This window comes from Erythrobacter sp. NE805 (genome assembly GCF_046452355.1).
Classification (GTDB): Bacteria; Pseudomonadota; Alphaproteobacteria; order Sphingomonadales; family Sphingomonadaceae; genus Erythrobacter.
On record NZ_JBKFDI010000001.1, the window covers coordinates 1,612,389 to 1,658,261 of the forward strand.

The following is a 45,873-nucleotide window of genomic DNA, read 5'->3' on the forward strand; positions in this document are numbered from 1 at the left end:
CCGACGTGCAGACCGCAATGCGCAAGGCCGCAGCCTCGGTCGATGCCAAGGCGCTCGAGCCCGGCAAGTACACCGTGATCCTCGAGCCGGCCGCGGGCGCGGGCCTCGTCAGCTTCATGATGAACTTCTTCGACGCGCGGTCGGCCGACGAGGGGCGCAGCTTCCTCTCCAAGCAGGGCGGCGGCAACAAGATCGGCGAGCAGATCATGGATCCGCGCGTCAACATCTACACCGACCCCTGGCACCCGGAAGTCTCGGTCCTGCCCTGGGATGGCGAGGGCCTGCCGCGCGAGAAGACCAAGATCATCGACGCCGGCAAGGTCGCGAACCTCGAATACTCGCGCTACTGGGCGTCCAAGCAGGGCAAGCCCGAGACCGCGGGCTGGGGCAACATCATCATGGAGGGCGGCAGCAAGTCGACCGCCGAGCTGATCGCCGGGACCGAGCGCGGCATCCTGGTGACCCGCACCTGGTACATCCGCCTCGTCGACCCGCAGACCGTGCTGCTCACCGGCCTGACCCGCGACGGCACCTTTTACATCGAGAACGGTCAGCTCCAGTACCCGATCAAGAACTTCCGCTTCAACGAGAGCCCGGTGATCATGCTCAACAACATCGAGGAGCTGGGCCGCGCGGTGCGGGTGAAGGCCGACGAGGGCAGCTCGATGCTGATCCCGCCGATGAAGATCCGCGACTTCACCTTCACCTCACTGTCGGACGCCGTCTGACCCGAAGCGCGCGGGTCCGGGAGAGCCAGCCTGCCATGACCCGCGCCGAGTTCCTGCGTCTGATGGGCGGCGCGCTGGCCGGGGCGGTGCTGCCCGCCGGCCCCTTTGCCGGAAGCCTCGCCGCCGCCCAGCCGCGCCCGGGCGGTGCGGCGAGCCGCGGCTATGATTTCTGGTTCACGCGCCTCAGGTACAACTCGGGCGACTGGAACGTCGACCAGCGCATGCCGGCGAACCTCATCACCTCGCTGATCGACTACACCACCCTGCGTGTCGATCCCGAGGAGCACGTCGTCGATCTCGGCGATCCCAAGATGCTCTCCGCCCCGTTCTGCTACCTGGCGGGGCACAAGGCGGTCGAGTTCTCCGCCCCCGAGCGCCGCAATCTCGAACGCTACATCCGCAACGGCGGCTTCCTGTTCGTCGACGATTGCAACCACGACATCGACGGCCTCTTCGCCAAGTCCTTCGAGGCGCAGATCGCGAGCATCTTCGGTCCGGACGCGCTCAAGAAGCTGCCCAACACCCACCCGCTCTACACCAGCTTCTTCAAGTTCACCGGCCCGCCCGCGACCACCTTCGAACTCAACGGCTGGGGCGACGACCTCGTCCATGACTACCTCAAGGGCATCACAATCAACGGCCGGCTCGGTCTGCTCTACAGCAACAAGGACTACGGCTGCGAGTGGGACTACGACTGGCGCAACAAGCGTTTCCTCGCCGAGGACAACACGCGGTTCGGGGTCAATATCGTGATCTATGCGCTCACCAACTGAAGGGTTCGACGAAGTGGCAGAACAGGCACCCACCCCTGCGGCGGAGATCGAGCGGCTGACCGCGCGGATCGGCGACCTCAAGGCGGCGATCGGCACCGCGATCGTCGGGCAGGGCGACGTCGTCGAGCAGTTGCTGATCGGCCTGCTGGCGGGCGGGCATTGCCTCCTCGAAGGTGTGCCCGGCCTCGGCAAGACGCTGCTGGTGAGGACGCTCGGCGAGGCGCTCGAGCTCGACTTCCGCCGGGTGCAGTTCACCCCCGACCTGATGCCGAGCGACATCCTCGGCACCGAGCTGCTCGAGGAGGACCACGGCACCGGGCACCGCTCGTTCCGTTTCCAGCAGGGGCCGGTGTTCACCAACCTGCTGCTCGCCGACGAACTCAATCGCACGCCCCCCAAGACCCAGGCCGCGCTGCTCGAGGCGATGCAGGAGAAGACCGTCAGCTATGCCGGGCAGACCTACCGGCTGCCGCGCCCGTTCTTCGTGCTCGCCACCCAGAACCCGCTCGAGCAGGCGGGCACCTACCCGCTTCCCGAAGCGCAGCTCGACCGCTTCCTCCTGCTGGTGCGGGTCGGCTATCCGACAGCGCAGGAGGAGCGCGACATCCTCGCGCGCACCACCGGCAGCGCCGAGACGGGCGTGCCGCGGGTGATGGGGGCCGCGGACGTGATCGCGCTCCAGCGCCACGTGCGCGAGGTCTATCTCAGCGACGACCTGCTCGGCTGGATCACCGCGCTGGTCCGCGCCACCCGCCCGGGTGATCCGGCCGCGCCGGCCGCGGTCGAGACCTATGTGCGCTGGGGTGCGGGACCGCGCGCGGGGCAGGCGCTGGTGCTCTGCGCCAAGGCCCGCGCGCTGCTCCACGGGCGCTTCGCCGCCACCCGCGAGGACATCGCCGCGCTCGCCGCGCCGGTGCTGCGTCACCGCCTGTTGCTCTCCTTCGCCGCCGAGGCCGAGGGCAAGAGCGCCGACGACGTGGTCGCAGCCCTCCTCGCGCACATCCCTCCGCCAGCCGGCTGAACGATGCCCCGCGCAGCCCTGACCATTCCGCCCGAGGTGCGCAGCAGGCTGAAGCGCCTGTCGCTCAGCCCCCGGCGCATGGCCGGGACGCGCGGCTTCGGGATGCACGCGAGCCGGAGCAAGGGCGCGGGTCTCGAATTCGCGCAATACCGCGCCTACGAGCCGGGCGACGAGCCGCGCCGCATCGACTGGAAGCTGTTCTCGCGCTCCGACAAGTTCTTCGTACGCGAGGCCGAGGAGGAGAGCCCTCTCGCCGTCTGGGTGCTGATCGACGCGAGCGGATCGATGACGCAGGCCGACCGTGCCCGGCCCGATTGGGCGCGCTTCGATGCGGCGCGGCTGCTCGCGCTGTGCATTGGCGAATTGGCGACGATGCAGGGCGACCGCTTCGGCTGGATGGTGTTGCAGGACGGCGCACTTGCCGTCGTCGATCCGCAGTCGGGCCGCGGGCAGGCCGGCCGGATGCAGGTCGACCTCGCCCGGATCACCCCGGGCGGCACCTTCCCCGAGCCGCCGACCCTCGCCCCGCTGTGGGAGCGGATCGGCGCGCGCGACCTCGTGATCTTCCTCAGCGACTGCTTCGACGAGGGCGGTATCGCCCTCATCGAGCGGCTGGCAAAGGCCGGGCGCGAGGTGCTGGCGATCCAGCTCCTGACGGTCGAGGAGCGCGAATTCCCCTTCGACGGCGGCTTCCGCTTCCGCGAGCAGGAGAGCGGCGCCGAACTGGTCAGTGACGGCGCGGCGCTGCGCGCAACCTTCCTCGCCCGCTTCGCTGCGGCGCGCGAGACGCTGGACGAGCGGCTCGACAAGGCCGGCATCCGGCACGCGGCGGTCTGGCTCGACGAGCCGATCGACCGGCCCCTTCAGGCGCTGTTCGGACGCGGAGCGGGCGCGCCGTGACACCCTTGCTGCTCGCCCCGCTGGGCCTTGCCGCGCTGGCGGCGCTGGCGGTCCCGCTGGTCATCCACCTGCACCGCCGCACCGAGGAGGTGCCGGTCGACTTTGCCGCGCTGCGCTGGCTCGACGCACTGCCCCGTCCCCGGAGCAAGCTGCGCTTCGACGAGTGGGTGCTCCTCGCCTTGCGGCTGCTGCTGATGGCTCTGCTCGCGCTGCTGCTTGCAAGGCCCGCGGTGCTGGGGTCGGAGGGCGATACCCCGCATTTTCTCGCTGCGCCGGGTGTCGATCCCGCTGCCGCCCGCGCCGCCGTGGGGCCGGAGGCGGAGCTCAGGTGGATCGCGCCCGGCTTCCCTGAGGTGGGCGCCGCGGACCCGCCGCCACGCTCGCAGGTGTCGAGCCTGATCCGGCAGTTCGATGCAGAACTTCCCTCGGGAGCGCCGCTCACCGTCCTCGTCCCGCCAGTGCTCTCCGGTGTCGATGCGGAGCCCCTGCGGCTCACCCGCAAGGTTGCGTGGCGGGTCGTAGCGGCGGGCAATCCTGATGTTGAACCCGAGCCGCCCCCGAGCCCCGCCCTCGCGGTTCGGCATCCGCCGGGCGGCGAGGCTTCGCTGCGCTACTTCCGCGCCGCCGCCAGCGCCTGGAGCGACGCGCCCCGCTTTGAGGCGCGCACGGACGACGCCCTCCCGCCTACGGAGACGGTCCTGGTGTGGCTCGTCCCCGGACCCCTCCCGCAGGCTGTCACCGACTGGGTCAGCAAGGGAGGGACTGCGCTTCTCGGCAAGGGAGCGGAGGTCGCCATGCCGGCGGCGACGGGCGCGCTGTGGCGTGACGGCGTTGGCGAAACGCTGGTCGAGGGCGCTCCGCTCGGCGCGGGACGGCTGCTGCGCTTCACCCACCCGCTCGCGCCCGCCGCGATGCCCGAGCTTCTCGCGCCGGACTTCGCCGCGCGCCTGCGCGAGGTCGTCTCGTCTCCACCGCCACCGCCTGCACGGGTCGCATCGACAGCCTTTGTTCCGAAGGCAGGCATCGAGCCCTACCCCCTGCCGCCCCGCGAGCTTGCCTCGTGGCTCGGCGTGCTGATCGCGCTTGGCTTTCTCGCCGAGCGTCTCCTCGCCACCCGCGCGCGGAGGTTCGCCGCGTGAGCCGCGAGCCCGACTTCGCCGCATGGGTTCGCCCGGCACGGCACCGGGCGGCGGCGGATGCCGTGCTGGTGTGGAGCCCGCTGGCGCTCCTCGCCGTCGCGCTGGCGTGGCGGCTGGGCGGCGTCGCAGCCGGTGCCGCCGCGCTGCTGCTCGGCGCCGCCGGTGTCGCGCTGGCTGTCCGCCGGGCCGCGCACCAGCTTGGCCGGGAATGGCTGGTCCGCCGCCTCAACGCCCGCGAGCCGAGCCTCGAGGACAGCGCGGGGTTGCTTTTCGACAAGTCCGAGCTCGGCCCGCTCGAGCGCCTTCAGGCCGCGCGGATCGCCGCGCGCATTGCAGCGCTCGATCCCGCTGGCCTCGCCGAGGACTGGTCGCGGCGCAGGATCGCAGCGGCCTGGCTCGCGGGGGCGGCGGCGCTCGCCGTCGCGGTGCTATGGCCCGCGCCCGAGCCGACCCCGCCTCCGCTCACCCGCGCCAGCCCCGGCGAGGGCGGCGCGCCCGGCGATCCGCGCCTCTCCGGCTTGCGCGTCAGGATCGTCCCGCCCGCCTACACCCGCCTCCCGCCGCGCTACGGCGAAAGCCTCGACGTGCGCGCGCCGCAGGGCTCGCGCATCGAGTGGACGCTCGCCTTCACGCCCCAGGCCAAGTCCGCAGCGCTCCAGTTGGTCGGCGGACGAGCCGTTCCGCTGGCGCCGGGGAAGGAAGGCATGGCGGGCGCGCTCCGGCTCGACGTGCCCTCGCTCTACCATGTCACCGCGCAAGGCAGACGCGTCACACCCGCGCCGCATCGGCTCGAGCCCATCGCCGACGAGCCGCCGCAGGTGCAGGTCATCGAGCCCGCCTCGGGCCTCGTCCTCATCAAGCCCGGCCAGCGCCGCTGGCGCGTGGTCTTCGAGGCGAGCGACGACTACGCGGTCGATCCGCTCGCGCGCCTGACGCTCACCACCGCGATCGGGGAGGGCGAGAACGTCAGCTTCACCGAGCGCACCCGCACGGTTGCCGGGACCGGCGACCCGCGCCGGCGGCGCTTCACCGTCGACCTCGATCTTGCCGCCTTCGACCTCCAGCCTGGCAGCGACCTCGTCGCCCAGCTGACGATCGCCGACACGCGCGCGCCCGGCCCGCAGGTGGTGCGCGGACCGGGCGTGATCTTGCGCTGGCCGGCTCCCTTGTCGCCAAGCGCCGATGGGCTCGAGATGATGGCCAAGCAGACCATGCCCGCCTATTTCCGCAGCCAGCGGCAGGTCATCATCGATACCGAGGCGCTGATCAGGCGGCGCGGCAGGCTCTCGGCCGACGACTTCCTCGTCGCCTCTGACACGATCGGCGTCGACCAGCGCCTGCTGCGCCTGCGCTACGGCCAGTTCGTCGGCATGGAGGCCGAGGAGGCTCCGCGCCCGCCCCTGCCTATCGCCGAGAAGGACGAGGCTGCGGAAGAGGAGCATCACCAGGGCGACGGGCACGATCACGGCGAGGAGGAGGCGCAATCCCCGGTGTTCGGCGGGCTCGGCAACATGCTTGCCGAGTTCGGCCACACCCATGACGAGAGCGAGGCCGCGACCCTGCTCGACCCCGGCACCCGCGCGCTGCTCAAGAGCGCGCTCGACGCGATGTGGGAGGCCGAGCTTCACCTGCGCTCGGGCGAGCCCGAGAAGGCGCTGCCCTTCGAGAACCGGGCGCTCGACTACATAAAGAAGATCCAGCAGGCGAGCCGCATTTACCTGCCGCGGATCGGCACCATCCAGCCGCCGATCGACATGGCGCGGCGGATGACCGGCAAGCGCGCCGGGATCGTCGGCGGGGGTGCGGTGCTGACGCCTTTCGCGCTTCCCGATGCCGTCCCCGCGACGGCGTGGCGCGCGCTGGCCGAGCCGGGCGCGATCGACCTCGCCGGCCTCGAGGGCTGGGTCCGCGCCAACAGCGGGCGCATCCGCGATGCGCTCTCGGTGCTCGCCGCCATCGACGCGCTCCGAAGCCAGCCCGGTTCCTCCGCCGCGCGCGAGCGGCTGCGCGGGCAGCTGTGGGCGGTCCTGACCCGCCCGCCTGCGCAGGTGCGCCGCCGCGCCGACGGGGGCGAGCTCGGCCGTCGTTACACGCAGGGCCTCGAGCGATGATCGCGGCCGAGACGCTTGCCGCGCTGCTGATCGGCGCTGGCGCGCTGGCCGCGGCCGCGCGGCTGGTGCTTGCCCTGCGCGGCTGGCGGGGCTGGGCACTGGCGGCGCTGTCGCTGGCGAGCGGAGCGCTGCTTACCCTCGCGCTGTTCCCGCCGCGCCTGCCGATCGGCGGCGAGACCCTGCTCGTCGCGACCGCCGATACCGCTTCCGGCACCCGCGGGGGCCCCGGCGAGCGGCTGGTGGCGCTGCCCGAGGCGCCGCGTCTCGCCGGCGCCGAGCGTGTGCCCGACCTCGCCACCGCGCTGCGCCGCTACCCGCAGGTTCGGCGCATCCGCGTCCTCGGGCGCGGCCTCACCGCGCGGGACCGCGACGCCGATGCGGGCCTGCCGGTCGAATTCAGGCCGCTGCCGCCACCGCGGGGCCTCGTCAGGCTCGATCCCCCCGCCGACACGACCGCCGGTTCGGCCTTCGTGCTCGCCGGCGAGGCGGCGGGGCTGGCGGGCGGCACGGCCGAGCTGCTCGATCCGGCCGGCCGCCGCGTCGATAGCCGCGCGATCGGCGGCGAGGGGAGTTTCACGCTGGGCGGCACCGCGCGCACGCCCGGCCTTGCACGCTTCACGCTGCGGCTGCGCGGGCGTGACCGGGCGATCGTTTCCGACACGCCGGTGCCGCTGCGCACCCTCGCCGAGCGGCCGCTGCGCGTGTTGCTGATCGGCGCGCCTTCCCCGGAGGCGAAGTATCTGCGCCGCTGGCTCGAGGATGCGGGGGCCGAGCTGAAAAGCAGCCTTGCGGCAGGCGGCGGGATAGACCTTGGCGGCGAGGGGGCACGGCTCGATCCGGGCGCCCAGCGCGAGGCAGATGTCGTCGTCATCGACGACACGGCACTCGCGGGCATCGGCGTCGGCGGGCGCGCGGCGCTGGCGCGGGCGGTCGCCGATGGGCTCGGGGTGGTCGTACGCATGACCGGCCCCGCGACCGCCGGCACTCGCTCCGGCTGGCGCGCGCTCGGCCTCTCGGTCGAGGGCGGAAGCGACATCGCCCCGGTCGCGCTCGCGCCGCGCGCGCCGGACCCGAATGCGCTCACGGCCCGGCGCGGTCCGGGGACCGAGGACGTGCCGGGCACCCTCAACACCATCGACGATCCGGCTCCTGATCTCGGCCGCTGGGTGCTGCGCGCCGGGCCCGATCTCGTTCCCGCGGTGAGCGATGCCGACGGCGCTCTCGTGGCGGGGTGGCAGCAGCACGGCGAAGGCCGGGTGGCGCTGTGGGCGCTCGCCAACAGCTTCGCCCTGGTCCTGAGCGGAGAGGCCGATCGCTACGAGCAGTGGTGGAGCGAGACTCTCAGCGCCGTCGCCCGTCCCGACAGTCGGTTCCGGCCCGAGGCCCCCGCGCTGGTGCAGGTCGGCGAGCGGATGGCAGTGTGCGGAATCGGCTCCGCAGCGCGCCTGCGCCGCCCGGACGGGCAGGAAGTCCCGCTCGCGATCGACCCGGATGCGGGGGCGGGCGGGTGCGCCGCCACCTGGCCCTCGGCACCGGGCGTTCACACGATCGTGCAGGCGGCGCGCGGCGGCGAGCAGGTCTTCGCCTTCCTCGTCCTTCCCGAAGGTGCGCTACGGACCGTCAGAGCCGATGAGGACGCGGCGGCGACGACACGCTGGGCTGCGGAGCAGGGCGCCCCGGCTGCCCGCGGCGTGCCCGAGCGGCGCGGCCCGGCTTGGCCCTGGTTCCTCGGCTGGCTCGCGATCAGCGGCGCCCTGTGGTTCGCGGAGCGCCGGTTCCGTGCAGTGACCGCGGCTGGTTGAGCGGACAGGCCAGGGCGATCAGCTGGCCAGCCCCTCGATCCGAAAGCGTTGGGCCGGTTTCAGGCGCACCGTTGTGACCCACTCCTGTGACCCACGCGCGCGATTCCGCCTGCTGGGAGGGAGTGTTCTTCGTTATTTCAGGGGATGTGGAGAGTGGAGCGGGTAGCGGGAATCGAACCCGCATAGCCAGCTTGGAAGGCTGGAGCTTTACCACTAAGCTATACCCGCTCGGGCTCCGGCGCCGCCCATGCCATCAAAGGCTCGGGCGCGTCAACAACCCCGGTCAGGGGGCCGGGCTCACCGCCATGTTGTCGATCAGCCGCGTCCCGCCGATCCGCGCGGCGACGAGCAGCCGGGCGGGTTCGGTTCCGAAGGCCGCGAGCGGCTCGAGCGAGCGGCCGTCGGCAAGCGTCGCATAGTCGATGCTGGCGAAACCGGCGGCGAGGAGTTCGCTCTCCAGCCCGGCCAGCGCCCCGGCGACGGGCGCCCCGCTCGTCATCGCGTCGATCGCCTCCCGCATGGCCCGCGGAAGGGTTGCGGCCGCGGCGCGCTCGCCGGGTGAGAGGTAGCGATTGCGGCTCGACATCGCGAGCCCGTCGGCCTCGCGAACGGTCGGCACCCCGATGATCGCTTGCGGCTCGGGCCGGGTGAGGTCGAGATCGCGCGCCATCGTCCGGATCACGGCGAGCTGCTGGAAGTCCTTCTCGCCGAAGAACGCCATGTCGGGGGCGACCTGGTTGAAGAGCTTGAGCACCACCGTCGCGACGCCGTCGAAATGGCCGGGCCGGGCCGCGCCGCACAGCCCGTCGCTCACCCCCGCAAGGCTGACGCTGGTGGCGAAGCCCTGCGGATACATCGCCTCGACGCTCGGCGCCCACAGTAGCGCGACCCCCTCGGCCTCCAGCATCGCGGCGTCGGCGGCGAGCTGGCGGGGATAGGCGTCGAGGTCCTCGCTGGGGCCGAACTGCTTCGGATTGACGAAGATCGAGGCGACCACGTGATCGGCCTCCGCGCGGGCCCGGCGCACCAGCGTCAGGTGCCCCTCGTGCAGCGCGCCCATCGTCGGCACCAGCGCGACCCGCCCGCCATCGGCGCGCAGAGCGGCGAGCGCGGTTCTCAACATGTGCAGGGTGGCTATTGTTTGCACGCTCGCGCCTCCAAGGATAAATGCGAGTTAACGCCCTAGCGGCGCTTGCCGCAAAGTTTCAAGCTGCCCGGGTGCAGGCCGGTGTCTGTGCCCCATCGAGAGACCCGCCATGTCGCCCGCCGCGCCTCCCGCATCCCGAGCCTTGCGAAAGGGGCACGCGCACCGGATCGTCTTCGCCAACGAGAAGGGCGGCACCGGCAAGTCGACCACCGCCGTCCACGTCGCGGTGGCGCTCGCCTACCTCGGCGCGCGCATCGCCTCGATCGACCTCGATCCGCGCCAGCGCACGATGCACCGCTACATCGAGAACCGGCTGGCGACGCTCGAGAAGCGCGGCCTCACCTTGCCGACCCCCGACTGCGAGGTGTTCCGCGGCGAGACCACCGGTGATCTCATCGCGATGATCCGCCGGCTCGAGGCGCATTGCGACTTCCTCATCATCGACAACCCGGGCCGCGACGACCCCTTCGCGCGGATCGCGGTCGAGCACGCCGACACGCTCGTCACCCCGATGAACGACAGCTTCGTCGACTTCGACCTGATCGGCCAGGTCGATGCCGAGACCTTCAAGGTGAGGAAGCTCTCCTTCTTCGCCGAGCTGATCTGGGAGGCGCGCCTCAAGCGCAGCCGCATGACCATCGAGCAGCAGCGCCCCGAGATGGACTGGATCGTGGTCCGGAACCGCACCGGCCATGTCGAGGCGAAGAACCAGGCGCGCCTGCACAAGGCGCTGGGCGAGATGGCCAAGCGGGTCGGCTTCCGGGTGACGCAGGGCCTCTCGGAGCGGGTCATCTACCGTGAGCTGTTCCCCTCGGGCCTCACGCTGCTCGACAAGGGGCACCTCGGCGAGCTCGGCACCAGCCATCTCGTCGCCCGGCAGGAGCTGCGCGCGCTGATCAAGGCCCTCGCGCTGCCCGAGTTCAGCCGCGAGGGCGAGCTGGAGCTGGCCTGATGCTCAAGCTGGTCGTCATCCTCGCGCTGCTCAGCGTGTTCTGCCGCTGGGCGCTCGGCAAGTGGCCGTGGGACTACCTGCGCCCTGCACCGACGCGCTCGCAGGCGGTGTTCCGGGCACGCAAACTGCTCGGGGTCGAAGCGGGGGCGGGGCGCGAGGAGATCATCGCCGCGCACCGCCGGCTGACCGCGCTGGTCCACCCCGACCGCGGGGGCTCGACCGCGGCGATGCAGGAGGCGAATGCCGCGCGCGACCTGCTGCTCGACGAGCTGCCCCTCGGGCGCGACCAGAACGGGGACTAGCGCCCGCGTGCCAACATCGCGGGATTGACACAAACCTGCGTCACGGGTTTCTCAGGCAGGAAGCATGGCGTTGGGGGGAATGCACGATGTGCCGCCGCGCGCGGGCATCGCGTCCGATCTTCATCGGTCGTGCGCCCGCACCCACCCCGCCACCTGTGCACCCGCGGCCTCTCGCGGCAAGGAGAACCAGACGTCATGCAACACCAGTTCCACCCGACCGTGCTGCGCGAGTACGACATCCGCGGGGTCATCGGCGAGACGCTCGGCGCCGAAGATGCGCGGGCGATTGGCCGGGCCTTCGGGACCCTGTTGCAGGAGGCCGGGGGCAAGCGCGTGGCGGTGGGGTACGACGGCCGCGTCAGCTCGCCGATGCTCGAGCATGCGCTGGTCGAGGGGCTCACCACCAGCGGATGCGACGTGGTGCGGATCGGCCTCGGTCCGACGCCGATGCTCTACTATGCCGAAGCCTCAGATGAACAGGTGGATGGCGGCATTCAGATAACTGGCAGCCACAATCCCCCCAATTACAATGGCTTCAAGATGGTATTTCTGGGGCGGCCGTTCTTCGGCGCCGATATCCAGAAGCTCGGGAAACTGGCAGCAGACGGCGCGTTCGCCAGCGGCACCGGAGAGGTGACCTCGCGCGACATCCTTGGCGAGTATGTCGAGCGCCTGCTCCAGGGTCTCGCCGGTATCGAGCCCGGTCAGCTCGAAGGTCTGCGCGTCGGCTGGGACGCGGGCAACGGCGCCGCCGGTCCGGCGCTCGAGGCCCTCGCCGCGAAGCTGCCCGGGGAACACCATCTGCTCTTTACCGAAGTTGACGGACATTTTCCCAACCACCATCCTGATCCGACTGTCGAGGCGAACCTGACCGATCTTCGCGTGCTCGTCGCGGCAAAGAACCTCGATTTCGGAGTGGCTTTCGACGGCGACGGCGACCGCATTGGCGCGATCGACGGCGAGGGGCGGGTGATCTGGGGCGACCAGCTGCTGATGATCTACGCGGAGGATGCGCTGAAGAACCGCCCCGGCGCGACGGTGATCGCCGACGTGAAGGCGAGCCGCGCGCTGTTCGACCGGGTGTCCGAGCTCGGCGGCGAACCGCTGATGTGGAAGACCGGCCACTCGCTGATCAAGTCCAAAATGAAGGAGACTGCCGCCCCCCTCGCCGGCGAGATGAGCGGCCACGTCTTCTTCGCCTACGATTACTACGGGTTCGACGACGCGCTCTACGCCGGGATTCGCCTCCTCGCCGCGACCGCGCGGCTGGGCAAGTCGGTGACCGAGCTGCGCAGCGCCATGCCGGCGATGCTCAACACCCCCGAGATGCGCTTTCAGGTCGACGAGACCCGCAAGTTCGCGGCGATGGAGGAGATCGCCGGGCGGCTCTCCACCAACCCCGGCCCCGAGGTCGAGAGCGTCAACACAACCGACGGGGTGCGCGTGAACACCGCCGACGGGTGGTGGCTGCTGCGCGCCTCGAACACCCAGGACGTGCTGGTCGCGCGCGCCGAGAGCGACAGCGAGGCGGGGCTCGAGCGCCTGCTCGCCCAGATCGACGCACAGCTCGCCGCCTCGGGGCTCGAGCGCGGGGAGTCCGTCGCGCACTAGGCACGGCCGAACGCCCGCAATTCCAATTGCCTGCACGCTGCGCGGCGCTATGACAGCGCCATGCTCGTCGGGATCGATCTTGGCACCACCAACAGCGCGGTCGCGCTGTGGCAGGACGGTGCGCCGCAACTGGTGCCCAATGCGCTCGGCAAGATGCTGACGCCCTCCGCCGTCAGCCTCGCGAAGGGCGGGCAGACCTGGGTGGGCGAGGCTGCGCTCGACCGCATGGCGACCCACCCGGCGGACACGGTCACCAGCTTCAAGCGGATGATCGGCACGGCCTCGACCGTCACCCTCGCGGGCACCACGCTCACCCCGGAGGACCTCTCGGCGATGGTGCTGCGCAGCCTTGCCGACGATGTCGAGGCGGCGACCGGCGAGCGCCCCACCGAGGCAGTCATCACCGTTCCCGCCTATTTCAACGAGCGCCAGCGCCGCGCCACCCGCCGCGCGGGCGAGATCGCCGGGCTCGAGGTCAGGCGCCTCATCAACGAGCCCACCGCCGCGGCGCTCGCCTTCGGCCTTGCCGACAAGGGCGACCGCGAGCCTTTCCTCGTCTTCGACCTCGGCGGCGGGACCTTTGACGTCTCGATCGTCGAGATGTTCGAAGGCATCGTCGAGGTGCGCGCCTCGGCGGGAGACAACCGGCTGGGGGGCGACGATTTCGACGCGGCGCTGGTGAAGCTGGTCGAGCCGATGCTCCCGGCCGAAGCGCTCGACAGGCTCCCCGCGGACCGCCGCCGCGCGCTCCTGACCCTCGCCGCAGAGCGCACCCGCCGCGCGCTCAGCACCGCCGAGGAGGCCGAGTTCAGCGTCGTCGTCGCAGGCGAGCCGCTCACCGCGCGCGTCACCACGGAAGGCTTCGAGGAAGCCGCCGCGGGGCTGGTGAAGCGCCTGCGCGATCCGGTGATCCGCGCGCTCCGTGACTGCCATATCGACGTGAAGAGCCTGTCGGACATCGTGCTGGTCGGCGGCGCGACGCGCATGCCGGTGGTGAGGAAGGCGCTCACCCGTATGTTCGGGCGCTTCCCCAATGCGACCGTCCACCCTGACCACGCCGTCGCGCTCGGCGCGGCGATCCAGGCCGGGCTGCTCTCGGGGGGAGAGGGGCTCGAGGAGATCCGCATCACCGACGTCGCGCCTTTCACGCTCGGCGTCGACACCGCCACCCGTGACGTGCACGGGCGATTCCACGAGGGCATCTTCGCGCCGATCATCGAGCGCAACAGCCCGGTGCCGATCAGCCGCATGGAGCGTTTCTCGACCCTCGCCGACAACCAGCGGCAGGTGACTTTCGCGATCTACCAGGGCGAGGCGCGCGAGGTGAAGAAGAACGTCAAGCTCGGCGAGCTCACCGTTCCCGTACCGCCGAAGCCGGCAGGCGAGGTGGCGATCGACGTGCGCTTCACCTACGACACCTCGGGCCTGCTCGACATCGACGTCACCGTCCCCGCGACGGGCACGACCCGCAACCTCGCGATCGTCGACGAGGACGACCGGCGCACCCAGAAGGACATCGCCGAGAGCCGCAAGCGGTTGGAAAAGCTCAAGGTCCACCCGCGCGACGAGGCCGAGAACGTCGCCCTCATCGCGCGGGCCGAGCGCGCCTACGAGGGCTTCACCGGCGCCGCGCGCGAGGTCATCGGCCAGGCGCTCACCGACTTCACCGGCGCTCTCGAGAAGCAGGATCCGCGGATCATCGCCGCCGCGCGCGAGGGGCTCACCCGGCTGCTCGACGAGATCGACGCGCATTCTCCGCTATGAGCCGCCGTCGCTTCCCCTGGGACCGGCTGGGGATCGACGAGACGACCGACAGCGCGGCGATCCGCAAGGCCTATGCCGATGCCCTGCGCGCGACGAATGTCGACGAGGACATCGCCGGCTATGCCGAACTGCGCCGCGCGCGGGACCACGCCCTGTGGCTCGCCGCGAACGCCGCGCGCGCCGAGGAGGAGGAGGACAACCTCGGCCTCGGCAGTCTCGACGACGCGCCGGAAGCGTACACCGATGACGACTGGTTCGACGACGACGGGCTGTGGGACGGTGATCCCTTCGACGACAGCCCCCGCCCCTATCGCCCCGGCCCGCTCGCACCCGCGCCCGACCCGGAGCTGACCGCCGCGCAGGTCGAGGCGCAGGCCGCCTGGAACCGCCTGCTCGCGATCCTCTACCCCGAGGGCGAGCCCAGCGAGGAGGCGATGAGCCTCGCCGAGATGGACGAAGGCCTCGCCGCGCTGGCGATGCTCACTGCCCGGGCCGAGGCCGCCGACCTTGCCGAGCACGACGCCCTCGACGGGGCGCTCGCCGAGCTCTTCGCGCGCACCTGGCCGCGCTCCGCCCCCTTCGTCGAGCCTGCCGCCGAGGCCTTCCACTGGCTCGACGAGGCCGGCGCGCTCGAGGAGCGTCCCGCGCTGCGCTTCCTCAACCAGCGGCTCAAGGGGATGCGCTTTCACGAGAAGGTGCAGCAAGCCGACCACCCGCTGCATCGCGCCTGGGCCGAGCTTTCGAAGCCGGGCACGGCGGGGGTGCTCGACCGGCTGAGGGTCAAACGCACCGACGTGCACAAGCTGATCGACGGCATCCGCAGGAACTTCCCTGAGCTCGAGAGCCACCTCGATCCGCAGCGCGTCGCCTCGTGGGACGCGGGCGGGAGCGGCGAGGCGGGCACCTTCGCAGGGGCCAGTCGCGGCTTTCGCGGCTGGGTGCTGACGGTGGTCCTGATCTTCGCGGCGGTGCGCGTGCTGGCGCTGTTCGGCGCGGCGAGCGGAGACTCCTCCGGCAGCGGCAGCCCCCCGCTGGTCGTCGCGGCGAGCGACGCCGAAGTCGACGCGAAGCTTGCCGAGATTTTCGGTGCGGGCACCGACATGAAGGCGGTGCGCGCGGCCGATCCGGTGCTCGCCGACCAGCTGCGCGCGGCGGTGAACAGGCCCGAGATCGCGCTCCCGCTCGACCTCGTGCGGATGAAGGCGCTCGCCTCGGCGGAGATCGCGAAGCGCCCGGAGCTCGAGGCGCGCGCCGAGCTCAAGGCGATGTGGCTGACGGCGGCCCGTGCGCGGAAGGACGACACCTGCCGCAGGCTGATGGATGGCAACCTCGAGGGGCTGGCGCTCGACCTTTCGGAGAAGGACCGCGCGCGCGAGCAGGTGCTGCTGCACGAACTGCTCGCGGCGAAGGTGCTCGGGCACATCCCGAAGGGCGGCGAGGTGCGCTACGCGATTCCCGGGTGGCTGGTGGCGGACACGCTGAAGCGCAGCGGCCTTCCCGAGAAGCGGCTCGTCGCCGCCTTCGGGGACCCGGCCGCCGCCGACCGCTGCGCCGCCGAGACCGCGCTCGCGCAGGCCGCGACGGCGGCGCTGGCGAAGGTTCCGGACGAGGTGCTCAAGGGGCTCTGACGCTTCGCCCCGCTGTGCTTGCGCACGCGCGGGGCAGCCGCCACATGGGAGGGGTGAGCGCGCCCGACCCCGCCCCTGATCTTCCGCCCGCCATCGCCGCGTGGTTCGAGGGCCGCGGCTGGCGGGTGCGGCGGCACCAGTGGGAGATGCTCGCCAAGGCCCGCGCCGGGAGCCACGCGCTGCTCGTCGCCGACACGGGGGCGGGAAAGACCCTCGCGGGCTTCCTGCCGACCCTGTGCGACTTCGCGGGCAAGGCGCCTCCGGGGGAGGGGCTCCACACGCTTTATGTCTCGCCTCTCAAGGCGTTGGCACAGGACGTGAAGCGCAACCTCCTAACCCCCATCGCGGAGATGGGCCTTGCGATCCGGGTCGAGACCCGCAGCGGCGACACGCCGTCGGACCGCAAGAAGCGCCAGCGGGAACGGCCGCCGCATATCCTGCTGACCACGCCCGAGAGCCTTTCGCTGCTGCTCTCCTACCCCGAGAGCCTCGACCTGTTCGCGGGCCTCAGGCGCATCGTCATCGACGAGGTCCACGCCTTCGCCACCGACAAGCGCGGCGACCTTCTCGCGCTGTCGCTGGCGCGGCTCCACACGATCGCGCCGCAGGCGCAGCGGGTCGCGCTCTCGGCCACGCTCGCCAACCCGCGCGACTTCCAGGAGTGGCTCGCGCCGCAGACGGGCGAGGAGGGCGAAATCGCCGCCGCCCACCTCGTACTCGGCGAGGTCGGCGCCGAGCCCGAGGTCGAGATCCTGCTCCCGCTCGAGGAGCGCATCCCCTGGGGCGGGCACGCGGGGCGCTGGGCGATCCCGCAGCTCTACGCGGCGATCAAGGCCAACCGCACCACGCTGCTCTTCACCAACACCCGCTTCCTCGCCGAGTTCATCTTCCAGTGCCTGTGGGACGTGAACGAGGATCACCTTCCCATCGGGATCCACCACGGCAGCCTCTCCACCGAAGCCCGCCGCAAGGTCGAGGAGGCGATGGCGCGCGGCGAGCTGCGCGCGCTGGTGTGCACCGCGAGCCTCGATCTCGGGATCGACTGGGGGGATATCGACCTCGTGGTGCAGATGGGCGCGCCCAAGGGCTCCTCGCGCCTGCTCCAACGGATCGGGCGCGCAGGGCACCGCCTCGATGTGCCGAGCCGCGCGCTGCTGGTGCCGGGCAACCGTTTCGAGTTCCTCGAGGCGATGGCGGCCAAGGACGCGGTCGACGAGGGGCAGCGCGACGGCGAGCCGTTCCGCCCGGGGAGCCTCGACGTCCTCGCCCAGCACGTGATGGCCTGTGCCTGCGCCGGGCCGTTCCACGAGGCCGACCTGCTCGCCGAGGTACGCGGCGCGCTCGCCTATAGTTGGGTCGACGAGACCACCTTCCAGCGCGTGCTGAACTTCGTCGCCGACGGGGGGTATGCGCTCAAGGCTTATGACCGCTTCAAGCGGATTGTCCGCGACAAAACAGGGGTTTGGCGCCTCGCCCATCCCAACCAGGCGCAGCGGCACCGGATGAATGCCGGGATCATCGTCGACAGCGAGATGCTCACCGTCCGGTTCAGGAACGGCCGCAGCCTCGGCAAGGTCGAGGAGCGTTTCGCCGCCGCGCTTTCCCCCGGCGACACCTTCTTCTTCGCCGGCACGAGCCTCGAGGTCGAGGGGATGAAGGACATGGAGGTGGTGGTGCGCGCCGCCAAGAGGAGCGCTACCATCCCCTCCTACGGCGGCCTCCGCCTGCCGCTGACGACGCACCTCGCCACCCGGGTGCAGGAGATGCTCGCCGATCGGGCGGGGTGGGGCCGCTTCCCCGACGACGTGCGCGAATGGCTCGAAATGCAGGATCACCGCTCGCGGCTTCCTTCACCGGGCGAGCTGCTCGTCGAGAGCTTCCCCCACGGCGGCAAGCACTACACCGCCTTCTACACCTTCGAGGGGTGGAACGCGAACCAGTCGCTGGGGATGCTCATCACCCGGCGGATGGAGGACCGGGGGCTGCTCCCCGGCGGCTTCGTCGCCAACGACTACACCCTCGCGGTCTGGGGGCTGAAGCCGGTCACCGATCCCAGACCGCTGTTATCGCCCGATATTCTGACCGGCGAGTTCGTCGAGTGGGTGACCGAGAGCCACCTGCTCCGCCGCGCCTTCCGCGAGGTGGCGGTGATCTCCGGCCTCGTCGAGCGGCAGCATCCGGGGCAGAGGAAGACCGGCAAGCAGGTCACCTTCTCGACCGACCTGATCTACGACGTGCTCAGGAAATACGAGCCCGATCATGTGCTTATCGAGGCCGCCTGGGCTGACGCGCGCTCGCGGATGACCGATGTCGGGCGGATCGCCGAGCTGCTGGAACGCTCGGATCGTGACCTCGTGCACGTCACCCTCGACCGGGTCTCGCCGCTGGCGGTGCCGGTGATGACCATGATCGGGCGCGAGGCAGTGCCGCAAGGGGCTCTCGACGACGAATTGCTGCTCGAGGCCGAGGGGTTGATCGCCGCCGCGATGCGACCCGACGAACCGCTCGAGGGGGATTGAGCCGACACGCGATGTTTCACTGGAAACATCGCCGCGATGCCCCGCTGGCAGGGGTCTGATACGGGTCTGGAGGGGCCTTGGAGGGGTCTAAAGCGGGCCTGGACGCCGCAAGGTCGCCGCTACCGCCATGCGCGAATCCGGCCGCCTCTGGCGCCGCACACGAAAAAGGGCGCCGCGATCGTCTCGCGGCGCCCGTTTCGCGGGTGATCGGGAGGCCGGAGCCCCCCGCGGATCACTTGGCGAAGTCGCGGTACTTATCGTTGCCGACGAAGCCGAAGCGGGTCACGCCCGACTGCTTGATGACCTGCAGCACCTTGGCCGAGAGCTCGTAGCTGGCGAGCGCCTCGGGCTCGAACTGGAGTTCGGGCTCGGGGGTCATCTGGGTCGAGGTCTGCAACGCCTGGACCAGCTGACCCTCGTCGATCGGGGTGCCGTTCCACAGGATCTGGTCCTGCGGGGTGAGCACCAGCTTGTTCTTGGTCGGCTCCACGTCCGGCGGGGGCGCGTTGGTCGGTTGCGGCAGGTCGATGTCGACCGAGTTGACCGCGACCGGGATGGTGATGATGAACATGATTAGCAGAACGAGCAGCACGTCGATCAGCGGCGTCATGTTCATGTCCATCATCGGCTCGCCGTCGAGCTTGCCTCCAGCCATACCCATGTCAGTTACTCCTTAAGTTCGCTTGAGGCTCAGGCGTCCGGGTCGACCGGGTTCGAGATGAACCCGACGATCGGATAGCCGGCGCGCTGGATGCGGTAGATCGAGCCCGCCACGCAGCGCCACGGCGCGTTGACGTCGCCGCGGATGTGGACCTGCGGGATCTTCTCGGGGTCGGCCATCAGCGCCTCGGCGCCGCCGGCGCGCTGGACGATCGCATCGAGGCGGTCGAAGGCCATCTTCTCGAGCTCGTCCGAGGAGACGGGCGTGATGTTGTTGAAGTAGACCCGGCATTCCCCGTTGCGCGAGGCACCCGCGAAGCCCGGCTCGCCGGCGCTGCGGCCGGCGTCGTCGGTGGTGCTTACGGTGAGCAGCAGGTTTTCCGCCTTCGTCTTCGCCTCGACGGATTCGAAGACCGGAATCTTGAGCTTCTCGATCGTCTGGATCGCCACCGGAACCGCGATGAGGAAGATGATCAGGAGCACCAGCATCACGTCCACCAGCGGCGTGGTGTTGATGTCGGACATCGGGGTATCGCCCCCACCTCCCGTAGAAATCGCCATTGTGAATTCCTAGCCTGTCAAAACATTGACTTGTTGTGCCGTCCCGAGCGCGTCCCGAGGGGCCCGCCCGGGCAGCGGCGGGAGCGAGCGCACGCGCCGCTCCCGCCGATCATGCGGCTATGGCGATCAGGCCTTGGTGGCCGGAGCGGCCGCCGGCTTGGCGGCGGGCTTGGCAGCCGGGGCCGCCACGACCGTCGGCTTCACCGCGCCGTTCGAGTTCATGTAGGCCAGCAGGTCGGTCGAGAAGGTGCTCAGCATCGCCGCGATCTTGCGGTTGCGGCCCTGCAGGTAGTTGAACGCGAACACGGCCGGAACCGCGACGAGCAGACCGATCGCGGTCATGATCAGCGCTTCACCGACCGGGCCGGCGACCTTGTCGATCGAGGCGTTGCCGGCGATGCCGATGTTGATGAGCGCGCGGTAGATCCCGATCACGGTGCCGAGCAGACCGACGAACGGCGCGGTCGCACCGACGGTCGCGAGGAACGCGAGGCCGCCGTTGAGCACGGCGTTGATCGAATCTTCCGAACGCTGGAGCGAGCCGTGCATGTAGTCGTGCGATTCGAGGCTGTCGGTCATCTTGCCGTGGTCTTCCTGGGCCTTCACCGCATCGTCGGCGAGCTGGCGCCAGGCGCTGTCCTTGTCGAGCTTGGCGGCGCCTTCCTTGAGGCTGGCGGCGCGCCAGAAGGTGGTCTGCACGGTCTTGTACTGCCTCAGCACCTTGTTCTGTTCGAAGACCTTGGTGAACAGGATGTAGAACGAGCCGACCGACATGATGACCATGATGGCAAGGATCGACCAGGCGACCGGGCCGCCCTGTTCCATGGCCTGGATGAAGCCGAACTCGCTCTGCGGTGCTTCGCCAGCGGCGGCGGCAAGAAGGGTAAAGGTCATTGCGAAAGTCCTCTTGAAAGAATTTGGGTTCCGGGATTGGCAGGCGGGCTGCCGGCCCGATCGATCAGTTCAGCTTGTAGGTAATGCGGGTGGACCAGCTGGCGCTGATCGGGTTGCCGTCGTCGTCGAGCGCCGGATCGAAGCGGCCATAGCGCTCGAGGTCCTTGCACGCGGCGTCATCGAGGATGCCCGACCCGCTCGAGGAGGTCACCGAGCACCCGGTTGCACGGCCGTCGGCGGTGACGGTGACGCGCACGCCCACGGTGCCCTCGATCTCTTCCTGCGCAGCACGGCGCGGGTAGTTCTCCTGGATGCGGGCCGCCCAGCTGCGCTGGTTCTTCGGCTGCACGCCGCGCGCCTTGGACACCCGCGGCGGGGTCGGCGGGCCCGGAGGCGCCGTCGGCACGGTGCTCGGACGGGTGAACGTCGGCGCCGGCGGCGGCGGGGTCTGCACGGTTTCAACCTGCGGGGGGTTGGGTGCGATGTTGAACGGCGGCGGCGGCGCGACCGGCGGCGGCGGCGAGGTCGTCTCCGGCTGCTCCTCGGGCGGCGGCGGCTCGTCCGGCGGCGGGGGCGGCTCTTCCGTCACGTCGACGGTGGTGACCCGCTCGACCGCCTCTTTGACGGCGTCGACGGCAAGGTAAATGACCATGCCCGCTCCGACCAGTCCGACGATCGAGAGCGCGATAATCATTGCGACTAGCTTCGGGCCGGTCAAACCTTGTTGTTGGCTAGCGTAGGACATCCAGCGCTTTCTCTCCAATTACTCGCCGATCTAGGGATCGGCACATTTCCCACCCGCCAGCCGTGTCTGCGGCTGGTGAGCGGATCCCGGTCATTTCGGTCCTCCCACGCCGGAACAAACAAACGGGCGCGGCGCGGCGGCACGGCCCGTAGGTTATCCGGCTGGCACGTGCTGGACGCTCGCATCCAGCACGCAACCTGAACTGTTCCCGCGGCAATGTCCCCAGTCCCGCGCAATCAGCCATGCGGGCTTTAACGGGCATCCCCTAGCCGATCAAACGCTTTTGCGGTTCAGGGCGGATTCACTGCGAGTCATGTGCAACAGGCTCTGCTACAGCCCGCTTCTAGGTAGCTGCCCATAGGGCGCGGCCAAGAACACAGGTTAAAGAGGATTTAATGGCGAATATCAAAACACTGGCGGCCTTCGCGGGGGTGCTCGGCAGCCTGTTGGCGGTGCCGACGGGTCTCGCCGCGCAGGCCCCGGCGCCGGTCGCTGCAAACCTTGCCAATAATCCGACATACAGCGATCTCGTCCATCTTTCGGACAGTGCGCCGCTCGTGATCCGGGCACAGATTCGCCGCCAGACCGCCCTGAAGCCAGAGCGCGCGCCGGGCCTCTCAGCGGGATTCGCGCGGCTTTACGTGGAGGCGCAGACGGTCGCGCTGATCGCCGGAAAGTCGAGCATTTCCGCAAGCTTCGCCTATCTGGTCGACGTGCCGCTCGATGCGAAGGGCAAGGTGCCCAAGCTCACCAAGCGCGACTTCATCCTGTTCGCGCGGCCCGTCGCGGGGCGCCCGGGCGAGGTGCAGCTCGTCGCGCGCGCCGGACAGCTTGCCTGGACCCCCGAGCTCGAGGCGCGGCTGCGCCCGATCCTCACCGACCTCTACGCCGCCGAGGTGCCGCCTAAGATCACCGGCGTCACCGAGGCGCTCGCGGTGCCGGGGACCTTGACGGGCGAATCGGAAACCCAGATTTTCCTGGCAACCGCCAACCGCGCGCCGGTCTCGATCACGGTTCTGCGCCGCCCGGGCCAGCGCCCGCAATGGGGCGTCTCGTGGGGCGAGATCATCGATTCGGCTGCGATGCCCCCGGCGCGCGAAACCTTGCGCTGGTATCGCCTCGCCTGCTCGCTCCCCGCGCAGCTGCCGAGCAGCGCCAACCTCTCTCGCGATCCGGCCGAGCGGCGGCTCGCGGCGGGGGACTATGCCTTCGTGCGCGAGGCGCTCGGGCCGTGCGATCGGCGGATCACTGCGGAGTGATCCGCCGCATCCGCGCTTGACCGCGCGAGCAGCACGGTTAAGCGCCGGTCGTCCGCAAGTCATGGAGGACCGCTTGGCCGACCCCACACCCCTGCGCATCGCGATCGCCGGCCTCGGCACGGTCGGCGCCGGCGTCATCCGCCTGCTCGATACCAACGCCCGGCTGATCGCCGCGCGCGCCGGGCGGCCGATCGAGGTGGTGGCGGTCTCGGCGCGCGACCGCGGCAAGGACCGCGGCGTCGACATCGCCCGCTTCGCCTGGGAAGACGACATGAGCGCGCTCGCCCGGCGCGACGATGTCGACGTGGTGGTCGAGCTGGTCGGCGGCTCGGACGGCCCCGCACTCGCCCTCTCCCGCGCGGCGCTCTCGAGCGGCAAGGGCCTCGTCACCGCCAACAAGGCGATGATCGCGCACCACGGGCTCGAGCTCGCCGAAATGGCCGAGGCCGCGGGCGTGGCCCTCAAATTCGAGGCGGCGGTGGCGGGCGGCATCCCGGTCATCAAGGGCCTGCGCGAGGGCACCTCGGCGAATGCGCTCACCAAGGTCTACGGGATCCTCAACGGCACCTGCAACTACATCCTCTCCGAGATGGAGGCGACCGGCGCCGATTTCGCCGCGGTGCTCGCCGAGGCGCAAAGGCTGGGCTTCGCCGAGGCCGATCCCGCCTTCGACATCGAAGGGGTCGATGCCGGGCAGAAGCTCGCGATCCTCGCCGCGATCGGCTTCGGCACGCGGATCGACTTCGCGGGCGTGCGCATCGCCGGGATCACCCGCGTCCGCGCGGGCGACATCGCGCAGGCCGACGCGCTCGGCTTCGTGATCCGGCTGATCGGCGAGGCCGATGTCGAGGAGACCGCCGAGGGCCCGCGCCTGCTCCAGCGCGTGCGCCCCTGCCTCGTCGCCAAGGGCCACCCGCTCTCCGCGGTCGACGGCCCGACCAACGCGGTCGTCGCCGAGGGCAATTTCTCCGGTCGCCTGCTGTTTCAGGGCGCGGGCGCGGGCGACGGTCCGACCGCGAGCGCCGTCGCCGCCGACCTCATCGACATCGCCCGCGACGAGGTGGGCGCGCCCTTCTCGATCCCCGTCGCGCACCTCGCCGCGCTCCCCGCGGCCGAGCCCGGCCACCGCACCGAGCGCACCTACCTCAGGTTCATGGTCAAGGACCGCCCCGGCGTGCTCGCCGAGATCACCGCGGCGATGCGCGACGGCGACGTCTCGATCGAGAGCCTCATCCAGCAGGGCCGGTCGCAGAGCGGGGGCGAGGTGATGGTGGCGATGGTCACCCACGAGGGGCCGGAGAAATGCGTCGCGAAGGCGCTCGCCCAGCTCGAGGGCTCCGACAGCCTCACCGCGCCCCCGCTGGTGCTGCCGATCCTTCCCAACTGACCCGATCAGGGCGAACGGGGAGTGGGTGAAGCCTCCGGCAGCCCCAGCTCCGCCGCGATCCGGCGTTTCGCGTCGTCGGACACCGGCGCATCGTCGCCCTCGCGGGGCGTAAGTCCCTGCCCGACCCGTTCGGCGTCGGAGCCGGCGGGCGGGGTCTCGATCGCGGTGACGTCGATGATCAGCGCGGGGTCCTTGGGGCAGGGGCCGATGAAGCACCCCTTGATGGTGATCATCGGGATCATGCCGTAAGGGAGGCCGCTGCCGTCGACATCGGGAGTGCTGGGCCCCTTGGTCCGCTCGGCATAGGCCTTGAGCCAGGCCTCGTGGCTACCGCTGAAGCTCTGCGAGGTGTCCTCCGCGGCTTCGCGGCACACCACGATCTCGCCCGAGACGACGCCCGCCTCGCGGTTGTCCTCGCATTCCTTGAGCACCGCGGCGCTCGCCGCCTCGGAGGCGGGGGGACTCGCGAGGATGTCGATCTGCTGCGGCGGCTCGGCGGTCGGCGCGTCCCAGCCGAGGTCGATCGGGATGCGCGGCGGCTCGGGCTTGGCGGGGGCGGCGGGCGCGGGGAGGCGGGCGGGCCCGCGCTGCGGCAAGGCTGCGGGCCCCGCCTGCGCCAGCGCGGCGAGCAGCGCGGCGGCGAGCGGCAGGGCCGACGGCACCCGCGCTAGCCCTTCTTCTTCTTTGTCGGCCGCGGCGGCACGGTGGTCCTGATCCCCTCGGCCTCGCGCCGGGCGCGCTCCTGCTCCTCGGTGAGCTCCTCCTGCTGCCCGAGCGGGGCGAGGCCGCGCGCGATGCGGTCGGCGTCCGAACCCGCGGGGGCGACCGGGAGCGCGTCGAAATCGACCGTGATCGCCGGGGGCGGGGCCTTGCCGAAGCCGATCCCCTTGCCGTTGTCGGGGATCCCGAACAGGTCGGGGGCGGCGGGCTTGCCCTTGTTCTGGGTCTCCTGCGCGTAACGCTTCTGCGTCTCGGCGCGGGTGCCGGTGAGCGCGCTCGCGTCCTCGCCGCCGGTCTCGGCGCAGACCACGATCTCGCCGCTGATCGTGCCCGCATCGCTCTCGCGGCGGCATTGCTGGACCTGCGCCTGGTTGACCTCGGTGCGGGGCACGGTGACCATCAGGTTGACGCGTGGTTGAGGCTGGGGCTGCGGCTGCGCGGCGGGCGCTTCGGCCTGTGTCGCGCTGCTGTCACTCTGCGCCGCCACAGCTGCGGCGAGGCCGAGCGCGAGAGCCGACAGGGCGAGACGAAAACCCGGCAGGACAGGCATGGCATTGCTCGACAAACCCGTCTCCATCCGCTTATGCGCCGGGGGCATCTTCATGTCCGGCTGTGGCCGGCTTTGGCACCAGACCAACAGGGGGCTGAATTTCCGATGAACTCCGCACGCGATACCGAGCAAGCCGCGCAGCTTCAAGCGGCGAGCGACAATGCGATCCAGCGCGTGCTGGTCCTCGAGATGGTGCGCGTGACCGAGGCGGCGGCGGTCGCGGCGGCGCAGATGGTCGGGCGGGGCGACGAGAAGGCGGCCGATGCGGCGGCGGTGGAAGCGATGCGCCGCGCCTTCGACAACCTCTACATCGACGGCACCGTGGTGATCGGCGAAGGCGAGCGTGACGAGGCGCCGATGCTGTTCATCGGCGAGAAGGTCGGCATGGGCAAGGGGCCGAAGATCGACATCGCGCTGGACCCGCTCGAGGGCACGACGATCACCGCCAAGGCCGGGCCCAACGCGCTCGCGGTGCTGGCGGCGGCGGAAGAGGGCTGCCTGCTCAACGCGCCCGACGTCTACATGGACAAGCTCGCGGTCGGCCCCGGCTATCCCGAGGGGATCATCGACCTCGCCAAGAGCGCGACCGAGAACGTCTGCGCGGTCGCCAAGGCGAAGGGCGTCAGCCCGGCGCAGATCAACGTCTGCGTGCTCGACCGCCCGCGTCACGCCGAGCTGATCGCCGAGCTGCGCGCGCTGGGCTGCGGGGTGGTGCTGATCGGCGACGGCGACGTCGCGGGGGTGATCGCGGTCACCGACGAGGAGACCACCATCGACATGTACATGGGCCAGGGCGGCGCGCCCGAGGGCGTGCTCGCCGCGGCGGCGCTGCGCTGCGTCGGCGGGCAGTTCAACGGCCGCCTCGTGTTCCGCAACGAGGACGAGAAGGCGCGCGCGCGCAAGTGGGGCATCGAGGACCTGAACCGCATCTACAAGCTCGAGGACCTTGCCCGCGGCGACTGCATCTTCGCGGCGACGGGCGTGACCGACGGCTCGCTGCTCGACGGTGTGAAGCGCAAGCGCAAGCCGACCGGCGAGACGATCCTCACCACCGAGAGCGTGGTGATGCGCGCGAGTTCGGGCACGGTGCGCTGGATCCGCGGCGAACACCGCATCGGGTGACGGCCCCGGCGGCAACTGCCGCACGGGACCTGCCGCCGAAGCGGACAAAGCGGACACCCTGTCCGCTTTGGCGCCTCTCTGTTTCCTGAATATATACAGATGTTTGCCGCCGCTCGCGGCAGGCGGACGGACACGGGGGCTCGGCGCGAGACCGCGCCATGCCGGTCAACGGCCTCGCACGGCCGGGCAGAACGATGCGAAAGAGCCGAACGCGGTCTAGCGCCCGGACTGCGTGTAGGAAACGCCGGCCACCGGCCACCGGCCACCGGCCACCGGCACCGGCACCGGCACCGCCACCGCCACCGCCAGCGGCAGCCGTCAGGCCGCCGCGCGCGTCGGTGCGGGACGTGCCGCCGGGTCGCGGCGCGGGGCGGGGGCGGGGCGGGCGGTGTGCGTGCCGTCGACCTCGAAGGAGCCGACCAGCCCGCCCAGGTTCCCCGCTTCCCGCGCGAGCGAGGCGGCTGCGGCGCTGCATTCCTCGGCCATCGCGGCGTTCTGCTGGGTCGAGCGGTCGATGTCCCCGACCACCCCGTGGATCTGGGCGATGCTCTCGGCCTGCGCCTCGGTCGAGGCGGCGATGCTCTCGATCGCGCTGGTCAGCGAGGCGACCGCCTTGGTGATCGCCGCGAAGGCGTCGCCGCTGCGGTTGACGAGATCGACCCCCGAGGAGACGTGCGCGCGGGTGCCGCCGACCAGCGACTTGATCTCGTCGGCGGATTCCGAGCAGCGCAGCGCCAGCGCGCGCACCTCGTTGGCGACCACCGCGAAGCCCTTGCCGCTTTCCCCGGCGCGCGCGGCCTCGACCCCGGCGTTCAGCGCGAGGAGGTTGGTCTGGAAGGCGATCGAATCGATCACGCTGACGATGTTGGCGATGTCCTGGCTCGAGCGCTCGACCTGGTCCATCGCGGTCGCCGCCTCGCCGACGATGCGCGCCCCGTTGTCGGCGGTCTGGTTGCTCTCGCGGATCAGCAGGCGGGCGTTGCTCGCCTCCTCGCGGGTCTGGCGCACCTGCTCGAGGATCTGCGTGACCGCGGCGGCCGCCTCCTCGATGTTCGCCGCCTGCTCCTCGGTGCGCCGCGAGAGGTCGTCCGAGGCGGCGCGGATCTCGCTCGACCCGGCGGAGATCGCCTCGACCCCCTCGACGACGCTGCCGATCGTCCGGTGCAGCGAGGCGGTGGTCGAGTTGAAGTCTGCGGCCACCCCGGCATATTCCTTGGGCAGCTCGATTGCAGGGATGTTGAGCTTGCCCTCGGCGAGTTGCGCAAGCGCCGCGCCGAGGGTGGCGTTGAGCGAGTTCACCTTCTCGCTCACGTCCGCGAAGTAGGACGACAGCGCGATGTCCATGTCGAGCAGCGAGACCTTGACCAGCGCGGCGACCTGGCGTGCCTCGGCGCGCTTCCAGGGGAGCAGGCGCTTCCAGCCGGGCGCGATCATCGCGGCGATGAGGTCGTCGAGCACGCGGGCGTAGCTGCCGACATACCACTTCGGTTCGAGCCCGATGCGCGCGTGCACCCCGCCGATGTGTTGCGAGCGCTTGAGGAAGGCCTCGTCGAGCCCCTCGGTGAAGGCGCCCTTCCAGTGCCGCGCCTGCGCGGCGCGCGCGCGGGTCATCGAGGCTGGGTCCATGAACTTGCCGGCGAGGTTCGGACGGGTCTTCACCTCGTCGTAGAAGCCGGTGAGCGCGCTCTCGATCGCGCGGTCGATGGCGCGCGCGACGCCCGCATAGTCGGTGTCGCGGGTCGATAGCCCGTAATAGTCCAGCCGTTCGGCCAATTCGCTTGTTGTCATAGCCCGATCTCTCTTGCCCCTTGGCGCCGACGGCGTGTTTCGCCGCCCGGTCGGGGCTGCTCCGGGGGTTCGCACGACGGGCGTTAGGGCATCGCGGGGGCGCGCCTAAGGGCGATTCCGGAGGGGGTTTCCCTCAGGTGTGCATTTCCCCCGGCTTCAGCACGACCTTGGTCCAGGTGTCCTGCTGCTGCTTGAAGTTCCTGTAGCCGGTCGGCGCCTCCTCGAGCGGCAGGCGGTGGCTGATGAGGAAGGTGGTGTCGAGCTTGCCCTCCTCGATCATCGCGAGCAGGTCGGCGAGGTAGCGGTGGACATGGGTCTGGCCGGTGCGGATCTGCAAGCCCTTCTCCATCAGCGCGCCGAGCGGGAACTTGTCGGTCATCCCGCCATAGACGCCCGGGATCGACACCCGCCCGCCGGGCCGCACCGCGAGGATCGCCTGCTTCAGCGCGCTCGCCCGGTCGGCGCCGATGCCGATGGTCTGCTTGGCGACGTCCATGATGTTGTCGATGGCAAAGCCGTGCGCCTCCATCCCCACCGCGTCGATCACCGCATCGACCCCGATGCCGCCCGACATCTCCATCAGCGCCTCGCGCACGTCGGTGGTGCGGAAGTTGATGGTCTTCGCGCCGAGCTTCCTGGCGAGCTCCAGCCGGTGCGGGTAGTGGTCGATGGCGATTACCTCCGCCGCGCCCATCACCAGCGCCGACTGGATCGCGAATAGCCCGACCGGCCCGCAGCCCCACACCGCGACCGTGTCGTCGGGGCCGATCCCGGCGTTCTCGGCGGCCATCCACCCGGTCGGCAGGATGTCGGAGAGGAACAGCACCTGCTCGTCCTCGAGGTGATCGGGCACCACGATCGGGCCGACGTCGGAGAAGGGCACGCGGACATATTCGGCCTGCCCGCCCGAATAGCCGCCGGTCATGTGCGAATAGCCGAAGATCCCGGCCATCGGGTAGCCGTAGAGCTTCTCCGACATGTCCTGCTTTTCGACCGGGTTCGAGTTCTCGCAGCACGAATACTGCGCGATCCGGCAGTGGAAGCACCCGCCGCAGCTGATCGGGAAGGGCACCACCACGCGCTGGCCCTTCTGGAGGGTGCTCGCCGAGCCGGTCTCGATCACCTCGCCCATGAATTCGTGGCCGAGGATGTCGCCGGGCAGCATCGCCGGGATCACGCCGTCGTAGAGGTGCAGGTCGCTGCCGCAGATCGCGGTGGAGGTCACCTTGATGATCGCATCGCGCGGGTTGACGATCTCGGGATCGTCGACCGTGTCGACGCGGACATCGTGCTTTCCATGCCAGGTCAGGGCGCGCATCAGCGGGGCTCCTCCTTGTTGTATTGCGCAAGGTTGCGCGCAGGGGTGGCGATCTCGCCGGTTTCCATGAGCATCTTGAGGCGCTTCAGGTCATGCCGCGCCTGCATCTCGGGGCTGCGGCCGACGAGCGTCGCGAGGATGTCGCCGACCTTCCCGCCCTTGGGCTTGTAGGCGATGATGAGGCCCACGCGGGTGCCCCGCTCGCCGGGCGCGTCCGCGAAGGTCACGCGGCCCTCGGTGTCGACCTCGGAATCCTCGGTGGAGCGCCAGGCGATCAGCTCGCCGGGAACCTCACGGGCGATGCGGGTCTCGACCTTGAAGACCGTGCCGCCGGGCCCGCGGATGTGCCAGGTGCTCAGCGCGGGATCGCCGGTGACGGGCTCGACCTTGTCGAGGTTCGCCATGAAGGTCGCGAGGTTGGAGAAGTCGCGCCAGAAGGCGAACAGCTCGGCGCGCGGGCGGGCGATGGTGACGCTGCGGCCGACCACCTGGTAATCGCCGAAAGAGCGCCTTGCGGTATGCCCCGGCGCGCTGTCGGGATCGGTCCCTGCGTCGCGGCGGCGGCGGGTGGCCGTGACCCCCGCGGCGATCGGGATGATGGCAAGGCCGATCCCGGCAAGCGCGAGATAGGGCCAGCGGCTGGCGTTGGGGTGGCGCATGGCATCCTCCGGTGATTGGCGGGAGGGGAAGGTGGCACGCGCGCTCGGGGGAGCGGCTATCCTGCATTACCGACCGGCCGCGCCCGGACCGGCGCGCCGCGCGCCTCGCCGAGCGCGCGCGGGGACCGCGAGCCGCGCCGCGCCGGGCGTGCGACGAGCCGAGCTATCGCGCACGTTGCCTTCGTGTCACCATCCGCTCCGGCGCTGCACCGGGCAGGGAAGTCTTCGGGGGGTGCGGCCGCGCTGAGGGGGCGTGCCGACAAGACCAACAAGTCGACGCTTGCAAGTCCGTTCCACCACGGCGGCCCTCGGCGCGTGCGCGCGCCCCGGCCCGCCCCGATCTGCGAAGGAACCTGTCATGGCTTTCATCACCACCGCCGACGGCACCCGCCTCTTCTACAAGGACTGGGGACCGAAGGACGCCCCCCCGATCGTGTTCCACCACGGCTGGCCGCTCTCCGCCGACGACTGGGACAACCAGATGCTGTTCTTCCTCGGCGAAGGCTTCCGCGTCGTCGCCCACGACCGGCGCGGGCACGGGCGCTCGGACCAGACCGACACCGGCAACGAGATGGACACCTACGCCGCCGACGTGATCGAACTGGCGCGGCACCTCGACTTGCGCGGCGCGGTCCACATCGGCCACTCGACCGGCGGGGGCGAGGTGATCCGCTACGTCGCCCGCGCCGAGCCGGGGCGCGTCGCCAAGGCGGTGCTGATGAGCGCGGTGCCGCCGATCATGCTGAAGACCGAGGCCTATCCCCTCGGCCTTCCCATCGAGGTGTTCGACGGCTTCCGCGCCGGCCTCGCCGCGAACCGCGCGCAGCTCTACATGGATGTCGCGAGCGGGCCCTTCTTCGGCTTCAACCGCGAGGGCGCGACGGTGATCGAGGGCGCGATCCGCAACTGGTGGCGGCAGGGCATGATGGGCGGCGCCAAGGCACATTACGACTGCATCAAGGCCTTCTCCGAGACCGACTTCACCGCGGACCTCGAGGCCGTCACCCAGCCGGTGCTGGTGATGCACGGCGAGGACGACCAGATCGTCCCCATCGACGCCTCGGCGCGCACCGCGATCAAGCTGCTGCGGAGCGGCACGCTCAAGACCTATCCGGGCCTGCCGCACGGGATGTTCGTGACGCACCCGGAGGTGATCAACGCGGACCTGCTCGCCTTCATCCGGAGCTGAGCGCGGGCGGGGCGGCGGCACGCCTGCCGCCCCGTCATGGTTAATCGGGTCCTGCCGGCCACCATCGTATGGCTCCAAGGGCGCGGCTTTGCCTGCGCTTGGGGGCAGCGGGTCTATCAAATGAGGCATGAGCAGCCTCTCGACTCTCCTCCGCCCGCCGGTTCTCCCGCCGGACGCTTCCGCCCAGCGGCCCTATTCCGGCGCACGCAAGGAAATCGGCGACATGCTGGAGGCGCTGCGCGCGAGGCTCGACATGGACGTCGCCTTCGTCTCGCGACAGATCGGCTCGACGCACCGGATTTTCACCCACGTCGCCGCCCGAGGGGTCTCGCCGCTTGCCTCGGGGGATCACAACCCCAACGAGAACAGCCTGTGCTGGCTGGTGATTCAAGGCAAGCTGCCCGAGCGGGTCACCGATACCAGCCACTACGAGGCCGCCGCCTGCCTGCCGATCACCGATGCGATCAACGTCCGCTCGCACTTCAGCGTGCCGATGCGCCGCCGCGACGGGCGGGTGCATGGCAGCCTGTGCTGCTTCAGCTATCGCCCGCGCCCCGACATCGACGAGCGCGACATGGAGATGATCCGCTCGGTCGCCGCGATCGTCAGCGACCAGATCGAGGGCCGCATCGAGCTCGAGGAGCAGGGGATCGACGCCGCGCAAGAGATCGCGCGGCTGATCGGGGATGACGACATCGCGATCATCCACCAGCCGATCTACGACCTCACCGACTGGCACCTGATCGGCCACGAATGCCTGATGCGGCACAAGAGCGATCCGCACCGCTCGCCGATCGAACTGCTCGAACGTGCGCGCACCGCAGGCAAGACGGTCGAGCTGGAGTTGCACGTCGCCCGCAAGGCGCTCGCCACGCTCGATCCGGCGCACCCGGAACGCTTCGTCGCCATCAATGTCTCCTCCGCGACGCTTGCCAGCCAGGAGCTCGCCCGGATGATCCCGGCGAGCTTCGCCTCGCGACTGGTGATCGAGCTCCAGGATCACGACACGGTCGGCCACCCGGCCGCGGTCAGGCAGACCATCCAGTTCTGGAAGGAACGCTCCTGGGTGGCGGTCAACAGCACCGGCGGGGGCTTCTCGGGCCTGCGGGCGCTGGTCGACCTCGGGCCCGACATCGTCAAGCTCGACCACGATTTCCTCAGCGGCCTCGCCGCCGACCCCGCGCGCCGCGCACTGGTCAAGGCGCTGGTCCAGTTCGCCGCCGACACCGAGGTGACGCTGATCGCGCAGGGCGTCGAGACCCGCGAGGACCTCCAGGCGCTGCGCGAACTCGGCGTGCGCTTCGCGCAGGGCTACATCCTCGGCAAGCCGGCCCAGCCCCAGCGCGGCACGCCGGTATGTTGATCGAGCGCGACTGACACAGAAAAACCCCGGCGGATCGCTCCGCCGGGGTTTCTCTTGTGTCTTGAGGCTGGGCCGACACGGGCGGAGCCCGTGTCGTCAGACGGGGCTCTGCCCCGCTGGCCGGCCGGGGGCGAGTGCGCAGCCAGCTTGCTGGCTGCGCCCGCCCTACCGGCTCAGAACCCCATCCCGCCCATGTCGGGCATCGCGGGGGCGGCCGGCTTGTCTTCCGGACGCTCGACGATCGCCGCTTCGGTGGTGATGAGCAGGCCGGCGACCGAGGCCGCGTCCTGGAGGGCGGTGCGCACGACCTTGGTCGGGTCGATCACGCCGGCCTTCACCAGGTTCTCGTAGGTGTCGGTCGCGGCGTTGAAGCCCTGGGTCTCGTCATTCTCGCGCAGCAGGTTGCCCGCGACGACCGCGCCGTCGTGGCCGGCGTTCTGGGCGATCTGCTTGATCGGGGCGGTGATCGCCTTGCGGATGATGTCGATGCCGCGGGTCTGGTCCTCGTTCGCGCCCTTGAGGCCTTCGAGAGCCTTGGTCGCGTAGAGCAGCGCCGTGCCGCCGCCCGGGACGATGCCTTCCTCGACCGCGGCGCGGGTCGCGTGGAGCGCGTCGTCGACGCGGTCCTTGCGCTCCTTCACCTCGACTTCGGTCGCACCGCCGACCTTGATCACGGCCACACCGCCGGCGAGCTTGGCGAGACGCTCCTGGAGCTTCTCGCGGTCGTAGTCGGACGAGGTGTTGTCGATCTGGGTGCGGATCTCGGCAACGCGCGCCTTGATGTCGTCAGCCGAACCGGCCCCGTCGACGATGGTGGTGTTGTCCTTGTCGATCGAGACCTTCTTGGCCTGGCCGAGCATCCCGACGGTGACGTTCTCGAGCTTGATGCCGAGGTCTTCGCTGATCATCTCGCCCTTGGTGAGGATCGCGATGTCCTGGAGCATCGCCTTGCGGCGATCGCCGAAGCCCGGAGCCTTGACCGCCGCGACCTTGAGCCCGCCGCGCAGCTTGTTGACCACGAGGGTGGCGAGCGCTTCGCCCTCGATGTCCTCGGCGATGATCAGCAGCGGACGGCCCGACTGCACCACGGCCTCGAGGATCGGCAGCATCGACTGGAGGTTCGACAGCTTCTTCTCGTGGATCAGGATGTAGGGGTTATCCAGCTCGACGGTCATCTTGTCGGGGTTGGTGATGAAGTAGGGCGACAGGTAGCCGCGGTCGAACTGCATGCCTTCGACGACATCGAGCTCGAACTCGAGGCCCTTGGCTTCCTCGACGGTGATGACGCCTTCCTTGCCGACCTTTTCCATGGCTTCGGCGATCTTCTCGCCGACTTCGCGGTCGCCGTTCGCCGAGATGATGCCGACCTGGGCGATTTCGCTGCTGTCCGAGACGTCCTTCGAGCGCTGCTTGAGGTTCTCGACCACGGTGGTGACCGCGAGGTCGATGCCGCGCTTCAGGTCCATCGGGTTCATGCCGGCCGCGACCGACTTCATGCCTTCGGTCACGATCGCCTGGGCGAGCACGGTGGCGGTGGTGGTGCCGTCCCCTGCCGCATCGTTCGCCTTGCTGGCCACTTCGCGCAGCATCTGCGCGCCCATGTTCTCGTACTTGTCCTTGAGCTCGATTTCCTTGGCGACGCTCACACCGTCCTTGGTGATGCGCGGTGCGCCGAAGCTCTTGTCGATGACGACGTTGCGGCCCTTGGGGCCGAGGGTCACCTTGACGGCGTTGGCGAGGATGTCGACGCCGCGCAGGATGCCTTCGCGGGCCTCGCGGCCGAACTTCACGTCCTTGGCTGCCATGTTCGTTTCTCCTGAGATTGGGTTGTTCTAGAAAGTGAGGAAGGGGCCCGGCGTCAGCCGACGATCCCCATGATGTCGCTTTCCTTCATGATCAGCAGGTCTTCGCCGTTGATCTTGACCTCGGTGCCCGACCACTTGCCGAAGAGGACGCGGTCGCCGACCTTGACGTCGGGGGTGATGCGCGAACCGGAATCGTCACGCGCGCCTTCGCCGACGGCGATGACTTCGCCTTCGCTCGGCTTTTCCTGGGCGCTGTCGGGGATGATGATGCCGCCGGCGGTCTTGGTGTCGGCTTCGATGCGACGGACCACGACGCGGTCGTGGAGCGGACGAAATGCCATGCTTGGGACCTTTCCTGAATAGGTTGGGGTTGCTTGGCACTCTCCCACCGAGAGTGCCAACGCGGCGGCATTTGGTCGCGGGGCGGAAATGAATCAAGACCTGCGGGTGCAAAAATTTTCACTGCCGGGTCGCCGGGCCCGGCGCTGCGTCCGGGTCAAGGCACGGACGGCCCGCCAGCGAGCTACTGGCCCTCGTACACCTCGCCATTTACAAGGAACCTGACCGGGACCACAGGATCGAAGAACAGCGGCACCGCCACCCCATCACGGTAAGCGCCGAGGTGGATATGCGGGTTGCGGGAGAAGCCGTTATTGCCGACCCGCGCGATTTCTTCGCCCGCCGTAACCTTGGCGCCGGTGCGCACGCGGATCGCTTGCACATGAGCGATCACCACGCGGAGACCGTCGGCCCCTGCGATCACCACCGATGATGCGCGGCCCGGTTGCATGACGCCCGGCCGATTGACCTTGTCATTGACGTAGACCTCCACGACCTCCCCCGAGATTGGCGCCAGGACCGGCCTGTTCCAGCCATACCAATCCTCGTTGGTGGTCCCATCTGTCACATAGGGCCTGCTCCATCCGGTGCCGCCTTCGTCGATCTGTACGGAGGTGACGAGACAATCTGTCCCAAGAGCATCGCCAAGAGCGGCGAGCTGTCCTTCCGGATGGTAGGAACAGACAAAGCTGACATCGAAGACGGGGTGAACCACGATGGGCGAGGCCGTCGCCGATGCTACTGGGTGGGCAGGCAGGCTTGATTCTGCGGGCCCTGTCGCCGAAGCCGATGCCGCAAACAGGAAAAGGCAGGCGGACAGAGACTTGGTCATACCTGTTCCTTTTGACTACAGATGTAGTCGTTATGTCGGGGTCGCTGGGCTGTCAATGCGCCTGTCCGTCGCGGGGTGCATCCCTGCCCCGACGAAGGAGCAGTGGCCGGGGTGGTCAGCGCGGATACGCTCGGCTACCCCAGACCGCCCGACCCCCCACAGGAACCCCGCCGACCGATGTCTTCCCCCAAGCTCACCCCGCTGATCATCAACCGCTCCGACGACATCAACGTCGCGCACGAGGCGTGGGTGTGGCTCAAGGTGAATCTCGCCTTCCTGACCGGCGCCATCGCGGTGCTGGTGATCGGGGTGATCCTCGCCCGGCTGCTCTCGAAATGGGCCGACCGCGCGCTGACCCGCGCCACGCATATCGAGCCGACGGTCGCCAAGTTCCTCAGCAACATCATCAAGTATGCGCTGTGGGCGGTGGTGGGGATCACCGTGCTCACCCAGTTCGGGGTGCAGACGACGAGCATCATCGCCGCACTGGGCGGCCTCGCGCTTGCGGTCGGCCTCGCGCTCCAGGGGACGCTGTCGAACGTAGCGGCGGGCGTGATGATCCTGATCCAGCGGCCCTTCCGGGTCGGCGAATACATCACCGCCGGACCCGTCGCGGGGACGGTGCAGGGGATCGGGCTGTTCACCACCGAGATGCTCCAGCTCGACGGGCTCTACGTGATGGTCCCCAACAACGAGCTCTGGAACAAGGCGGTGGTCAACCACTCCCGGATGCCGACGCGGCGCTACGAGCTGGTGGTGAACATCGGCTACGAGGACGACCTCAAGGCTGCGTGCGAGGCGATGCTCGCGCTGGCGAAGGCGGACCCGCGGGTGCTCGCCGAGCCTGCGCCTGTCGCTTTCGTCGCGGGGCTCGCCGACAATGCCGTGCGCGTGGGGGTGCGGGCGTGGTGCAGGACCGGCGATCACCTCGCCTTGAGCTGGGCGATGGCTGAGGGGGTGAAGACGCGGCTGGACGAACTCGGGATCGGCCTCCACCCCGTGCCGCTCGCGCCTCCGGCCCCACCCGCCGCGCCCGTTCCCCCACGCTAGGCGGCGGGCGCGTACACCGTCAGGCCCAGCCGGTCCCGCCGGTTCCAGCGCCACAGCAGCAGCGCGGCGGCAAAGAACAGCCCGGTGGCGAGCCCGATCCACACCCCCGATCCCTCGAGCGGGGTGGCAAAGCCGAGCCCGACGGCGATGCCGAAGCCCGGCACCCAGTAGCTGAAGATCGCGATCCACATCGGCACGCGGGTGTCTTGGAGCCCCCGCAGCGCCCCCGCGGCGACCGCCTGGACCCCGTCGGCGAGCTGGAACGCCGCCGCCCAGACCAGGTATTGCAGCGCGAAGCCGACCAGCGCCGCGTTGGCGGCGGCCTCGGGGTCGATATAGGCGCGCAGCAGGAAGGTCGGCACCAGCAGCATCGCGAGCGCGGTGGTGCTCATGAACCCGGTGCCGATCGCGAGTGCCACCCACCCGGCGCGCCCGGCCGCGATGCGGTCGCCCGCGCCGTGGTGGAAGCCGACCCGGATCGTCGCCGCCTGCGCGGTGCCGAAAGGGATCTGGAAGGCGAGCGCGGCGAGGTTCAGCGCCAGCGTGTGCGCGGCGAGCTCGGTCTCGCCGAAGCGCCCGATCAGCAGCGCGGCGCCGCTGAACAGCCCGGCCTCGGCGAACACCGTCAGCGCGATCGGGGTGCCGATCACGAGGATATCCTTCAGCCGCGTCCACTCGGGCCGCCACCAGCGGCCGAAGATGCGGTAGCGCCTGAGGGTGCGGTCGCGGGCGATCACGAGGATGTAGGCGCACATCATGGCGAGCGCGGTGAGCACGCTCGACAGCGCCGAGCCCATCAGGCCGAGCGCGGGCAGGCCGAGATGGCCGTAGACGAGCGCCCAGTTGCCGAGGATGTTGGTGCCCAGCGCCAGGAGGGTGATCGCGGTCGCGTAGCCCGGCTTGCCGAGCGCGGCGACGAAGATGCGGAACACGCTGGCGATGATCATCGGGATCATTGCGAAGGACACCACGAATAGGAAGTCGCCCGCCAGCGCGGCGGTCTCGGGGTCCTGTCCGCTCGCCACCAGCAGCGCCTCGCCGCCGAGGCAGATCGCCATGCCGAGGAGGCCGCTGAGGACCGCGCCCCACAGCCCCATGCGCACCGTGCGGCGGATGTCGCGCACCGCGTGGAGCCTGCGCCCGCGTTCGGCCGCGATCAGCGGGGCGCAGGCGCCGACGAGGCCGGTCAGCGCCCACATCGTGGTGCCGAAGATCGCGATCCCGAGGCTCGAGGCGGCGAGCGGCTGCTCGCCCAAGCGGGCGATGAACAGCACGTCGACCGCGTGGATCAGCATCTGGAGCAGGTTCGTCGCGGCGAGCGGCACGGCGAGCGCGAGCGTCGCGCGCAGTTCCTGCCCCCAGCCGGGCGTCGAGAGAGTGGTCGCCTGTGTCATGTCGTCGGTTCGCAATGGCCCGCGGTCAGGCGAGCCGGCCCGGATAGGCGCGCTGGCGAGCGAAGGAAAGCGCAAAAAGCCGCCGCGCCGCCGCGGGTCGCAGCGACGAAAAAGGGCGGCGCCATCGCTGGCGCCGCCCCCTTTGTCGGTCGCAACCGGCTGACGAGCTTACTTGAGCTCGACGGTGCCGCCGGCTTCCTCGATCTTCTTCTTGATGTCTTCGGCTTCGGCCTTCGACACGCCTTCCTTGACGGCCTTGGGCGCGCCTTCGACGAGCGCCTTGGCTTCGGTGAGGCCCAGGCCGGTGATCGCGCGGACTTCCTTGATGACCTGGATCTTCTTCCCGCCGTCGCCGGTCAGGATGACGTCGAATTCGGTCTGCTCTTCGGCAGCCGGGGCATCGGCAGCGCCGCCCGGGGCAGCAGCCACGGCGACGGCAGCAGCAGCGGACACGCCCCACGCTTCTTCAAGCGCCTTGGCGAGTTCGGCAGCTTCGAGCACGGTCAGCTGCGACAGTTCTTCAACAAGCTTGGCAATATCGGCCATGATGGTTCACTCCAAATTGTGGCGGGGCGGGAAAAATGCCCCAACAGATTGTTTCGTCTGGCGAAAAGCGTCTCTTACGCTGCGTCCTTTTCCGCATAGGCGGCGAACACGCGGGCGACCTTGGCGGCCGGGGCGGTGACGACCTGGGCAATCTTGGTCGCCGGGGCGTTGACCAGCCCGATGAGCTTGGCGCGCAGCTCGTCGAGGCTCGGCATCGAGGCAAGCGCCTTGATCCCGGCTTCGTCGAGCACGACCGAACCCATCGACCCGCCGACGATCTCGAGCTTGTCGTTCGACTTGGCGAAATCGACAGCGGCCTTGGCAGCCGCGACCGGGTCCTTCGACCAGGCCAGCCCGACCGGGCCGGTGAGCATGTCACCGAGCCCGACATAGTCGGTGTTCTCGAGGGCGAGCTTGGCGAGACGGTTCTTCGCAACCTTGTAGGTAGCGCCAGCATCGCGCATCTTCCCGCGCAGGTCGGTGGACTGGGCCACCGTCATGCCGAGGTTGCGGGTGACGACCACCACGGAAACCTCGTTGAAGACTGCATTGAGCTGGGCAACCGCGTCGGCTTTCTGCGAACGATCCATGCCATACTCCTTCACATTTGACCGCGACCGGGAATGGCTCCCCGGACGCGACCGGCTACGTTTGTCCGTGTTGGAACCTTGCGGCTCCAAACGCGGGCGAGTCCGTCGATAGGGAAGGAGGGTGTGCCATCAGGCACCAGCGCGATGCCCGGATGACGGGCCTGCGCGAAAATCTCGTTTCCCCGTCTAGGCTGGAAATTAAGCGGGCCCGATTGCCTGCACCAACTGTCTCGGACGGATGATCCTCGAAAGGATCGGGCGGGGCCAATAGCCATGCGCGGGGCGGAGTCAAGCGGATTGTCCGGCGGCGAGCGGGGCAGGGGAGGCCTGCGGGTCAACCCCTAGGGCCGCGCAAGTCTTTGGCCTGCCGCCCGTCTTGCCCTATAAGCAGGGGTGATGAACACGCCCGATCCCGCCGATCCCGCCGCTGGGGCCAACGCCAATCCCGCAGGCCGCGCGCTGCGCTTCATCGAGCAGGGGCTCCTGATGGTCGCCGCGCTGATGACGCTGGGCGCGGCCGGTGCCGAGGTCGCGGCGGTCTACCAGCGCGGCAGCATCGTGCTCGCCGATATCCTCCTGATGTTCCTCTACACCGAGGTGATCGCGATGATCGCGGTGTTCTACACCGGGAAGGGCAGCTCCTTCGTCTTCCCGATCTTCATCGCCATCACCGCGATCGCCCGGCTGATCGTGCTCCAGGGGAAGGACATGCAGGCCGAGAACGTGGTCTTCGAGGCGGGGGCGATCCTGCTGCTGTCCTTCGCCGCGCTGGTGATGGGGCGGGTGCGCTCGGACTGACCCCGCACGGCAGGGCCGGGACATCGCTGCCCCGGCCCTGCGGTGTCAGCGCTCCTCGCCGCGGTAGGCGAGGAGGTCCCCCGGCTGGCACTCGAGCTCGCGGCAGATCGCGGCGAGGGTCGAGAAGCGGATCGCCTTGGCCTTGCCGGTCTTGAGGATCGAGAGGTTGGCAAGGGTCAGACCGACCCGCTCGGCGAGTTCGGTCAGGGTCATGCGGCGGGCGTAGAGCAGGTCGTCGAGCTTGACCATGATACGGGCTCCTTCGATGTCGTCCATGCTGGGGGGCATCACACGGTTCCTTCCAGGTCTTCGCGCATCGCCGCACCGACGCGGAACACGCGGGCAAGGACGAACAGCAGCAGCAGGATCAGGATGCCGGTGAGGTCGAAGCCGTCGCCCTGGACGTGGAGGTCCACGCCGTCGACCTTGTTCGCCCAGTCCGCAAGCACGCTCGCGCAATAGGCCGCGGGCCACAGCAGCACCTGCACGCCGAGCATCAGCCACGCCATGCGGCTCAGCCGCTCGGCATTGGCGGGGACGAAGGGATCGCCCTCGCCGACCGTGTCGATGATCTGGCGCAGCTTGCCGAAGAACACGAACATCGCGGCGAGCACGAGGAACAGGAGGACCAGCAGGGCGACGGTCGGGGCGAGCGGCAGGTCCTCGACCGGGAGCGCCGCGCCGTCGGCGAAGCCCCTGACGATGTCGCCCTTGAAGACGGTGACGATCGGCAGGCTGACCGCGAGCGCGGCGGCACCGAGGCCGACCGCGCCCTGGAGGATGAGGGTGACGACCTTGCTGGCGACCAGCAGCGGGTCCATTCCGCGAGGGTTCATGGGGCGGTGCTCCTGTGAGGGTCGGCTCAGGCGAGCGCGGGCAGGGCGATCGGCGTCTGCGCGGCGGCCTCGGTGGCCGGCACGGTGACGATCGCGCCGATCGAGCCGAGGGTGAGGAACACCGCGGCAGCGGCGGCAAGGGTGGTGTTCAGGAAGCGGGTCATATCGTTTTCCTTTCGGGGGCACATCGTGATTCGATAAATCCTCTCTAGTCCGATTCGCGGCATATCGTCAATCAATAATATTGAAATTCGATATTGATCTTGCCGTTTTCCGGGAAGGGGTGGTCGGCGGGTGCCCCGCAATCGCGCTGTCAGGCGGACAAAGCGGACACCCTGTCCGTCTGACGACATCGCAAGTTCATCAGCAGGAACAGGGGTTTCGTGCCGCATTGCGAACGCGGACGGACACAGGGTGCGGCGCGCGGATCATGCGGCAGGACGGAGGTGGGGGTTGCGACGATGCGAAAGAGCCGCCCGGAGGCTGCCGGGTGCCGCCCGCGTAGGAAAGCGCCGCAACATCCGCGCGATATCGCCTGCGCCGCGCCATTGACTCCGCCCGGGGGCGCTCCTACATGCGCCCCTCGCCCTGGCTTCGAGCAAGGCCGATTCATGCGCGGGAATCGGCTCGGGATGGAAGCGGCGACACGCCACATTCGCGACGCAGACGGACAGTGCTGCTGCCGGAACCGGCCTTGAGGGACGGGGCGGGCAGGCGGCGTCCGCTTTGCGCGAAAGTGGCGTTTTTCGCGTGGAACGACAGCGATTTTTCCCGTCCGCGCGGAACGCCCGCGCGGCCCTATCAAGAGGCAAGACCCCTCCATGGCCACCAAGGCGAAGCCGCCCGTCACCCGCAGCCGCAAGGCGCAAGGGACCGCCAAGAAGCGCATCCGCAAGATCTTCGGCGACATCCACGAAGTCGTGCAGATGCCGAACCTCATCGAGGTGCAGCGCGAAAGCTACGAGCAGTTCCTGCGCTCGGACAAGGCGACCGGCTATGTCTCGGGCCTCGAGAAGACGCTGCGCTCGGTCTTCCCGATCCGCGATTTCGCCGGCAGCGCCGAGCTCGATTTCGTGCATTACGAGCTGGAAGAGCCCAAGTACGACACCACCGAGTGCCGTCAGCGCGGCATCACCTACGCCGCCCCGATGAAGGTGACGCTGCGCCTCATCGTCTTCGAGGTCGACGCCGAGACCGAAACCCGCTCCGTGCTCGATATCAAGGAGCAGGACGTCTACATGGGCGACATGCCGCTCATGACCGAGAACGGCACCTTCATCATCAACGGCACCGAGCGCGTGATCGTCTCGCAGATGCACCGCTCGCCGGGCGTGCTGTTCGACCATGACCGCGGCAAGACGCATAGCTCGGGCAAGCTGCTGTTCGCCGCGCGGGTGATCCCCTACCGCGGCTCGTGGCTCGACTTCGAGTTCGACGCCAAGGACATCGTCAACGTCCGCATCGACAGGAAGCGCAAGCTGCCGGTCACCGCGCTGCTCTACGCGCTCGGCCTCGATGCCGAGGACATCCTCGGCTACTTCTACAACACCGTGACTTGGGAACGTGCCAAGGACGGGTGGAAGATCCCCTTCGTCGCCGAACAGTGGCGCGGCGCCAAGCCGACCTTCCCGCTGATCGACGCCAAGACCGGCGAGGAAGTGTTCCCCGCCGGCCAGAAGATCAGCCCCCGCGCCGCCAACAAGGCCGCCAAGGACGGCCTCACCGAGCTGCTGCTTCCCACCGAGGAAGTCGTCAGCCGCTACGCCGCCGCCGACATGATCGACGAGTCGACGGGGCGCATCTACATCGAGGCGGGTGACGAAGTGACCCTCGAGCACGTCGACGCCTTCGACCGCGCTGGCATCGACCGCCTCGCGCTGCTCGACATCGACGAGATCAACACCGGTCCGTGGATCCGCAACACCCTCAAGGCCGACAAGGCCGAGAACCGCGACGAGGGTCTCGAGGCGATCTACAAGGTCATGCGCCCGGGCGAACCGCCGACGAAGGAAACCGCCGAGGCGCTGTTCGAGGGCCTGTTCTTCGATGCCGAACGCTACGACCTCTCGGCCGTGGGCCGCGTCAAGCTCAACATGCGCCTCGGGCTCGAGTGCGAGGACACCGTCACCACGCTGCGCAAGGAAGATATCCTCGCGGTGGTGAAAGAGCTGGTCGGCCTCAAGGACGGCAAGGGCGAAGTCGACGACATCGACAACCTCGGCAACCGCCGTGTGCGTTCGGTGGGCGAGCTGCTCGAGAACCAGTACCGCGTCGGCCTGCTGCGCATGGAGCGCGCCGTGAAGGAGCGCATGAGCTCGGTCGACGTCTCGACCGTGATGCCGAACGACCTGATCAACGCCAAGCCCGCCGTGGCCGCGGTGCGCGAGTTCTTCGGCTCCTCGCAGCTCTCGCAGTTCATGGACCAGACCAACCCGCTCTCGGAAGTCACCCACAAGCGCCGTGTCTCGGCGCTCGGGCCGGGCGGTCTGACCCGCGAGCGCGCCGGCTTCGAAGTGCGCGACGTCCACCCGACGCACTATGGCCGCATCTGCCCGATCGAGACGCCGGAAGGCCCGAACATCGGCCTCATCAACTCGCTGGCGAGCTTCAGCCGCGTCAACAAGTACGGCTTCATCGAGACTCCCTATCGCAAGGTGGTGGACGGCAAGGTGACTGGCGACGTGATCTACCTCTCGGCGATGGAGGAGCAGAAGCACACCGTCGCGCAGGCCTCGGCCGAACTCAACGAGGACGGCAGCTTCGTGGAAGAGCTGGTGTCGGCGCGTCACAACGGCGACAACCTGATGGCCCCGCGCGAGCAGATCACGCTGATGGACGTTTCGCCCAAGCAGCTCGTCTCGGTCGCGGCCTCGCTGATCCCGTTCCTGGAAAACGACGACGCCAACCGCGCGCTGATGGGCTCGAACATGCAGCGCCAGGCCGTGCCGCTGGTGAAGGCGGAAGCGCCGTGGGTCGGGACCGGCATGGAGGAGACCGTGGCGCGCGATTCCGGCGCGGCGATCGCGGCCAAGCGCGGCGGGATCGTCGACCAGGTCGACGCGACCCGCATCGTGATCCGCGCGATCGGCGATGTCGAACCCGGCCAGTCGGGCGTCGACATCTACACGCTCCAGAAGTTCCAGCGTTCGAACCAGAACACCTGCATCAACCAGCGTCCGCTGGTGAAGGTGGGTGATGTGATCGAAGCGGGCGACATCATCGCCGACGGTCCCTCGACCGATCTGGGCGAGCTGGCGCTCGGCAAGAACAGCCTCGTCGCGTTCATGCCGTGGAACGGCTACAACTACGAAGACTCGATCCTCATCAGCGAACGCATCGTGAAGGACGACGTCTTCACCTCGATCCACATCGAGGAGTTCGAAGTCATGGCCCGCGACACCAAGCTCGGGCCGGAGGACATCACCCGCGACATCCCGAACGTCGGCGAGGAAGCCCTGCGCAACCTCGACGAGGCGGGCATCGTCTACATCGGTGCCGAAGTGCACCCGGGCGACATCCTCGTGGGCAAGATCACGCCCAAGGGCGAATCGCCGATGACCCCGGAAGAGAAGCTGCTGCGCGCGATCTTCGGCGAAAAGGCGAGCGACGTGCGCGACACCTCGCTGCGTCTGCCTCCGGGTGTCGCGGGCACCGTGGTCGAGGTCCGCGTCTTCAACCGTCACGGCATCGAGATCGACGACCGTACCCGTGCGATCCAGAACGAGGAGATCGAACGGCTCCGGAAGGACGCCGCGGACGAGCGCAACATCTTGAACCGCGCGACCTACAACCGCCTGCGCGACATGCTCCTCGGCCAGACCGCGAGCGCCGCGCCGAAGGGCCTCAAGAAGGGCGTGGAAATCACCGAAGCCCTTCTCGAGGAGGTCGATCGCCACGAGTGGTTCAAGTTCGCGGTCGCCGACGACAACCGCCAGGCGCAGATCGAAGCGGTGAAGTCGCAATACGACGAAGCCGTCGCCTCGATCGATGCCAAGTTCCATGACCGCAAGGAGAAGCTGGAACGTGGTGACGAACTGGCGCCGGGCGTGCTCAAGATGGTCAAGGTCTTCGTCGCGGTGAAGCGCAAGCTCCAGCCGGGCGACAAGATGGCCGGCCGTCACGGGAACAAGGGCGTCATCAGCCGCATCCTGCCGATCGAGGACATGCCGTTCCTCGCCGACGGGACCCATGTCGACCTCGTGCTGAACCCGCTGGGCGTGCCGAGCCGCATGAACGTCGGGCAGATCTTCGAGACGCACCTCGGCTTTGCCGCCCGCGCGCTCGGCCACGAGATCAAGGGGCTGCTGGAAGATTGGCGCGCGGCCAACCCGAACGCGGCCGAAGATTACGCCAATGTCGCGCCGCCCGCTGCCGTGCTGGACCGTCTCAAGGACATCTATGGCGAGCAATATGTCGAGGACCTCGAAAGCCGTTCGACCGCGGATATCGTCGAGCTCGCGGGCAACCTTTCGGCCGGGGTGCCGATGGGGACCCCGGTGTTCGACGGCGCGCGCGAAGCCGACGTTTCGGACATGCTGGTCAAGGCGGGGATCGATTCCTCGGGCCAGAGCGTCCTTTATGACGGCCGCACCGGCGAGGCGTTCGACCGCAAGGTGACCGTGGGCATCATCTACATGCTCAAGCTCCACCACCTCGTCGACGACAAGATCCACGCCCGTTCGATCGGCCCCTACTCGCTCGTCACCCAGCAGCCGCTGGGCGGCAAGGCGCAGTTCGGCGGCCAGCGTTTCGGGGAAATGGAGGTCTGGGCCTTGCAGGCTTACGGTGCCGCCTACACCTTGCAGGAAATGCTGACGGTGAAGTCCGACGACGTGGTCGGCCGCACCAAGGTCTACGAAGCGATCGTCAAGGGCGACGACACCTTCGAGGCCGGCATTCCGGAGAGCTTCAACGTGCTCGTCAAGGAAATGCGCAGCCTTGGCCTCAACGTCGAACTGAAGTCGATCCTCGACGAGGACGACGACGGCGAGATGCTGGAGGCAGCGGAGTAAGGGGCGCGGGGGGGGGGGGGGGCACCAACCCCCCCCCCAACACCCCCCCCCCCCCCCCC

At 69.5% G+C, this 45,873-nt stretch carries 40 protein-coding genes and 1 tRNA gene (1 of these 41 cut by a window edge); 21 read left to right on the top strand and 20 right to left on the bottom strand.

The window, feature by feature from the left end:
* The 7 genes in view from ACLBKU_RS07715 to ACLBKU_RS07745 are tightly spaced (at most 35 nt apart) and all read left to right on the top strand, a layout consistent with a single transcriptional unit that may run on beyond the window.
* A protein-coding gene (locus tag ACLBKU_RS07715; protein ID WP_410178935.1) for a TldD/PmbA family protein crosses the window boundary here: on the top strand, positions 1–728 show its 3' portion. Its footprint begins 604 nt before the window's first position; 728 of the gene's 1,332 nt are visible here — the last part of the coding sequence; its start codon lies off the left edge, out of view; it ends in the stop codon at positions 726–728.
* A 35-nt stretch (positions 729–763) separates the two neighbouring features.
* Positions 764–1,501: a DUF4159 domain-containing protein gene (locus ACLBKU_RS07720; RefSeq protein ID WP_410178936.1), complete on the top strand. Its 738-nt coding sequence runs from the start codon at positions 764–766 to the stop codon at positions 1,499–1,501.
* Positions 1,485–2,522 carry an AAA family ATPase gene (locus ACLBKU_RS07725; RefSeq protein ID WP_410178937.1) on the top strand — a complete coding sequence of 346 codons (1,038 nt, stop codon included), beginning with the start codon at positions 1,485–1,487 and terminating at the stop codon, positions 2,520–2,522. Before ACLBKU_RS07720 ends, ACLBKU_RS07725 begins: the two co-directional genes overlap by 17 nt.
* Before the next feature lie 3 nt (positions 2,523–2,525).
* Positions 2,526–3,422 (top strand): DUF58 domain-containing protein, encoded by an 897-nt coding sequence (locus ACLBKU_RS07730; protein WP_410178938.1) that lies wholly within the window; start codon positions 2,526–2,528, stop codon positions 3,420–3,422.
* Complete coding sequence (locus ACLBKU_RS07735; protein WP_410178939.1) at positions 3,419–4,561, top strand: BatA domain-containing protein; 1,143 nt, start codon at positions 3,419–3,421, stop codon at positions 4,559–4,561. Before ACLBKU_RS07730 ends, ACLBKU_RS07735 begins: the two co-directional genes overlap by 4 nt.
* Positions 4,558–6,672 carry a DUF4175 family protein gene (locus tag ACLBKU_RS07740; protein ID WP_410178940.1) on the top strand — a complete coding sequence of 705 codons (2,115 nt, stop codon included), beginning with the start codon at positions 4,558–4,560 and terminating at the stop codon, positions 6,670–6,672. Before ACLBKU_RS07735 ends, ACLBKU_RS07740 begins: the two co-directional genes overlap by 4 nt.
* A complete protein-coding gene (locus tag ACLBKU_RS07745; RefSeq protein ID WP_410178941.1) occupies positions 6,669–8,474 on the top strand; it encodes a carboxypeptidase regulatory-like domain-containing protein in 1,806 nt (601 codons plus the stop codon). The genes ACLBKU_RS07740 and ACLBKU_RS07745 overlap by 4 nt, the downstream gene beginning before the upstream one ends.
* Before the next feature lie 154 nt (positions 8,475–8,628).
* On the opposite strand, the gene ACLBKU_RS07750 is transcribed toward ACLBKU_RS07745, so the two are convergent.
* Together ACLBKU_RS07750 and panC are read right to left on the bottom strand one after the other, a co-directional pair.
* Positions 8,629–8,702, bottom strand: a tRNA-Gly gene (locus ACLBKU_RS07750).
* 55 nt (positions 8,703–8,757) lie between these two features.
* Entirely contained in the window at positions 8,758–9,621 is an 864-nt protein-coding gene (gene panC / locus ACLBKU_RS07755) for a pantoate--beta-alanine ligase (RefSeq protein ID WP_410178942.1), read from the bottom strand.
* Positions 9,622–9,730: 109 nt separating this feature from the next.
* Here panC and ACLBKU_RS07760 point away from each other — a divergent pair, with 109 nt between their 5' ends.
* From ACLBKU_RS07760 to ACLBKU_RS07785, 6 genes are all read left to right on the top strand, one after another.
* A complete protein-coding gene (locus tag ACLBKU_RS07760; RefSeq protein WP_410178943.1) occupies positions 9,731–10,573 on the top strand; it encodes a division plane positioning ATPase MipZ in 843 nt (280 codons plus the stop codon).
* On the top strand, positions 10,573–10,875 hold the full coding sequence (locus tag ACLBKU_RS07765) for a J domain-containing protein (protein ID WP_410178944.1): 303 nt from the start codon (positions 10,573–10,575) through the stop codon (positions 10,873–10,875). Before ACLBKU_RS07760 ends, ACLBKU_RS07765 begins: the two co-directional genes overlap by 1 nt.
* A 195-nt stretch (positions 10,876–11,070) precedes the next feature.
* Positions 11,071–12,486: a phosphoglucomutase/phosphomannomutase PgmG gene (gene pgmG / locus ACLBKU_RS07770; RefSeq protein ID WP_410178945.1), complete on the top strand. Its 1,416-nt coding sequence runs from the start codon at positions 11,071–11,073 to the stop codon at positions 12,484–12,486.
* Positions 12,487–12,546: 60 nt separating this feature from the next.
* Positions 12,547–14,250: an Hsp70 family protein gene (locus ACLBKU_RS07775; RefSeq protein WP_410178946.1), complete on the top strand. Its 1,704-nt coding sequence runs from the start codon at positions 12,547–12,549 to the stop codon at positions 14,248–14,250.
* Complete coding sequence (locus ACLBKU_RS07780; protein ID WP_410178947.1) at positions 14,247–15,878, top strand: hypothetical protein; 1,632 nt, start codon at positions 14,247–14,249, stop codon at positions 15,876–15,878. The genes ACLBKU_RS07775 and ACLBKU_RS07780 overlap by 4 nt, the downstream gene beginning before the upstream one ends.
* 53 nt (positions 15,879–15,931) lie before the next feature.
* On the top strand, positions 15,932–18,397 hold the full coding sequence (locus ACLBKU_RS07785) for a ligase-associated DNA damage response DEXH box helicase (protein ID WP_410178948.1): 2,466 nt from the start codon (positions 15,932–15,934) through the stop codon (positions 18,395–18,397).
* A gap of 232 nt (positions 18,398–18,629) precedes the next feature.
* Here ACLBKU_RS07785 and ACLBKU_RS07790 read toward each other — a convergent pair whose 3' ends face one another.
* The 4 genes from ACLBKU_RS07790 to ACLBKU_RS07805 form a co-directional block, all read right to left on the bottom strand.
* Positions 18,630–19,058 (bottom strand): ExbD/TolR family protein, encoded by a 429-nt coding sequence (locus tag ACLBKU_RS07790; RefSeq protein WP_410178949.1) that lies wholly within the window; start codon positions 19,056–19,058, stop codon positions 18,630–18,632.
* A gap of 29 nt (positions 19,059–19,087) precedes the next feature.
* A complete protein-coding gene (locus ACLBKU_RS07795; protein WP_410178950.1) occupies positions 19,088–19,618 on the bottom strand; it encodes an ExbD/TolR family protein in 531 nt (176 codons plus the stop codon).
* A 126-nt stretch (positions 19,619–19,744) separates the two neighbouring features.
* Positions 19,745–20,512: a MotA/TolQ/ExbB proton channel family protein gene (locus tag ACLBKU_RS07800; RefSeq protein ID WP_410178951.1), complete on the bottom strand. Its 768-nt coding sequence runs from the start codon at positions 20,510–20,512 to the stop codon at positions 19,745–19,747.
* Between the two features lie 64 nt (positions 20,513–20,576).
* Entirely contained in the window at positions 20,577–21,206 is a 630-nt protein-coding gene (locus ACLBKU_RS07805) for an energy transducer TonB (protein ID WP_410178952.1), read from the bottom strand.
* Between the two features lie 446 nt (positions 21,207–21,652).
* Between ACLBKU_RS07805 and ACLBKU_RS07810 the strand changes: the two genes are divergently transcribed.
* Both ACLBKU_RS07810 and ACLBKU_RS07815 read left to right on the top strand, forming a co-directional pair.
* Positions 21,653–22,516, top strand: coding sequence for a hypothetical protein (locus ACLBKU_RS07810; RefSeq protein WP_410178953.1), 864 nt, complete (start codon positions 21,653–21,655; stop codon positions 22,514–22,516).
* Positions 22,517–22,589: 73 nt separating this feature from the next.
* Positions 22,590–23,903: a homoserine dehydrogenase gene (locus ACLBKU_RS07815; protein ID WP_410178954.1), complete on the top strand. Its 1,314-nt coding sequence runs from the start codon at positions 22,590–22,592 to the stop codon at positions 23,901–23,903.
* Between the two features lie 5 nt (positions 23,904–23,908).
* Here the strand turns inward: ACLBKU_RS07815 and ACLBKU_RS07820 are convergent, their stop codons facing one another.
* Complete coding sequence (locus ACLBKU_RS07820; protein ID WP_410178955.1) at positions 23,909–24,565, bottom strand: hypothetical protein; 657 nt, start codon at positions 24,563–24,565, stop codon at positions 23,909–23,911.
* A gap of 5 nt (positions 24,566–24,570) precedes the next feature.
* Positions 24,571–25,227, bottom strand: a complete 657-nt coding sequence (locus ACLBKU_RS07825) for a hypothetical protein (protein ID WP_410178956.1) — start codon at positions 25,225–25,227, stop codon at positions 24,571–24,573.
* Positions 25,228–25,278: 51 nt separating this feature from the next.
* Between ACLBKU_RS07825 and glpX the strand changes: the two genes are divergently transcribed.
* Positions 25,279–26,295, top strand: a complete 1,017-nt coding sequence (glpX, locus tag ACLBKU_RS07830; RefSeq protein ID WP_410178957.1) for a class II fructose-bisphosphatase — start codon at positions 25,279–25,281, stop codon at positions 26,293–26,295.
* 318 nt (positions 26,296–26,613) lie between these two features.
* On the opposite strand, the gene ACLBKU_RS07835 is transcribed toward glpX, so the two are convergent.
* The 3 genes from ACLBKU_RS07835 to ACLBKU_RS07845 all read right to left on the bottom strand — a co-directional run bounded on the left by ACLBKU_RS07835 (position 26,614) and on the right by ACLBKU_RS07845 (position 30,060).
* Positions 26,614–28,083, bottom strand: a complete 1,470-nt coding sequence (locus ACLBKU_RS07835) for a methyl-accepting chemotaxis protein (protein ID WP_410178958.1) — start codon at positions 28,081–28,083, stop codon at positions 26,614–26,616.
* A 133-nt stretch (positions 28,084–28,216) separates the two neighbouring features.
* Entirely contained in the window at positions 28,217–29,401 is a 1,185-nt protein-coding gene (locus tag ACLBKU_RS07840; RefSeq protein WP_410178959.1) for a zinc-dependent alcohol dehydrogenase, read from the bottom strand.
* Complete coding sequence (locus ACLBKU_RS07845) at positions 29,401–30,060, bottom strand: SRPBCC family protein (RefSeq protein WP_410178960.1); 660 nt, start codon at positions 30,058–30,060, stop codon at positions 29,401–29,403. Before ACLBKU_RS07845 ends, ACLBKU_RS07840 begins: the two co-directional genes overlap by 1 nt.
* A gap of 358 nt (positions 30,061–30,418) precedes the next feature.
* Between ACLBKU_RS07845 and ACLBKU_RS07850 the strand changes: the two genes are divergently transcribed.
* On the top strand, positions 30,419–31,249 hold the full coding sequence (locus ACLBKU_RS07850; protein ID WP_410178961.1) for an alpha/beta fold hydrolase: 831 nt from the start codon (positions 30,419–30,421) through the stop codon (positions 31,247–31,249).
* A 127-nt stretch (positions 31,250–31,376) separates the two neighbouring features.
* Positions 31,377–32,612 carry an EAL domain-containing protein gene (locus ACLBKU_RS07855; protein ID WP_410178962.1) on the top strand — a complete coding sequence of 412 codons (1,236 nt, stop codon included), beginning with the start codon at positions 31,377–31,379 and terminating at the stop codon, positions 32,610–32,612.
* Between the two features lie 173 nt (positions 32,613–32,785).
* Here ACLBKU_RS07855 and groL read toward each other — a convergent pair whose 3' ends face one another.
* The 3 genes from groL to ACLBKU_RS07870 form a co-directional block, all read right to left on the bottom strand.
* Entirely contained in the window at positions 32,786–34,417 is a 1,632-nt protein-coding gene (gene groL, locus ACLBKU_RS07860; RefSeq protein WP_410178963.1) for a chaperonin GroEL, read from the bottom strand.
* Positions 34,418–34,470: 53 nt separating this feature from the next.
* A complete protein-coding gene (gene groES, locus ACLBKU_RS07865; protein WP_410178964.1) occupies positions 34,471–34,758 on the bottom strand; it encodes a co-chaperone GroES in 288 nt (95 codons plus the stop codon).
* Between the two features lie 182 nt (positions 34,759–34,940).
* The gene (locus ACLBKU_RS07870; protein WP_410178965.1) at positions 34,941–35,588 is read right to left on the bottom strand and encodes a M23 family metallopeptidase; all 648 of its coding nucleotides are present in this window, start codon (positions 35,586–35,588) and stop codon (positions 34,941–34,943) included.
* Between the two features lie 177 nt (positions 35,589–35,765).
* On the opposite strand from ACLBKU_RS07870, the gene ACLBKU_RS07875 reads away from it, so the two are divergent.
* The gene (locus tag ACLBKU_RS07875; RefSeq protein WP_410178966.1) at positions 35,766–36,638 is read left to right on the top strand and encodes a mechanosensitive ion channel family protein; all 873 of its coding nucleotides are present in this window, start codon (positions 35,766–35,768) and stop codon (positions 36,636–36,638) included.
* Here ACLBKU_RS07875 and ACLBKU_RS07880 read toward each other — a convergent pair.
* The 3 genes from ACLBKU_RS07880 to rplJ form a co-directional block, all read right to left on the bottom strand.
* Positions 36,635–38,032: an MATE family efflux transporter gene (locus tag ACLBKU_RS07880; protein WP_410178967.1), complete on the bottom strand. Its 1,398-nt coding sequence runs from the start codon at positions 38,030–38,032 to the stop codon at positions 36,635–36,637. The genes ACLBKU_RS07875 and ACLBKU_RS07880 overlap by 4 nt on opposite strands.
* A 168-nt stretch (positions 38,033–38,200) precedes the next feature.
* Positions 38,201–38,578: a 50S ribosomal protein L7/L12 gene (gene rplL / locus ACLBKU_RS07885; protein WP_410178968.1), complete on the bottom strand. Its 378-nt coding sequence runs from the start codon at positions 38,576–38,578 to the stop codon at positions 38,201–38,203.
* Between the two features lie 74 nt (positions 38,579–38,652).
* Positions 38,653–39,168 (bottom strand): 50S ribosomal protein L10, encoded by a 516-nt coding sequence (gene rplJ, locus ACLBKU_RS07890; protein ID WP_410178969.1) that lies wholly within the window; start codon positions 39,166–39,168, stop codon positions 38,653–38,655.
* 396 nt (positions 39,169–39,564) lie between these two features.
* On the opposite strand from rplJ, the gene ACLBKU_RS07895 reads away from it, so the two are divergent.
* The gene (locus ACLBKU_RS07895) at positions 39,565–39,966 is read left to right on the top strand and encodes a phosphate-starvation-inducible protein PsiE (protein WP_410178970.1); all 402 of its coding nucleotides are present in this window, start codon (positions 39,565–39,567) and stop codon (positions 39,964–39,966) included.
* A gap of 45 nt (positions 39,967–40,011) precedes the next feature.
* Here the strand turns inward: ACLBKU_RS07895 and ACLBKU_RS07900 are convergent, their stop codons facing one another.
* The 3 genes from ACLBKU_RS07900 to ACLBKU_RS07910 are packed head-to-tail and all read right to left on the bottom strand — an operon-like array spanning position 40,012 to position 40,966.
* The gene (locus ACLBKU_RS07900; protein WP_410178971.1) at positions 40,012–40,254 is read right to left on the bottom strand and encodes a helix-turn-helix domain-containing protein; all 243 of its coding nucleotides are present in this window, start codon (positions 40,252–40,254) and stop codon (positions 40,012–40,014) included.
* Positions 40,254–40,802 (bottom strand): DUF2975 domain-containing protein, encoded by a 549-nt coding sequence (locus ACLBKU_RS07905; protein WP_410178972.1) that lies wholly within the window; start codon positions 40,800–40,802, stop codon positions 40,254–40,256. Before ACLBKU_RS07905 ends, ACLBKU_RS07900 begins: the two co-directional genes overlap by 1 nt.
* A gap of 26 nt (positions 40,803–40,828) precedes the next feature.
* A complete protein-coding gene (locus tag ACLBKU_RS07910; protein WP_410178973.1) occupies positions 40,829–40,966 on the bottom strand; it encodes a hypothetical protein in 138 nt (45 codons plus the stop codon).
* Between the two features lie 657 nt (positions 40,967–41,623).
* Here ACLBKU_RS07910 and rpoB point away from each other — a divergent pair.
* Complete coding sequence (rpoB, locus tag ACLBKU_RS07915) at positions 41,624–45,814, top strand: DNA-directed RNA polymerase subunit beta (protein ID WP_410178974.1); 4,191 nt, start codon at positions 41,624–41,626, stop codon at positions 45,812–45,814.
* The last annotated feature ends 59 nt before the right edge of the window (positions 45,815–45,873 follow it).

Excerpts from the sequence above, each read along its gene's own strand:
- ACLBKU_RS07720 (WP_410178936.1), top strand. The coding sequence starts at position 764 with ATGACCCGCGCCGAGTTCCTGCGTCTGATGGGCGGCGCGCTGGCCGGG.
- ACLBKU_RS07825 (WP_410178956.1), bottom strand. The coding sequence starts at position 25,227 with ATGAAGATGCCCCCGGCGCATAAGCGGATGGAGACGGGTTTGTCGAGC.
- rplJ (WP_410178969.1), bottom strand. The coding sequence starts at position 39,168 with ATGGATCGTTCGCAGAAAGCCGACGCGGTTGCCCAGCTCAATGCAGTC.
- rplL (WP_410178968.1), bottom strand. The coding sequence starts at position 38,578 with ATGGCCGATATTGCCAAGCTTGTTGAAGAACTGTCGCAGCTGACCGTG.
- ACLBKU_RS07780 (WP_410178947.1), top strand. The coding sequence starts at position 14,247 with ATGAGCCGCCGTCGCTTCCCCTGGGACCGGCTGGGGATCGACGAGACG.
- ACLBKU_RS07745 (WP_410178941.1), top strand. The coding sequence starts at position 6,669 with ATGATCGCGGCCGAGACGCTTGCCGCGCTGCTGATCGGCGCTGGCGCG.
- ACLBKU_RS07810 (WP_410178953.1), top strand. The coding sequence starts at position 21,653 with ATGGCGAATATCAAAACACTGGCGGCCTTCGCGGGGGTGCTCGGCAGC.
- ACLBKU_RS07760 (WP_410178943.1), top strand. The coding sequence starts at position 9,731 with ATGTCGCCCGCCGCGCCTCCCGCATCCCGAGCCTTGCGAAAGGGGCAC.
- ACLBKU_RS07880 (WP_410178967.1), bottom strand. The coding sequence starts at position 38,032 with ATGACACAGGCGACCACTCTCTCGACGCCCGGCTGGGGGCAGGAACTG.
- ACLBKU_RS07775 (WP_410178946.1), top strand. The coding sequence starts at position 12,547 with ATGCTCGTCGGGATCGATCTTGGCACCACCAACAGCGCGGTCGCGCTG.
- ACLBKU_RS07905 (WP_410178972.1), bottom strand. The coding sequence starts at position 40,802 with ATGAACCCTCGCGGAATGGACCCGCTGCTGGTCGCCAGCAAGGTCGTC.
- ACLBKU_RS07800 (WP_410178951.1), bottom strand. The coding sequence starts at position 20,512 with ATGACCTTTACCCTTCTTGCCGCCGCCGCTGGCGAAGCACCGCAGAGC.
- glpX (WP_410178957.1), top strand. The coding sequence starts at position 25,279 with ATGAACTCCGCACGCGATACCGAGCAAGCCGCGCAGCTTCAAGCGGCG.
- ACLBKU_RS07855 (WP_410178962.1), top strand. The coding sequence starts at position 31,377 with ATGAGCAGCCTCTCGACTCTCCTCCGCCCGCCGGTTCTCCCGCCGGAC.
- ACLBKU_RS07790 (WP_410178949.1), bottom strand. The coding sequence starts at position 19,058 with ATGGGTATGGCTGGAGGCAAGCTCGACGGCGAGCCGATGATGGACATG.
- groES (WP_410178964.1), bottom strand. The coding sequence starts at position 34,758 with ATGGCATTTCGTCCGCTCCACGACCGCGTCGTGGTCCGTCGCATCGAA.
- ACLBKU_RS07900 (WP_410178971.1), bottom strand. The coding sequence starts at position 40,254 with ATGCCCCCCAGCATGGACGACATCGAAGGAGCCCGTATCATGGTCAAG.
- ACLBKU_RS07730 (WP_410178938.1), top strand. The coding sequence starts at position 2,526 with ATGCCCCGCGCAGCCCTGACCATTCCGCCCGAGGTGCGCAGCAGGCTG.
- ACLBKU_RS07765 (WP_410178944.1), top strand. The coding sequence starts at position 10,573 with ATGCTCAAGCTGGTCGTCATCCTCGCGCTGCTCAGCGTGTTCTGCCGC.
- pgmG (WP_410178945.1), top strand. The coding sequence starts at position 11,071 with ATGCAACACCAGTTCCACCCGACCGTGCTGCGCGAGTACGACATCCGC.
- ACLBKU_RS07895 (WP_410178970.1), top strand. The coding sequence starts at position 39,565 with ATGAACACGCCCGATCCCGCCGATCCCGCCGCTGGGGCCAACGCCAAT.
- ACLBKU_RS07835 (WP_410178958.1), bottom strand. The coding sequence starts at position 28,083 with ATGACAACAAGCGAATTGGCCGAACGGCTGGACTATTACGGGCTATCG.
- ACLBKU_RS07725 (WP_410178937.1), top strand. The coding sequence starts at position 1,485 with ATGCGCTCACCAACTGAAGGGTTCGACGAAGTGGCAGAACAGGCACCC.
- rpoB (WP_410178974.1), top strand. The coding sequence starts at position 41,624 with ATGGCCACCAAGGCGAAGCCGCCCGTCACCCGCAGCCGCAAGGCGCAA.
- groL (WP_410178963.1), bottom strand. The coding sequence starts at position 34,417 with ATGGCAGCCAAGGACGTGAAGTTCGGCCGCGAGGCCCGCGAAGGCATC.
- ACLBKU_RS07795 (WP_410178950.1), bottom strand. The coding sequence starts at position 19,618 with ATGGCGATTTCTACGGGAGGTGGGGGCGATACCCCGATGTCCGACATC.
- ACLBKU_RS07805 (WP_410178952.1), bottom strand. The coding sequence starts at position 21,206 with ATGATTATCGCGCTCTCGATCGTCGGACTGGTCGGAGCGGGCATGGTC.
- ACLBKU_RS07870 (WP_410178965.1), bottom strand. The coding sequence starts at position 35,588 with ATGACCAAGTCTCTGTCCGCCTGCCTTTTCCTGTTTGCGGCATCGGCT.
- ACLBKU_RS07845 (WP_410178960.1), bottom strand. The coding sequence starts at position 30,060 with ATGCGCCACCCCAACGCCAGCCGCTGGCCCTATCTCGCGCTTGCCGGG.
- ACLBKU_RS07850 (WP_410178961.1), top strand. The coding sequence starts at position 30,419 with ATGGCTTTCATCACCACCGCCGACGGCACCCGCCTCTTCTACAAGGAC.
- ACLBKU_RS07875 (WP_410178966.1), top strand. The coding sequence starts at position 35,766 with ATGTCTTCCCCCAAGCTCACCCCGCTGATCATCAACCGCTCCGACGAC.
- ACLBKU_RS07840 (WP_410178959.1), bottom strand. The coding sequence starts at position 29,401 with ATGCGCGCCCTGACCTGGCATGGAAAGCACGATGTCCGCGTCGACACG.
- ACLBKU_RS07910 (WP_410178973.1), bottom strand. The coding sequence starts at position 40,966 with ATGACCCGCTTCCTGAACACCACCCTTGCCGCCGCTGCCGCGGTGTTC.